Source organism: Streptomyces albipurpureus, assembly GCF_023701525.1.
GTDB lineage: Bacteria > Actinomycetota > Actinomycetes > Streptomycetales > Streptomycetaceae > Streptomyces > Streptomyces albipurpureus.
Genome location: NZ_JAMQAW010000003.1, coordinates 113,095 through 170,765, shown reverse-complemented (window position 1 = coordinate 170,765; position 57,671 = coordinate 113,095). Strand labels below are relative to the sequence as shown.

At 70.3% G+C, this 57,671-nt stretch carries 41 protein-coding genes and 6 pseudogenes; 17 read left to right on the top strand and 30 right to left on the bottom strand.

All coding sequences use genetic code 11. The features are described 5' to 3' along the window. Positions 1-5 precede the first annotated feature (5 nt). Positions 6-833 (bottom strand): DUF1206 domain-containing protein, encoded by an 828-nt coding sequence (locus NBG84_RS04135; RefSeq protein WP_250917866.1) that lies wholly within the window; start codon positions 831-833, stop codon positions 6-8. 215 nt (positions 834-1,048) lie between these two features. Then, complete coding sequence (locus tag NBG84_RS04130) at positions 1,049-1,249, bottom strand: hypothetical protein (protein WP_250917865.1); 201 nt, start codon at positions 1,247-1,249, stop codon at positions 1,049-1,051. Between the two features lie 358 nt (positions 1,250-1,607). Between NBG84_RS04130 and NBG84_RS04125 the strand changes: the two genes are divergently transcribed. The 5 genes and pseudogenes from NBG84_RS04125 to NBG84_RS04105 all read left to right on the top strand — a co-directional run bounded on the left by NBG84_RS04125 (position 1,608) and on the right by NBG84_RS04105 (position 4,827). Then, positions 1,608-2,681, top strand: coding sequence for an outer membrane protein assembly factor BamB family protein (locus NBG84_RS04125; protein ID WP_250917864.1), 1,074 nt, complete (start codon positions 1,608-1,610; stop codon positions 2,679-2,681). Between the two features lie 65 nt (positions 2,682-2,746). Then, complete coding sequence (locus NBG84_RS04120; RefSeq protein ID WP_250917863.1) at positions 2,747-3,394, top strand: GntR family transcriptional regulator; 648 nt, start codon at positions 2,747-2,749, stop codon at positions 3,392-3,394. Beyond that, positions 3,391-3,891 (top strand): OsmC family protein, encoded by a 501-nt coding sequence (locus tag NBG84_RS04115; RefSeq protein ID WP_250917862.1) that lies wholly within the window; start codon positions 3,391-3,393, stop codon positions 3,889-3,891. Before NBG84_RS04120 ends, NBG84_RS04115 begins: the two co-directional genes overlap by 4 nt. Positions 3,892-3,969: 78 nt before the next feature. Next, positions 3,970-4,385 (top strand): annotated as a pseudogene (locus tag NBG84_RS04110) (transposase family protein); the annotation flags it as partial. A 56-nt stretch (positions 4,386-4,441) separates the two neighbouring features. Next, a pseudogene (locus tag NBG84_RS04105) lies at positions 4,442-4,827 on the top strand (hypothetical protein). Between the two features lie 547 nt (positions 4,828-5,374). Here NBG84_RS04105 and NBG84_RS04100 read toward each other — a convergent pair. Further along, positions 5,375-6,460, bottom strand: a pseudogene (locus tag NBG84_RS04100) (GNAT family N-acetyltransferase). A 1,147-nt stretch (positions 6,461-7,607) separates the two neighbouring features. Here NBG84_RS04100 and NBG84_RS04095 point away from each other — a divergent pair. Further along, the gene (locus NBG84_RS04095) at positions 7,608-8,138 is read left to right on the top strand and encodes a hypothetical protein (RefSeq protein ID WP_250917861.1); all 531 of its coding nucleotides are present in this window, start codon (positions 7,608-7,610) and stop codon (positions 8,136-8,138) included. Between the two features lie 7 nt (positions 8,139-8,145). Beyond that, positions 8,146-8,304 (top strand): annotated as a pseudogene (locus NBG84_RS41465) (PAS domain-containing protein); the annotation flags it as partial. Positions 8,305-8,676: 372 nt separating this feature from the next. On the opposite strand, the gene NBG84_RS04090 reads toward NBG84_RS41465, so the two are convergent. The 3 genes from NBG84_RS04090 to NBG84_RS04080 all read right to left on the bottom strand — a co-directional run bounded on the left by NBG84_RS04090 (position 8,677) and on the right by NBG84_RS04080 (position 13,278). After that, entirely contained in the window at positions 8,677-10,284 is a 1,608-nt protein-coding gene (locus NBG84_RS04090) for a PLAT/LH2 domain-containing protein (protein ID WP_250917860.1), read from the bottom strand. Positions 10,285-10,474: 190 nt separating this feature from the next. Beyond that, entirely contained in the window at positions 10,475-10,612 is a 138-nt protein-coding gene (locus NBG84_RS04085; protein ID WP_250917859.1) for a hypothetical protein, read from the bottom strand. 1,259 nt (positions 10,613-11,871) lie between these two features. Further along, the gene (locus tag NBG84_RS04080) at positions 11,872-13,278 is read right to left on the bottom strand and encodes an MFS transporter (protein WP_308312001.1); all 1,407 of its coding nucleotides are present in this window, start codon (positions 13,276-13,278) and stop codon (positions 11,872-11,874) included. A gap of 87 nt (positions 13,279-13,365) precedes the next feature. Here NBG84_RS04080 and NBG84_RS04075 point away from each other — a divergent pair, with 87 nt between their 5' ends. Then, positions 13,366-13,947: a TetR/AcrR family transcriptional regulator gene (locus tag NBG84_RS04075; protein ID WP_250917858.1), complete on the top strand. Its 582-nt coding sequence runs from the start codon at positions 13,366-13,368 to the stop codon at positions 13,945-13,947. Between the two features lie 613 nt (positions 13,948-14,560). Further along, positions 14,561-15,265 carry a DUF4328 domain-containing protein gene (locus NBG84_RS04070; RefSeq protein ID WP_250917857.1) on the top strand — a complete coding sequence of 235 codons (705 nt, stop codon included), beginning with the start codon at positions 14,561-14,563 and terminating at the stop codon, positions 15,263-15,265. Between the two features lie 665 nt (positions 15,266-15,930). Here the strand turns inward: NBG84_RS04070 and NBG84_RS04065 are convergent. Continuing rightward, positions 15,931-16,941, bottom strand: coding sequence for a TY-Chap domain-containing protein (locus tag NBG84_RS04065; RefSeq protein ID WP_250917856.1), 1,011 nt, complete (start codon positions 16,939-16,941; stop codon positions 15,931-15,933). 127 nt (positions 16,942-17,068) lie between these two features. Between NBG84_RS04065 and NBG84_RS04060 the strand changes: the two genes are divergently transcribed. Then, on the top strand, positions 17,069-17,287 hold the full coding sequence (locus tag NBG84_RS04060; RefSeq protein WP_250917855.1) for a hypothetical protein: 219 nt from the start codon (positions 17,069-17,071) through the stop codon (positions 17,285-17,287). Positions 17,288-17,451: 164 nt separating this feature from the next. Here the strand turns inward: NBG84_RS04060 and NBG84_RS04055 are convergent, their stop codons facing one another. The 3 genes from NBG84_RS04055 to NBG84_RS04050 all read right to left on the bottom strand — a co-directional run bounded on the left by NBG84_RS04055 (position 17,452) and on the right by NBG84_RS04050 (position 19,795). Further along, positions 17,452-17,703, bottom strand: a complete 252-nt coding sequence (locus NBG84_RS04055) for a hypothetical protein (RefSeq protein ID WP_250917854.1) — start codon at positions 17,701-17,703, stop codon at positions 17,452-17,454. A gap of 552 nt (positions 17,704-18,255) precedes the next feature. Then, complete coding sequence (locus NBG84_RS40475; protein ID WP_285366338.1) at positions 18,256-18,381, bottom strand: hypothetical protein; 126 nt, start codon at positions 18,379-18,381, stop codon at positions 18,256-18,258. Positions 18,382-18,655: 274 nt separating this feature from the next. Then, positions 18,656-19,795: a PucR family transcriptional regulator gene (locus NBG84_RS04050; protein WP_250917853.1), complete on the bottom strand. Its 1,140-nt coding sequence runs from the start codon at positions 19,793-19,795 to the stop codon at positions 18,656-18,658. An 86-nt stretch (positions 19,796-19,881) separates the two neighbouring features. Between NBG84_RS04050 and NBG84_RS04045 the strand changes: the two genes are divergently transcribed. The 3 genes and pseudogenes from NBG84_RS04045 to NBG84_RS04035 all read left to right on the top strand — a co-directional run. Continuing rightward, entirely contained in the window at positions 19,882-20,937 is a 1,056-nt protein-coding gene (locus NBG84_RS04045) for a ferredoxin reductase (RefSeq protein WP_250917852.1), read from the top strand. A 7-nt stretch (positions 20,938-20,944) separates the two neighbouring features. Beyond that, positions 20,945-22,063, top strand: a complete 1,119-nt coding sequence (locus NBG84_RS04040) for a fatty acid desaturase family protein (protein WP_250917851.1) — start codon at positions 20,945-20,947, stop codon at positions 22,061-22,063. A gap of 483 nt (positions 22,064-22,546) precedes the next feature. After that, positions 22,547-22,802 (top strand): annotated as a pseudogene (locus NBG84_RS04035) (IS630 family transposase); the annotation flags it as partial. 190 nt (positions 22,803-22,992) lie between these two features. On the opposite strand, the gene NBG84_RS04030 reads toward NBG84_RS04035, so the two are convergent. Then, positions 22,993-24,108 carry an AI-2E family transporter gene (locus NBG84_RS04030; RefSeq protein ID WP_250917850.1) on the bottom strand — a complete coding sequence of 372 codons (1,116 nt, stop codon included), beginning with the start codon at positions 24,106-24,108 and terminating at the stop codon, positions 22,993-22,995. A gap of 542 nt (positions 24,109-24,650) precedes the next feature. Between NBG84_RS04030 and NBG84_RS04025 the strand changes: the two genes are divergently transcribed. Further along, complete coding sequence (locus NBG84_RS04025; RefSeq protein WP_250917849.1) at positions 24,651-25,745, top strand: endonuclease/exonuclease/phosphatase family protein; 1,095 nt, start codon at positions 24,651-24,653, stop codon at positions 25,743-25,745. Positions 25,746-26,352: 607 nt separating this feature from the next. On the opposite strand, the gene NBG84_RS04020 is transcribed toward NBG84_RS04025, so the two are convergent. From NBG84_RS04020 to NBG84_RS03930, 19 genes are all read right to left on the bottom strand, one after another. Beyond that, the gene (locus NBG84_RS04020; protein WP_250917848.1) at positions 26,353-27,807 is read right to left on the bottom strand and encodes a DUF6519 domain-containing protein; all 1,455 of its coding nucleotides are present in this window, start codon (positions 27,805-27,807) and stop codon (positions 26,353-26,355) included. Positions 27,808-27,839: 32 nt separating this feature from the next. After that, positions 27,840-30,044: a hypothetical protein gene (locus NBG84_RS04015; protein ID WP_250917847.1), complete on the bottom strand. Its 2,205-nt coding sequence runs from the start codon at positions 30,042-30,044 to the stop codon at positions 27,840-27,842. After that, positions 30,041-33,895: a putative baseplate assembly protein gene (locus NBG84_RS04010; RefSeq protein WP_250917846.1), complete on the bottom strand. Its 3,855-nt coding sequence runs from the start codon at positions 33,893-33,895 to the stop codon at positions 30,041-30,043. The genes NBG84_RS04015 and NBG84_RS04010 overlap by 4 nt, the downstream gene beginning before the upstream one ends. Continuing rightward, positions 33,892-36,939, bottom strand: coding sequence for a putative baseplate assembly protein (locus tag NBG84_RS04005; RefSeq protein WP_250917845.1), 3,048 nt, complete (start codon positions 36,937-36,939; stop codon positions 33,892-33,894). The genes NBG84_RS04010 and NBG84_RS04005 overlap by 4 nt, the downstream gene beginning before the upstream one ends. Further along, positions 36,936-37,307, bottom strand: coding sequence for a GPW/gp25 family protein (locus NBG84_RS04000; protein WP_250917844.1), 372 nt, complete (start codon positions 37,305-37,307; stop codon positions 36,936-36,938). Before NBG84_RS04000 ends, NBG84_RS04005 begins: the two co-directional genes overlap by 4 nt. Before the next feature lie 4 nt (positions 37,308-37,311). Further along, a complete protein-coding gene (locus tag NBG84_RS03995) occupies positions 37,312-37,641 on the bottom strand; it encodes a hypothetical protein (protein WP_250917843.1) in 330 nt (109 codons plus the stop codon). Positions 37,642-37,643: 2 nt separating this feature from the next. Next, a complete protein-coding gene (locus tag NBG84_RS03990) occupies positions 37,644-38,156 on the bottom strand; it encodes a phage baseplate assembly protein V (RefSeq protein ID WP_250917842.1) in 513 nt (170 codons plus the stop codon). Between the two features lie 9 nt (positions 38,157-38,165). Continuing rightward, positions 38,166-39,293 (bottom strand): hypothetical protein, encoded by a 1,128-nt coding sequence (locus NBG84_RS03985; RefSeq protein ID WP_250917841.1) that lies wholly within the window; start codon positions 39,291-39,293, stop codon positions 38,166-38,168. A gap of 82 nt (positions 39,294-39,375) precedes the next feature. Next, positions 39,376-39,708 (bottom strand): tail protein X, encoded by a 333-nt coding sequence (locus NBG84_RS03980; RefSeq protein ID WP_250917840.1) that lies wholly within the window; start codon positions 39,706-39,708, stop codon positions 39,376-39,378. A 41-nt stretch (positions 39,709-39,749) separates the two neighbouring features. Next, positions 39,750-40,391 carry a hypothetical protein gene (locus tag NBG84_RS03975; protein WP_250917839.1) on the bottom strand — a complete coding sequence of 214 codons (642 nt, stop codon included), beginning with the start codon at positions 40,389-40,391 and terminating at the stop codon, positions 39,750-39,752. Then, positions 40,388-40,987 carry a hypothetical protein gene (locus tag NBG84_RS03970; RefSeq protein WP_250917838.1) on the bottom strand — a complete coding sequence of 200 codons (600 nt, stop codon included), beginning with the start codon at positions 40,985-40,987 and terminating at the stop codon, positions 40,388-40,390. The genes NBG84_RS03975 and NBG84_RS03970 overlap by 4 nt, the downstream gene beginning before the upstream one ends. Beyond that, entirely contained in the window at positions 40,984-47,181 is a 6,198-nt protein-coding gene (locus NBG84_RS03965) for an eCIS core domain-containing protein (RefSeq protein ID WP_250917837.1), read from the bottom strand. Before NBG84_RS03965 ends, NBG84_RS03970 begins: the two co-directional genes overlap by 4 nt. Continuing rightward, positions 47,178-47,426 (bottom strand): hypothetical protein, encoded by a 249-nt coding sequence (locus NBG84_RS03960; RefSeq protein ID WP_425608565.1) that lies wholly within the window; start codon positions 47,424-47,426, stop codon positions 47,178-47,180. The genes NBG84_RS03965 and NBG84_RS03960 overlap by 4 nt, the downstream gene beginning before the upstream one ends. Next, positions 47,417-49,396 (bottom strand): ATP-binding protein, encoded by a 1,980-nt coding sequence (locus NBG84_RS03955; RefSeq protein WP_250917835.1) that lies wholly within the window; start codon positions 49,394-49,396, stop codon positions 47,417-47,419. The genes NBG84_RS03960 and NBG84_RS03955 overlap by 10 nt, the downstream gene beginning before the upstream one ends. Beyond that, the gene (locus NBG84_RS03950) at positions 49,396-50,583 is read right to left on the bottom strand and encodes a Pvc16 family protein (protein WP_250917834.1); all 1,188 of its coding nucleotides are present in this window, start codon (positions 50,581-50,583) and stop codon (positions 49,396-49,398) included. Before NBG84_RS03950 ends, NBG84_RS03955 begins: the two co-directional genes overlap by 1 nt. Then, positions 50,580-51,305: a hypothetical protein gene (locus tag NBG84_RS03945; protein WP_250917833.1), complete on the bottom strand. Its 726-nt coding sequence runs from the start codon at positions 51,303-51,305 to the stop codon at positions 50,580-50,582. Before NBG84_RS03945 ends, NBG84_RS03950 begins: the two co-directional genes overlap by 4 nt. Continuing rightward, positions 51,298-52,026 (bottom strand): hypothetical protein, encoded by a 729-nt coding sequence (locus NBG84_RS03940; RefSeq protein ID WP_250917832.1) that lies wholly within the window; start codon positions 52,024-52,026, stop codon positions 51,298-51,300. Before NBG84_RS03940 ends, NBG84_RS03945 begins: the two co-directional genes overlap by 8 nt. Positions 52,027-52,034: 8 nt before the next feature. Then, entirely contained in the window at positions 52,035-52,556 is a 522-nt protein-coding gene (locus NBG84_RS03935; protein ID WP_250917831.1) for a phage tail protein, read from the bottom strand. A 9-nt stretch (positions 52,557-52,565) separates the two neighbouring features. Continuing rightward, positions 52,566-54,368, bottom strand: a complete 1,803-nt coding sequence (locus tag NBG84_RS03930) for a phage tail sheath subtilisin-like domain-containing protein (RefSeq protein WP_250917830.1) — start codon at positions 54,366-54,368, stop codon at positions 52,566-52,568. 1,053 nt (positions 54,369-55,421) lie between these two features. Here NBG84_RS03930 and NBG84_RS03925 point away from each other — a divergent pair. From NBG84_RS03925 to NBG84_RS03915, 3 genes and pseudogenes are all read left to right on the top strand, one after another. After that, positions 55,422-55,597, top strand: a pseudogene (locus NBG84_RS03925) (IS5/IS1182 family transposase); the annotation flags it as partial. Positions 55,598-56,846: 1,249 nt separating this feature from the next. Then, positions 56,847-57,338 (top strand): DUF2975 domain-containing protein, encoded by a 492-nt coding sequence (locus tag NBG84_RS03920; RefSeq protein WP_250917829.1) that lies wholly within the window; start codon positions 56,847-56,849, stop codon positions 57,336-57,338. Further along, the gene (locus NBG84_RS03915) at positions 57,338-57,559 is read left to right on the top strand and encodes a helix-turn-helix domain-containing protein (protein ID WP_250917828.1); all 222 of its coding nucleotides are present in this window, start codon (positions 57,338-57,340) and stop codon (positions 57,557-57,559) included. Before NBG84_RS03920 ends, NBG84_RS03915 begins: the two co-directional genes overlap by 1 nt. Positions 57,560-57,671 lie beyond the last annotated feature (112 nt).

Here is a 57,671-nt window from a genome sequence, read left to right as displayed (position 1 = left end):
TCCGGTCATAGGCGGCGCCAGCGAGCGGAGGCGAAGGAGAAGACACCGAAGAGAATCAGACCGATCGCCACGGCAACCAGAAGCCATGGTCCAGCCGGCGTCTGGGTAAAGCTACGGAGCGTCGCGTCCATGCCCTTGGCCTCTTGCGGGTCGAAGCGGATGGCTGCCACCAGGATGAAGATCCCGGCCGCGGCAAACACCATGCCACGTGCCACGCCTCCGCCCACGCCCAGGGCGGTGACGACCTGCTTCGTACGGCGACTCATAGCGCCGGTGTCAAGATCCCGTAGGAACCGGCGCATGGCTGCCTTGACGGCCAATACCGTGCCGATGCCGATCAGAATGCAACCCCCAGCACCCACCAGCTCCTGACCGTAGGGCAGTTTGAGTGCCGACGCCGTCCAGTCCTGCGACTGTGCGTTGCCGTTGCTCTGGCCGTCCCCAGCGGCGTACTTGGCCGTGCCCCAGCAGACGGCGGCGTAGAAGATCGCCCGGCCGCCGTCCACCACCCGTGAACCCGCCTTGTGCTGACGGCCTCTGGTGAGCACGGCGCGGGAGCCGCGCCACAGCGCCATGGCGGCGAAGCCAACAACCAACGCCCACAGCATGGTTTTCCCGAAGGGCTGAACGGCTATCTCGTGCAGTGCGCCCTGCCGGTCCGCCTGGCCGCCGCTCCCGACGGCGATCCGGATGGACAGCATGCCGATCAGTACGTACACGACGCCACGGGCGATGAACCCCGCTCGCCCCGCGGCCGTCAGGGTCTCTTTCTCCGCGGACCGAGCCGTGGACCTGGCGGTCCGGCCGCGCCTGAGTATCTGCGACAAGGTCACGATGTCCTCCCCTAGAGCGGGCGCGCGATATGAGCCCACCGCTCCCGAGTGCCCCGGGGCATGGCTTTCATGCGCACACCCGACGGGTGACGTCGACAACGGGCCTGGTCGAAGCCGACGAGGACGGGCCGTTGGGACGCCGAGTTGGGGATCACCGCATGGGGAGTAAGGGGAGCCGAGGGTGTCCGAGGTTTATGTGCAGAAGGACCGGCGGGTCATTTGGTGGCCGCGGGGACAGTTACCCGGGTCAGCGTGTTGGAGTTTTCGGAGAACCATGCCTTCCATACCTGTGCGGTCTGGTCGATATCGCCGTGCACGGTGCCCCGGACGCGTCCTTCGGTACAGGTGTGGGTCGTTCGTTCTCCGTCCACCGTGCGGGGTTCGGGGACGGTACGAGTGTCCACGGCGGTGTGCACCCATTCCGCCCCATCGGGGAGACTCAGCTTCAGCGGCGTGGCGTCGTGTGTGTCCCTGCCGTCCCAGGGGGTTCCGAGCCCGTGTCGTCGGTGAGGGGTGGGCGCGTCGTCGGCGAGATGGGCCAGCGCGTGGCGGCAACCGTCACCTGCACGACCTGCCGCTGACCGTGGCCGGCGCGGACCGTACCGAGAAAGCGGAACGGATGGCGGCAATCATCAGCCACCAACGCGCCCGCTCAGACGACTCGTCGCAGGCCCGCACATGAGCGGTGCGCCTGGCTCAACCACTTGTGACAGGTTTCGTCTCCTCGGTTCGTTTTCGCCCCCCCCTGGACACCCAGGATCCTAGAATGCGCTCATGCAGACCGATGTGATCGCGGCTCCCGCTGACGACATGGGGCGGGTGGTAGTCGACCAACCTCTCGACACCTCGCTCACGGTGAAATGGCAACGGTCGTTAGCCGACTTCGACGTCCTCACCGCACGGCTGCATACGGTGTCGGGAGTGGCCATCCTGACATTCCCCAAACACGGCATGCTGTCCTTCGGAACCAACCCGCCCGACATGGGAGCGGACGTCCGTAGGTGGCCGGTGCCAACGGTTCACATCGCCGGCACCGCGTACGGCGGGCAGTTGATGGTGATCGACGACTGGGGCACCGTGTATCGGGTCAGCCCCGATCGGGCGCCCGTGCCAGGGTGGCGCAGCGGTCGCCATCCGGAGGGTGTGGGAGTGGTGGGGCTGCCGGGCGGTCTGTTGCTGGTGTCCGACACCATTGAGCCGGCGACTGAGGTGGTTGAGGAGGCCACTGGGCAGACCTTGTGGTGTGCCGCGGTCGATCTGTGCCCGGACATGCTGGTGGGTGACTCTGTGGTCGGCGTCGAGGGCCCGACGTCCAGTGAGCTGATATCGCTGGATGTGCGCACTGGTGAGGTGCGGTGGCAGCGGCGGGGATCGATACTGCCCCCGTCGAGCGCAATCGCGGTGGTCGCCGGTGTGCTGTGGTTCGACGACCCGATCCACAATCGGCTGGTCGGGTTCCATGTGGATACCGGCCGTCCAGCCGGCACCGTCGTGCTACCTCGCGAGTCACGGCTGACGGGCACCCTTGACCAGGCTGGGCATCTCCATATCGGCGACGAACACGGTTGGCTCATCGTGGACTTGGCCCGGGCACGAGTGCGGGCGGACGTGCGGTTCGAGGCGTCGGATATGGGAGCTGTGTACGCGAGCCGGACCCGGCGCAGCGCTGATGGCCGGCTGGTACTCGCCGACGACCGGGGACAGGTTTTCGTGGTGCGTCCCGACCGTCCCCGCAGGCCAGTATGTGTGGCGACGCTTCCGGCGATCAAGGGAATCGGGATCGCGGCGGGCCAGCTGATCGTCCTGTCCTACGACGGCACACTGAGCGGCCTTGGTGCACCCTCATAGCCCCAGGCCTGTAGAAAGAGCTGACCGGGGACGTCGATTCAGTCAATGCATGCAATAATCGCTCTATGGATGCATACGACGGCTTGCTGGGCTTGATCCGCACGGGCGAGCTGCGCGGCGACGTCAAGGTCTCCGAGGCGTCGCTTGCCGAGCGGTTGGGCGTGAGTCGCACCCCCGTAAGAGAGGCGCTGCGGGTTTTGGATGCACAACGCCTGGTCGTCAGCCAGGGCCGCGGCGTGCGGGCCAGGGTGCCGGGTACTCGGGAGCTCGCGGAGGCGTTCGAGACGCGTTGTGCGCTGGAGAGCTTTGCCGCGCAGGAAGCGGCAGCAGCCCAGTGCGCTGGGCTGCTGTTGCCCGCACGGTTGCGTGAGGTGGAACGCCTTGCCGCCTCCTGCGACCAGGCGACTCGGGTGGCGGGCGCGCTGGCAGGAGCAGAGGAGAACCGCAGGTTCCACCTGGCCCTCGCGGCACTGGCTGGCAACAGTCAGATCAACGCGTTGCTGACAGCGGTGTGGGACCAGATCACCATCGCCACCCGGGCCGGGTTGACCACCACGCCCCGAGTGAACGACGTCCACCGCGAGCACGAAGCCATTCTGCAAGCGATCACCAGCGGGCGACCGGATCAGGCGCGCCGCGCTGTGTCAGCCCACGTCGATCACACACGAAGCATCTCCCTGAACGACATCGACGAAACGGTGACCCACGCATGAGCGGCAAGACGCACGAGTACGACGTCAGCGTCGTCTGGACCGGCAACCACGGAACGGGAACGACCGGGTACACGGCCTACGGCCGCGAACACGAGGTCCACGCCCAGGCGGCTCCCACCATCCTGGGCACCGCGGATCCAGCCTTCCGCGGGGACCCCACACGGTGGAACCCGGAGCAACTCCAGGTGGCGGCACTGTCGCAGTGCCACATGCTGTGGTACCTCAACCTCGCCGCCGCGGCCGGGGTCGTCGTCACGGCCTATGAAGATCGCGCCCACGGCGTCATGTGCCAGGACGACGCGGGGGGCGGCCAGTTCGAGTCTGTGACGCTGCGACCGCGCGTCACCATCACCGCCGACAGCGACCACGAGGCCGCTCTGCGGGTACACGCCGACGTGCCCGCGAAGTGCTTCATCGCCCGCTCGGTCAACTTCCCCGTGCACCACGAACCGGTCATCACCGTCGACGGTGCTGCCATGCCCTCGACCCCCGTATAGCCCATATCCACCACCCGGCAACGATCATCAGTGGGGCCGGCCCGGAGGTCGGCTGGTCCCACTTGCTTGAAGAGCCACGTGTCCCACGCGAACGCAGCAGTCACACCACGCCATCGGCTCAAGGTCGCTCAGCTCGTCGTCGACGAGGGGTGGCCGATCGGCGAGGTTGCCGCGCGTTTCCAGGTCTCCTGGCCCATCGTGAATCGGTGGGCCGACTGATACCCGCTGGCGAGCCCATCGACCGCTCCACGCCCCCGAAGACCTCGCCGAACGAGACGAGCAGGACGAGCAGGACGAGCAAGTCTGTGACGAAGCGGTGCGTGAGCCTGCGCATGCGGTTGAGGGAAGGACCGGTTCATCTCGCCACACCATCGACTGCCCCCCTGTCCCCGGTGCGAGAAAGACGTGCTTGCAGCCGGAATCTACGGTGGGGGTTGCGGCGTACGTCCAGCTCCCCACTCGCGTACGCAGCCACGCACCCAGCGTCGCTCGTCGCTACGTCGCGGATCCTTCGTTGTGATCGTCGGGCCGGTCGGGGCACCCTCGCGTGATGAGTCGTGGCGCATCGCCCGGATCGGTTGAGCGAGGCTGGGACGGGCCCTGGTACCGAGTCCACGCAGGTGCTGTCGAGGCGTCCTTCCTGCCTGGTCAGGACGGCGAACTGGACTCGGACTCGGTGTGCAACGTCGACGTCTTGGTGGATCTGAAGGACGGATCGCGGTGCAGTGCGACCGTCTTCACGGTCGTCGAGGTCGAAAGCTTGATGGGGAAGTGGGCAGGGACCGGCGAGGCTATGGGAGGTCGCTGCTTCCGGATCTCGGACGGCTTGATCGTCCAGGATCCCGGCATCGGCATCGGCATCATGACGGGTGTGATCGCCGGCTGATCGAGGCCGGCGATTTCCCCGAGGTCTTCCAGCGACTGGACGGTGACTGACCAGGCCACGGCCCGGTTTCACGAGGCGCCCGGTCATGCCACGTCGGTCTCGCGCAGGAGGCCGTCGCCGGAGACACGGACGACGCCTTGACAGCCCCTCTTCTTCGGTGCTCGCCGACCTCAACGTAGGTGGGGGGCCTGAGCGGAGTGACCAGCTGCCGTGGGCCCCAGTTTCCAGCTCGCTGACCAGGGGAAACACTGATACTCAACCGGCCATTTCGCTCAACGGCCAGATGAGGCACTCCTCCTCGATCACTGTGGCTGAGCACTTCAGTCGGCGGGTTGAGCACATGCCGGGCCGATCACAGGAGACTGCCGCAGTGGCTACGGCCGCCCGACTCCTGACGCGATACGGGCTCCATACGATCGGCGCGGTCGCCGCCACCCCCGTCGGTACGCTCCAGCGCGTCCTGGGACGCGCCCAAGACCGACTCCTGCACGAACGCGCCCACGGTGTGGACCACCGGCCCGTGACCCCGCAGGCCCCGGCCCGATCCTGGCGCGGACCACTCCTTCGAACTGGACGAGCTCGCCCCAGACCGGCACGTCAGCGATGCCGTATATGGCCCACGGTCTTCAGAGTCCGGGCGGCAAAGGACGCGAGCCGGGGACGGTCCGTGACGAAGCGATGCGCGGCGCGCACCGGCTCCCGGCTCAGCCGGTGCAGAGCGGCACCGGCCCCAGGGCGCGTCAGGGCACCCTCGTAGACCGTCAGCTCCCGGGTCTTGAGGGAGTCCTTCTAGCGCGCTTCTCCCCGGCCGAGGTCAATGAGTCCGATGCCCGCGGCGGCAGCGGCCTCGACCATGCGTAGCTGGAACACCAGGCCTGGCGAGAACTTGGCGAAGCGCACATCGTAGGCGGGAAACCACCAGGACAGGACAGTGCGCGAACGGAGGCCGAAGTGCGCGGCGACAGGGAGGTCGGCGGCGTAGAGCACCGACAGTACGCCCGAGCAGTCGGGGGCTTCGGTGTCGGCGAGGGTGCGTATGAGGTGTGTGATCCACTCCTGCGCGAACCGGTCCCGGCGTCCGGTACGGCGGTACTGGGCGGACTTCCAAGCCATCAGGGTCTCCAGCACGGCCGGGTCCCGTTCGTCGAAGACGAATCTCAGCGGACCGACCTGGCGGTCCATACGGCGCGCTTGCACCAGCGTCGACTTCAGGAACCTCCGGGAACGCTCGCGCAGCAGCCCTTCGTAGTGGGCGTAGCCGTCGGCGACATCGATGACCGGCGCAGCGAACCCGTCCGCTCCGGGGGCGATGAAGGCGTTCTGGCCCGTTTCAAGGTTGTCGAACTCCCAGACGGACAGGGAGCAGGCGCGTAGCAGGCGCTGTGGGTCCAGCTCCAGACCGGGTCGCAGGATCGCCCCCTGGCAGTCGGAGACGCCCATCCCGACCGCGCGGCCACGGCCCCATAGCCCTCGTTCGAAGGGGAAGAACCCGGCTTCCTCGCCGCCTTGGTACTGGACGGCGACCCTGGTGCCCGGCCGGACGAGCCCGACGGCGCGGGTGAACTCCGGCGCCATAAAGGGATTGTCCGGTGAGCCGGCGGTGGCGCGCAGCTCGCGCCAGGCACTGAGGGCTTCCGCCGTCAGCTCTGCCGGGTGAAGTACTTCGATGCGATCGCCACTCATGTCGGCTCCCGTACCCATAGCTGTTCCTTGTCTCGGCCACACTGAAGTGGCGGTGCGCGGGGATGCGAAGACAGACCGGACCGCGCTCACGACTCCCAACGGGTCGAGCGGCCGGTGCGAGGGGGCAGGCGATCCTGCCCAGGCATCCGTCTAGGTCCGTAGCACCTGAAGGACATGGAGATCGGGAGCGATGGTGTTGGCGGTTAACACGATCGTCGTTGAGTGGGCGTTCCGCACAGCCGTCGCCGGCGACTGTTGCGAAAGCTGCGCCTGAGCCTGCGCCGTGACGACCGCCCGGTAATGGGTCTGCGGCCCGCGATAGGCTTCACCGCTCGGGCGTCCCCCCAGGGGCGTCTGCACCGAAGCCGACCGCACATCCATAGCGATCGAGCCGGCTGTCGCCTCGTGCACGGGTTGCGGGATCTGATGGTCCACCACCGTGCTGAGACAGAAGAAGAGAGCGGCGGCCAGCGCTGCGAAGGCCGAGCGCAGGCAGCGAGGCCGCGGTGACTTCCGCCCGGCGTCCCCGCTGTGTTGGGGCGGTCTCATGGACATGCTCGGGCGTCGACCGGCGCGCCAGACGACCCGGGTACGGGCCGTTCCTGCGCCACCCCAACGTCCGCCCATTCGGACCTCACTTGCTGTCTGCCCCTCTTTACCGGCTCTCCGAGGACCCGGCGTCGCCAGGATCGCGGTCCAGGAGCTACGGCAGCTGGCCGCTACGTTCGCCCTCACCCCGTAGATGTCCCTCTCACCGCCGCCCCAGGACGCCGTGACACTCAGCCCTGTCCCCCACCGCGAACCTCTCTACCACCTCACCGTGCAAGCCATCCGCAGGCCATCGCCACACCACACACTCATCAGCCGGAGGGGAAGCGGTGTCCACCCACCCCGTCAGTGGCTGTGACCGCCATGGCCCCGCGTGTAGAAGGGGCCACTCTCCCATAAATGGGTAAAGGAGTTGTAGAGGATCCATCGCGCCCACCGCGATCAGCTGCACGGGAAGCGGCCGCAGAGAGCCGGCGGCCCCCTCACCCGCGCCACCTGCCCCGCCCAGAGCCCGGCCCCACCCAAGTCGAGTTCACCTCTCGGGTTTCCGGGGCTCGCCTGGACAGAGAAACGTACAGACCCATGAGCGCGGCTCGCTTTGCTCGCTTCCGTCGATGAGGACATCACGGAGAGTGAGGCGCTACAGCTGGCCGTCCAGCATGCGGTTGCGGAGCTTGGCGGCTGGGGCGGAGCTGTGCATTTGGGCGGTCCCATGACCGCACTGCGGCTGGTCTCGTCGGCCGGGCTGACACATGCTCTCACCAGGAGCTGGGACATCGTCGACCCCGATGGTCCGATGGCGCCCGCCCGCGCGATACGCCTGCGCCGCGGTGGGTGGATGCCGACCGAACCCGCCGGACCGTGGCCCATCACCGGGATGGCCACGACACCGCTCTTCAGCCGGGGGCGTGCGGTCGGTGCCCTCACCATTCTGATGGGTGACCGCCGCGAACCGGCACCTGAGCAGTGGGATCTTCTGCGGACCATGGCCGTCTGGGCCGAGCAGCGGAGGAACGAGGGCGCCACCGCCGGTCCGGCCCCCGCGGGCGGAGCCAAGGGACAGCCGGCTACGGGACGCGCTGAGCGAGGTCCCGGTCGGTGCGTGGGAATGGAACGTCCGAACCGGTGAGCTGGCGATGGACGAGGCGACATCGGTCCTGTTCGGAATCGAGCCCACGGACGGTGCGCTGCTGGTCGGGAACTGGCTACGGACCATCCATCCGGACGACCTGCCGTGCACCCTGGCAACGCTGGAGAAGGCGATCCGGAACCAGGGTGTCTATGAGGTCGGGTATCGGGCCCGACGGCTCCTACGGCTGGGCGCAGTCGCGAGCCAAATCCTGCTGGACGGCGGCGGCGAACCGCTACGGCTGGTCGGCACGGCAGGGGACAGCACCGAGTCACACTCCGCCCGCGACTCCCTCAGCCGCGCCCTTCGGCATACGAGCGACGGGTTCCTGGCGGTGGACGACGCGGGCGTTGAAGCGGGTGAGGCAGCGAGGGATGTCCTGCTTTGGGCATGCCCTTCGGCGGTGCGGCCGGTGCGGGGCTGTCGGGTGACGAGGGGCGGTTTCACTCCCGCGGGCCGGGGTGGTGAGGGGAACCGGTGGCCTTCCGGGGTGGCCGCGGGAGCGTGGTGGCCATTGCTGCCGGGACGGAGGTGGTGGTCAGTTTTCGCAGTTGTCGGGCGGGGTGCCGGAGCCCACGGAGCAGGTGTCGGTGCCGAGGCCGCCGTCCATCGCCCCGGCGTTTGTTCCGGTGAGCTTCAGGATGTCGTTGCCGGGTGCACCGCTGATGAGGGCTCTGCTGTAGACGGCGTTCACCGTGATGGTGTCGTTGCCCGCGCCGAGCGCGAGGAGGCTGTCGTCGTCGCCGGTGATGATTCCGTCGGTGATGCGGGGGTTCTGGGCGGCGAGGCCCGAGCCGATGGTGACGCTGTCGGCGCCCGCCCCGCCCTGGACCAACGATTGGACGCTGGTGGGTACTTGTTCGATGCCGTCGCTGCTGAGTCCGCCAAAGACCTCGATCGTGTCGCGGCCGGGACCGCCCTCGACGAACGGGCTGTCCTGTCCGTTCCGCGACAGGGCCTGGCCGCCGTTGGCTTCTCCCGGTTCGTTGATGTTTCCGCCCTGGACGCGGATCCGGTCGTCACCGGCATCGCCGTCCACGGTTGACCTGCCTCCCACGGCATAGGTGCGCGCGGTGTGGCTGTCGCTGGTGCCGCCGGTGAGGGTGATGATGTCGTCACCGTCGAGGAGCCCCCCGACCAGTAGTTCCCCACCGCTGACCGTGCCGTTGACGACGGCTGGTCCCGCGTGCTGTCCGGTGACGGTGATCCTGTCGGCGCCCAGCCCCCCGTACAAGCCGAGCCCGCTCACCACGGCGCCTCGGGTGACGGTGACGATGTCGTCGCCGGCCCCGGCCTCGACCCTCGACACGTCGGCGTCGGTGATGGTGATGGTGTCGTCGCCGGGACCGCCCCGGGCAAGGACCGCGGCCCGTTCCTCGTCGCCGGTGAAACTGATGGTGTCGTCGCCGGGACCGCCCCGGGCAAGGACCGCGGCCCGTTCCTCGTCGCCGGTGAAACTGATGGTGTCGTCGCCGCCGAGACCGTCGACCATGATGTTCCCCGTGCCGGGGACGCACTCGATGCTGTCGGCGCCGGGGGTGCCGGAGATGGTACCCAGGAGCGGGGCCTTGGCCGTGCCGTTGACGGTGCAGGAGGTCTGCGCGTCCGGGCCCGGACGGTGCCAGGGGGCCAGGGTGCGGATGGAGGAGACCTCATCGCGGTAGTAAGTGGGGCAGTCCCCTGAGATGCAGTCGCGTGTGGGGATGTTCCGCCCGATGGCCGACTCCACGGGGAGGGGGTAGTTGATGAAGCGTCCGTCCGGGGCCTCGATCCGCGGGACCTGGAAGATCCAGTAGTCGGTGGAGTCGAGATACAGTTCCAGCCGGTTCGGCCGCCCCACCCCCTGGGGGAAGGTCACCTCGTAGGTCGCGGTCTGCCCGCGTTCGAAGTCGTTGCCCGGCGAGTCCAACAGGACCCACTCGCCCTGCGTGCCGCCCTCGGTGAACAGACGGGCGTGGACATCGCCGTCGGTGGCGGCAAGGGCCTGACTGGTGGTGTAGAGGGTGAGCCGGTAGACGTCGGCCGCCGCCGACGCGGGCCGGGCGAGGACACCCGGCACGGCCAGCAGCGCGAGCAGCAGCACCACGGTCACAGCCCGGGCCCGGGACACAAAACCCGTACCCGGGCCCGGAAGACGTCGGATCATGCACGCGACCGTACGCACCCGCCCGCCCCCACCCCTCGGACACCGTCCCGCCGCGCCGTGCGGTTCCCCCGCACAGTCCCCGGAGGAGCGGTTTTACTTCCCGCGGGCCGGGGTGGTGACGGGAACCTGTGGCCTGTCGGGGCTGGCCGCCCGAGCGTGGTGTCGGCTGACGTCGGGGCGGAGGTGGTGGTCAGTTTTCGCAGTTGACGGGCAGGGTGCCGGAGCCTACCGAGCAGGTGCCGAGGCCGCCGTTGAGCGTGCTGGTGTTGTTCCCGGCGACGGTGAGGGTGTCGCCTTGGGCGTTTCCTTCGATGCCGGCCTGCGCCACCTCGCGGCGGGACTCTCGGGTGGCGGCAGTGGCGGCCCGGTCCAGATCACCCTGCCCGGCGGCCTCATCTTCCAGGTTCCCGACAACGTCCGGGGCGGCGGGGGCAGCGGCGGGAACGGAGGAACGGCCGGACGCGGCGGCGACGGCAGTACACCTACCGCGATGCCAACAACGACCGGCGCATCATGCGCGCCCAGGATGGGGGCAAAGGCGGCGGCAACAGCCGTGCCGGCGCCCCCGGCCTGGTCGTCATCGCCCTTGCTCTTGTCCCCGTTGTGGTTGCGTCACCCGGAACGGTCCCCGGGTCAGGCTCATACGGATGGGGGTGCGGCCGGGACTGTCCTACCGGTTTGGCCGTCGCCCTACGCGGACAACGGCCGGACCTGCCGGGACCGGAGGTAGAGCACGCCCCGTGGCCGCTTCGACGAACTGCGTGGCGACGGGGCAGCCATGGGGTGCTCATGTCAGCCGCCAGACGGCGGCGGGGTGGGTAAAGGCCGAGCCAGCTCGGCGTTGGAGAGCGCCGATCGCGCTAACCACTGACTCAGCAAGTTGTTCGGCGTCTTGTGCGTTCGGGGCATATGCCCTCCATGGCCGGCGGCGCTCCCAGCCTAGAGCTGTGGGTGGGGGCCGGACAGGGTCCGTGGGGGTTCAGCGGAATTCGGCGGAATTCGGCGGGGCGAGCGGCGGTGAAGCGGGTGCGAGCGGCGGTGTACGCCGCGTTGCGGGGACGACCGGTGGCAGCGCCTTCAACGGCCGGAGACCTTCCCGTTCGCCGCCGGACGCCAGGGCATTCGCGCAGCGACGTGCTCCGTCGTGAGACGCGAGAGCCCCCAGCACTGCTCCCGCCCCGCCGGCGACACCTCCCACCCAGGCACTGAACTCCTTCAGCCACACCGTCGACTCCCACAGCGACCACGACGAATTCGAGGGCTCCCGCGCCTACCCCCGATTCGAGGCCATGACTGCGGCAGAAGCCCGGACATGGATCACAACACGCACCGGGCCGAAAGGCGGCCTCAACGACAAACGCTGCCAGCGCTGCGCCCCCACTGTCTGAAGCCGTACCCGGCGCGCGTGTACGGGCAGCCGCGTGTGGGCGATACGTCGTGGTCGTACCGGAGCCTTTCTGACCTGGTAGCTGATCGTGGGCGGTTCTACCGGCCAGCCTCCGGCCATGAGCGGCCCGCGGCAGGCCGCTGCTTCAGAGCGGCAAGCCAGTGGGCCGCCCGACCGGGTTCATCGGTCACCGCACGGCCTCAGGATGTGGTCGCTGAGGCGGTCCGAGTCGGGGGGATAAGTATGGCGACCACGACAGCCGCGACGGCCGCGACGACGGCCGCGACGGTGAAGGCACGTTCGAACCCGGCGTCTGTGCCGCCCGCCAGGCTCACCGCGGCGAGGCTGGAGACGACGGCCGCCCCGATCGACGCGCCGAACTCGTGGAAGGTGCTGACGATCCCCGAGGCGAGCCCGGCCTGGTGCGGTTCGACCTGCCCGAGCGCCGTCGCCGACGCCACCACGAAGAGCGAACCGATCCCGGCCGCCGCCAGACTGACGCCGATGACGACGGATGGTGTTCCGGCCCAGAACACCGGGACGACGAGACCGGCGGCGGCGACCAGCATCCCGATCACCCCCACCCGGCGGGCACCGGCGACGCCGATGACACGGCCCGCGGTGTGGGCGCCGCCCATCGTGGCGAGGGCCACCGGCAGGAAGAGAAGCCCCGTCACCAGCGCGCCATGTCCGCTGTATTCCTGTAGGTAGAAGGAGCCGAGGAAGAAGACCGCCACCATGAGCGCCGTGCCGGTGAGGATCACGAACGTACCCGCTGTCACCGGGCGGCGGAACAGCAGGCCGAGGTCCATCAGCGGTGATTTCGCTACTCGTTGCCATGCCCCGAAGACCAGGTACAGCACCACGGCGGCCGCGGCGAGGACGAGCGTGCTGAGGGCGGCCCAGCCGTGGTCACCGGCGTTGATCAGCGCGTAGATGCCCACGCCGGTCGCGCCGGTCACCAGGAGCGCACCGGGCGCATCGAGTCGTGGGCGCACGCCCTCGGGCCGCGGTAGCGGCGGCAGCATCCGGGGCAGCAGCACCATGATGGCGAGGCCGACGGGCACGTTCACGAAGAACGCCCAGGGCCAGCCGGGCCCTGCGGTCAGCACGCCGCCGAGCAGGACACCGGCGGCGGCGCCGCTACCGCCGAGTGCGGACCAGATGCCCAGCGCCTTGTTCCGCTCCTCCCCCTCGAACAGCCGCACCACGACCGACAGCGCCGCCGGGGACAGCATGGCCGCGCCGACACCCTGCGCCACGCGCCCGGCGATCAGCACTTCGGCGCCGTCGGCCAGGCCGACGACCAGTGAGGCCGCCGTGAAGGTGGCCAGCCCTGCGAGGACGAGGCCCCGGGCTCCGAAGAGGTCGGCGCCGCGACCGCCGAGGAGCATCAGGCCGCCGAACGTCAGTGTGTACGCGCTGACCACCCAGGTCAGCGCGGAGCGGGAGAGGTCGAGGTCGGCGCCTATGTGCGGGAGCGCGATCGCCACCACGGTGACGTCGAGGATCAGCATGAACTGTGCGACACCGAGCAGTGCCAGCGCCTTCCACCGGCGTGCGTGAGGGGGCGTATCCGGCTCCGTCGTGATCCGTTGATCGGTCACAGCTTCTCCCAAGTCAGACAACAGTGTTCGAGTTAGCTTGGGTGGTAGCATAACTCAAACAATGGTGTTTGAGTTCAAGGAGGATGCATGGCCCCGCCGCCCCACGCGCCCGCCCGCCGGGCCGACGCGCAGCGCAACATCGACGCGATCCTGGACGCCGCGGTCGAGAGCTTCGCGCGTCGCCCCGACACGACGCTGGCGGAGATCGCGAAGGCGGCCGGTGTCGGGCGCGTGACGCTCTACGGGCATTTCGCCTCACGTGCCGATCTTGTGGACGCTGCGATGGCCCGGGTGCTCGAACAGGGTGACGCGGTACTCGGGTCGCTCGAACTCGACGGAGACCCCGCCGAGGTGCTGGAGCGGCTGATCACGGCCAGTTGGCGACTGATCCACCAGTCGCGCTCTCTCCTGGTCGCCGCACAGAAGGAGTTGTCGAGCGCCCGGATCCGGGATTTGCACGCCGGACCCGCCGCGCGCGCCGAACGGCTGCTGGCCCGCGGTCAATCCGAGGGGGTGTTCCGGTCGGACCTGCCGACCTCCTGGCTGGTGGCGACGCTCCACAGTGTGTTGCACGGCGCGGCAGACGAGATCAACGCCGGGCGGCTGAAGCCCGAAGACGCGGCACGCACGGTCTCACTGACAATCCTGGCGGCGTTCGCGGCCCGGTGACCGGCCGAGCCCCCTCCGTCGGGCGGTCGGAAGGCGACCCGCCCGAGATCCACCCGCATCCCGGAGAAGCTCGCGACCGGCCTATCGGCCCCACGGGCATGAGAGCCGCCCCCTTCCTGTGTCTGGACCCGCCAGAGGGACCGCCTCTCCGGCGATGCCGACGGGCCGCTGCGGGAAGATCGCGCGCCGCCGTCGATGCCCTGGCCCTGGGCGCTGTCCCCGAGACCGGCTGGCCGCGCGGCTCGGACCTGCGTATCGACGGCGGCCCGCACCCCTCACACCGGGCACTGCCTGTTCCCGCGGGTCAGCCGTAGCGGGCAAGCCCATCAGGGACGACGACAGCTCTTTCCCGCGCGACAGTCGGGCCGCACCATGTGGTCGAAGTCGGCATGGTGTGCCCGGGCCAGACCGTCTGGCCCGGACTCGCCGCCGTCATGAACCGGTGGGCGGGGGTGGTCAGGTGAGGAGCCAGTCGAGGAGGACGGTCCCGAGAGAAGGAATACTGCGAGCTGCGGTTTCACGATGGACGGGCCGTCGCCGCTGGCGTATGTTCCTGCGAACCCGCCGTTACGGCGGGTATATCCGATTCTGTACCCGTGGGGGGTCCATCGTCATGCCCGCGCCCGACAAGCTCCGTCCTCGTCCCCAGCTGCCAGCCCAGGTGGTGCGTCTGCCTCGCGGGTTGCTGATCGCTGTGACGGGGCTGCTGGCGGTCGCCGCTCTCGGCGGCGTCTTCGGCATCTACGCAGGCGTCCGAACGTACCTGCTGGCAGCGGGAGGCCCGGGCTTCAGTCTCCCGTCGGAGCAGGAATGGGACCGGGTGGACGCGCTGCATCTATGGGCAGAGCGGCTTCAATACGGCGCCTTCCCCTTCTGCGCGATCCTCTTCATCATGTGGTTCCATCGGATGCGCCGCAACGCCGGAGCGTTCGCGCCAGAGCAGTTTCGCAGGGGCCCGGGTTGGGCGATCGGGGCCTGGTTCATCCCGCTGGCGCAGGTATGGCTGCCGTTTCGCATAGCCATCGACATCTGGAGCGCCAGCGCACCGTCACAGGCCGACGGTAAACCCGTCAAAGCCACCTTCTGGCCGGTGTTCGCGTGGTGGGGTCTGTTCCTCCTGTCGAACCTCGTGAACACGTTCGCTCGACAGCGTTCTCTCGACGCCGAGACTCTGCAACAGCTCCAGGACGCCGCGCTTCAGATGATCGTGGCCGATGTCCTGGACATCGGCGCGGCGGCGGCAGCGGTGTACTTCGTGGTGCGGTTGACCTCTCGGCAGAGGTCGAAGATGGCTGAGGGATCGCACCGCGCTGCGTGAGCGGCGGGCGGCAGGACGGACAGGGCCGGGTAGGCGGGCGGAGGGGGTGCTGGTCGTGGACCAGCGGGGGACGCTGACGATGCGCAGGGCGGGCGGCTGCCGTTGGTAGGTGCGGGCGGTGTCCCGGGGTGGGCGCCGGAGGACGGACCGGTGCGACCAGGGCGCGGGCGCGGGTAGTGCGCGAGAGTTCGCCGGACCAGCGCAGTGCTGGTTCTGGGGCGACGAGGGCGCTCGCGGTGGCGGTGACGGTGACGAACGCGGTGGGGTGCGGGTGGAGAAGACCGCGAACCAGCCCACACGTGGCGGGCCTCCCCGCAGGTCCCATCGGGTGGCGTTGCTGGTCAGCTCGGAATCGGGGTCGAGGGCACCTCGCCGGTACCACGCTCCGGCGAGACCGTCGGGCGCGGTCGTCTCCCGTAGCCACCCGTCGTCACTCACCGCCCAGTCGGCGTCCGCCGGCGGTGCCGGCACCGGGTGCGGATCGCCGTAGTGGCCGAGTCCACCGCACAGAGATGAGTCGCCGTCAGCGCACCACGTGGAGTGCGTGGCGATTCTGGAGCCGGTGAAGCAGGGGGTTCCGGCCCGGGGTCTGTGGGTGCGCCCTAGGGGCGGTGTGGGCGTTCGTCTGACACACGCCGCAAGTCGAGTGCGGCCTGCGGTGTGTGTCAGGGCTGACCGCGCCGTACACCTGTCTCGGGCAGGTCCAGATGAAAGGCACGTCCGCGTCCGGTGACGGTTCCGCTGTGAACGAGGTCGGCCGGATCGGTGCCGAGGTTCTTCAATTCTTCGACGAGCATGCCGGCGGCCGTTCGGGAACTGCCCCAGTCCTTGGCGGCTTGGGGAAAACGGCGCTGCCAGAGCGGGTGGGTGAGGTTCCAACCGCTGTCGGTCAGGCGGGCGGCGGCGGCGAGTTCCGGGTGATGCAGGTAGCCGGTGGCCTCGATGACGAGCTCCGGGCCGTCGTTCCAGCACTGGACGAACCGGTGGGGGTCATGGGCGGATGCCAGGTGCAGGATGAACCGTGCGGGGAAGAAGGGAGTGTCATGGGTGAGAGCACGCAACGCCTGGAACAGGCGCTCCTGTATCCGGCCCCAGCCGGTGGTGGGCGTGTGCGGTCCGGCAGGGGCAGGGGGCAGGTGGGCCGGGCCAGCAGCGCGCCAGGAGCCGCGGGAGCCGCCTTGTGTGGCCGCGTCGGAGTCGGCGCCGGTGTGCACGAGTTCGAGGTTCACTCGGCCAGAGTGGTGCGAGTGCACGACGAGGCTGCCGCCGGGGCGCCGCCACAGCATCCACGGCCCAACGCGGCCTCCCCACAGTGCCGGTGGGCCGAGTTCCTCCTCCATGATCCACCAGGCAGCACGGACCAGGGCGCTGGCGGTCCACACGTTCTCGGGGGGCAGGTCGACGACGGGAACACGCAGCGTATGGATCCGCCCGGGTTCCGAAAGACCAGCGATCACCGTACCGTTACCACCCCAGGGCCCCCTGCGGGGAAGGAAGCGGCGCCAGACCTGGCCGGCGACCTCACGGGGTTCGCCCAGTTCCCACCCCAGCACTGCGCCGGCGCGCTCGAACTCCTGCAGGCTCCACCCGCCCGGCCGCAGCAGAATGATCTCCCGCACCAGCTCGCGGAACACATCGTCGTCGAGCCAGTCGCCTCGCGGAATCGTGTCCTTCATCCAGCAAACGGTAGCGATCTTCCCCGGCGAAGGCACACCACGAGAAGCACGTACCCCCAACCACTGGATGAGGCCGGAAGGGGAGCGGGCCCGAGGCCGCTCCCCCGCGACCACCGAGGAGGCAACCGTGCATCACAACCGCTTCACCGGCGCCGACAGAGTCCGAAGGAACTTCACCTGGGCAGCCATGGTCTCGGTACCGACGGTGATCTTTCTGCTCTTTCTCGTCTTCGTTCAGAACCTCACCGGCGCATGGATCGGACTGGTCATGGTGGCACTCCTGTGGCTGCTCGTCCTCTGGCGCTTCACCGGCGTGGGGACACGCGGGCTTCCTCCCCAGCGCTGAGGGCCCGAAAAGCACCCACGGGAAGTGCCGTATCGCGGAACCCGGCCCGCAAGGCGACGGCCGGGGCAGCCTCCCAGAACCGAGGGGTGGTCTGCCCGCGTCGCGAGGCCCGCCTCGCGACGCGGGCCAACAGCTGCGGCCCCACCGCTCACCCGCAGCCGACGTCAGCGTTCGAAGGCCGCGTCCTGTGGTGAGTCCAGCCGTCCCGCAAGCCGCGCGGACATCACCCACGCCCGCCAGCTGGGCTGGTCAAGCTCTTGGCCGACGGGCCCTCGGTGGAGATCCTGGGCGATGCCGGCTACCAGGGACTGGGCGCCCAGACCGGTGGCCGGGGGGTGACGCCACCGCATCGGAAGTCCAAGAAGGACGGTCCAGACGGGTACGAGGAATGGTTCGAGCGACAGCTCAAGGCCCATGCCTCACGTTCGCCACGCCGGCCTTGCGGGCGGCGACGTCCGGGACCTGGGCGTTGTCGCCCGCGGTCCAGGCGTAGTCAAGACGGGCGTATCCGGGTCGAGCACGGCATCGCCCACCTGAAGAACTGGCGGGCTCCGGCCCGCCACCTCGGCCGCCGCGAGCACATGGGCGACACTGTCCAGACCGTTGCCAGCTTGCTGTCCCAGCAACAGACCGCAGACCCGGCCTCGACGCGGCAGACGTGAACACGGAGCCACGTCAAACCCTTCGACGCCTCACCAGCAACCATGCACGAGCTCGTGGTACCACTTGGGCAACACACCCTGAACTCTCCTCGACGAACCAAACGGCCAGGCAATCGATTTCGCCGGTGATCTCGTGGAACCCAGTAGGGGACTGAACTCTCCGGCCGCGCCCGGAGTCGAACCCTCGACACCTTCCGCAGGACTCCCATAGATGGCCATGTACGAGGTTCGCCGTGCGTCTCGATTCTCAACCAGAGTCACACGCCACCTCGCCGCAGCCCTACGAGAGTCACTCCGCTGCTCTGTTCAGCCGTCAGGGCGCCCGGGGGTGCGGCGCTTGAGCGGTGACGTGCAGACGAGTTTCTCGTCTGGACCCAGCAGTTCGGGAGCGTGGACCAGCCGGATGAGGGCAGCGTCGATGTACCAACTCATCCCGGGCGTGGACCGGGCTATGCCCAGGAGTCGACGAGCGGGCCGGTGCGCATCGTCCACCGGATCCGGTCGAGCCGTATCCGCCACCCCGCTTCTCAGAGACGGCGCCCCCGACGGGCTTCCCGAGGCCTCGTCCGGTCTCCACATCAACCCCCGGTCTCAGCTGGCTCACAACGCTGTTCCCCGGGCCGCGTGAGCCAGCTGACGGCACCGAGAACGAGGCACGATTCCTGGACCGCTCACGGACGCGGTCGTGGACGGTCGAAGTACAACGTCAGCTGACCCGAAGACCGACCGCCAGCGTCAGTTCAAGGACCCGGTGTGGCGATGCGAGATCCGGAAACAGCTCCCGCAGCTGCGACATCCGGTACCGGACCGTCTGGGGATGGACGAACAGCGCCGCCGCCGCCTCGTCCCGTCTGCCCTGGTGCAGCAGCCACGCCCGCAACGTCTCCTCCAACCGCCGTGCCGTCGCGACAGGCAAGGTCCGCAACGGTGCGAGGGCTCGGGCACGCAGGTCTGCGAAAGCGTCCACGTCGGCGCTCAGCACCAGCTCGGGCAGGTGGTCCTCGGTGTCGCGAATATCAGAGGAGAGGGAGCGCGCGCGTACGGCTCGTGTGTACGAGGCGGACGCTCGAGTCCATGGCCGGGCCGGGCCGACCACGGCCGTGCGGTCGGTCAGCTGCCTCAGGAGATGTGATCGGTCGGCATCGGGGACGAGCAGCACACCGGTGGCGTCCGGCAGATCGTCGAGGACGAGGGTGCTCGGGTCGAGCGCGCGGTAGGCGGGCCGGGCCTGGGCGGCGGGCAGCAGGACCGCGGTCAGCGAATCCGGAGGCTGCCACCCTGCCCGTTGAGCAGAGGCCAGCAGCACGTCCGGGCTCGCACCGGCGAGGAGGTCGCGGGCCAGGTGTTCCAGATGGCGCTCGTGGGCCCGGCCCCGTGCGGCCAGTTCGTCGGCGTGGCCCGCGGCGCTCGCGGCTGAGAGCTCGTCGATGTAGGCGAAGGTCAGCTCGGCGAACTTGGCGACCTCGGCGGCGGGCAGACCTGCGGGTACGGCACCCGCTGCCAGGCATCGCCAGGCCACCCGGGCGCCGACACGGTAGGCGCTGAGCAGGGCGTCCATCGAACGCCCGGCGCGCACCTCGCCGCGGCCCAGCTCGTAGGCTGCGTCACCGGCGTCGCCGCTCGTGGCGTTCCCGCTCGCGAGGTCCAGGTAGTGCCCCAGGGCGGTGCGGACGGCTCGGCGGATGGTGGCGCCCATGCGGCCCGAAAGAGCGTTGGCGTAGGGAGGGACCGCGTCGATGATCGCTTGGACGACCTCGTCGGCGGTGCTCTTCAGCGCGGCCCGAAGTGCGGTGACCGTCGTCTCGTCCAGGGCCAGTTCGGTGGCCCTCTGGATTGCATGCCCCATTTTTTGTTCCCTGCGAACAATTCAGCCGATCAGATTCACGTCCTATGGGTAGGACCTTACGCCCTGAAGCGCATCAAGCTGGAGTCATGACGAGTGCAGCCCTCCGCAGTAGGGCGTGGAAACTGCTGGAGATGGTCACGACGCCGCTGCTGCCGTCGGACTACCTCGATCTGGTCAGTCCGCTGCGTGCGGGCGCTGACCTGCGTGGGCGCATCGAGGCCGTGCATCCCGAGACGGGTGACGCCGCGACCATCGTGATCAGGCCGGGACGGGGCTGGCGCGGCCACCTGGCCGGTCAGTATGTGCGGGTCGGGGTCGACGTCGACGGGGTGCGCCTGTGGCGTGCCTACTCCATCACCTCGCCGACAAACCGCCGGGACGGCCGCGTCACGATCACCGTGAAGGCGATCCCGGACGGCAAGGTCAGCAACCACCTGGTTCGCAGGGCAGAACCGGGCACACTGATCCGGCTCGACCAGGCGACCGGTGACTTCGTGCTGCCGGAGGCCAAGCCCGCCAAGGTGCTCTACCTGACAGCCGGCAGCGGCATCACGCCTGTGATGGGCATGCTGCGCGACATCGAGTTCGACGACGTCGTCATGGTCCACTGCGCGCCACAGCCGCAAGACGTGATCTTCCGCAACGATCTGCACGACCTGGTCGCGGAGAAGAAGCTGCGTCTCACCGAGGTGCACACCGACACGGACGGCATGCTCGACATCGCCCGTCTCGACGAACTCGTGCCCGACTGGGCCGAGCGCGAGACCTGGGCCTGCGGGCCCGCGGGCCTGCTCGACGCCGCGGAAGAGCACTGGACCGAGCACGGCGTACAAGAGCGCCTGCACACCGAACGCTTCCGCCCCAGCATCGTCGTCGCCGGCGACGGCGGCGAGGTCACGTTCAGCACCACCGGCAGGACCGTCGACGCGGACGGCGCCACGCCGTTGCTGAACGTCGGCGAGGAGGCTGGCGTACTCATGCCCTCCGGGTGCCGCATGGGCATCTGCTTCGGCTGCGTCACACCGCTCAAGGCAGGCGCCGTCCGCGACCTGCGCACCGGCGAGCTCACCGAGGCCGAGCCGGGCGTCCTCATCCAGACCTGTGTGTCCGCCGCGGCGGGCCCCTGCGACATCGAACGGTAGGAGCACCTTGACCGCCATCGACCCCACCGCCCACCTGACCGCGGAGCAGATCGAGGAGCTCGGCCGCGAGCTGGACGCGATCCGCGACGAGGTGATCGCCAGCCGCGGCGAGAAAGACGCCGCCTACATCCGCAAGGTCATCTCGGTGCAACGCAGGCTTGAGCTGGTCAGCCGGGGCGTGCTGCTGTTCTCGATCTTCCCGCCCGCGTGGCTGATCGGCACCGCCGGTCTGTCCGTGGCGAAGATCATGGACAACATGGAGATCGGCCACAACATCCTGCACGGCCAGTGGGACTGGATGCGGGACCCGAAGATCCACTCCACCACGTGGGAGTGGGATCACGTCTCGCCGGCCGAGCAGTGGAAGCACTCGCACAACGAGCTGCACCACACGTACACCAACGTGATCGGCAAGGACAACGACCTCGGCTACGGCATCATGCGCGTCGACGAGGACCAGAAGTGGCACCCGTTCCACCTCGGCCAGCCGCTGTGGAACTTCATCAACGCCTGCTTCTTCGAGTACGGCATCGCAGCGTACGACCTGGAGCTCGGCAAGAACCTGCACAAGCGCCGCCGCAAGAACCCGGAGTTCCGCGCGCGGGCCAAGGCCGTGGGCCGCAAGATCCGCAAGCAGGTGCTCAAGGACTACGTGATCCACCCGCTGCTGTCGGGCCCGTCGTTCCTCACCACGCTCGCCGCCACGTTCACCGCGAATCTGGTCCGCAACCTCTGGTCCCACTCGGTGATCATGTGCGGGCACTTCCCCGAGGGCGTGCAGGTCTTCGAGCGCCGGTCGATCAAGGGCGAGACGCGCGGCCAGTGGTACCTGCGCCAGATGATGGGCTCGGCGAACATCAGCGGCAGCAGGGCCATGCACTTCATGACCGGCAACCTGTCGCACCAGATCGAGCACCACCTGTTCCCGGACCTGCCGAGCAACCGGTACGCCGAGGTCGCGGTGAAGGTGCGCGCGCTGTTCGAAAAGTACGAGCTGGAGTACGTCACCGGGCCGCTGCCCAAGCAGGTGTTCTCCGCGTGGCACAAGGTCTTCCGGCTCTCGCTGCCGAACAAGAAGCCCAAAACCAAGACGCCGGACCGCGAGCAGGAGCTCGTCGCGGCCTGATCCCGGTACTGGTTCAGATCTTTCGGCCGTACCGGCACCACCGCCGGGTTCGGTGAGATCCGTTGCGGACGGTGGGCAGCCGCGACATCAGACCGTACGACACGGGATCCGGGCAGCCCGGTGTCCGGGTGCGCGCCTGGTCGACCGCCGTCTCTGACGTCTCAACGACGCCTTCAACACAGAGCTGGACGTTCACACCCAGCCGGCCCACTGCCCCGCGGGATCTCCTGTTCCGGCTCGCCGTACGGCCTGCGCAGCGCCCTGCCCATTACACCGGCCAGCTGGGAGTGCATCCACCAGATGTCCGCCGAGTCGTAGGTGTAGCCGGCAACTTGATGGGTGGACCGCGTGGATGTCCGCACGCGCTCCATCATCGCCTCAACTCGTCGGCGCACCTCGGGCACAGAGACCCCATCACGGTTCACGTTTCCCAGCGGGAGTCGCTGCGCAGGGTGCCACAGCCGCTCACGGGCCAATACGGCTGAACTGCGCTTCACCCCCACCTACGCGTCCTGGTCAACCCCATCGAGGCCACTTCGTGCCCCTGCGGCAGTTCACCCGGGCCAACTCGAACCATCCAAGGCACACCGTCCAGACCCGGGCCCTGCACACCTACCTGAACTGGCGCGACAACAACGCCCGCCACCCCGACATCCTGGCCGCCGAACAGAGCGAACGCGCCCGCATCCGCGTCGAGAAGGGCATCCGCTGGGGCGGCAGGCCAGCCCTCGCCACCTGATCAAGCAAGCCGGTCCGAACCCGGCTCCGCGGGGATGATTCCTGCCCGTCATCTCAGAGCGCGCCACCACTCCCGCGCCGGTTCTTCCGTGCCTGCGGTGCCTCGCGAAGACTGCCGGCCGAGGGGAGCCACCATGGGGCACCCGGTATTGCCGCTCGGCCGCCCGGCCCTGTCGCGGTTCCCGCTCCCCTCAGGAGAGCGGAGTGGCAGCGGTCTGCGGCTCGTGGGAGTCGATCTCCCGCGGCGGATCGCTGAGCTGCTCACGCAGGTAGTTCCAGGCCACAGCGAGTAGCGCGGCGATGGGTACGGCGATCAGGCTGCCGACGATCCCGGCCAGACTGCCGCCGAGCGTCACCGCCAGCAGGACCATGCCCGCATGCAGGCCGAGCCCACGGCTCTGGATCATGGGCTGGAAGACGTTCCCCTCCAGTTGCTGCACCACAACGATGATCGCGAGCACGATCAGCGCGTCCGCCGGGCCGTTCGACACCAGCGTGATGAGCACCGCGACCAGGCCGGCGAACAGGGCACCGATGATCGGTACGAATGCCGAGACAAAGGTCAGGACCACCAGGGGGAGGACCAGAGGTACCCCCAGCAGCCACAGGCCGATGCCGATGAGGGCGGCGTCGAGCAGTCCGACGAGTGCCTGGGACCGGACGAAGGTGCCCAGTGTGTCCCAGCCCCGCGCGGCCAGCGTCGGAACGTCCGTGGCGAGCCGGCCGGGAAGCTGACGGGTGAGCCAGGGCAGGAAGCGAGGTCCGTCCTTGAGGAAGAAGAACATGAGGAAGACCGCCAGAACAGCGGTGACCACCCCATTCACCACCGTGCCCAATCCGGTGAAGACGGTGGTGAGGATGCTGTCGACGCTGCCCTCGATGCGGCTTACCGCGGCATCGACGCCGTCGGTGATCTGATCATCGCCGATGTTCAGCGGCGGTCCGGCGGCCCATTCGCGCACTTGGTGGATTCCCTCGACCACTCCGATGGTCAGCTCCCCGGACTGCGAGGCCACCGGAACCGCGATCATCGCCACAACTCCCACGGCGGAGAGGAGGAACAGCACGGTCACGGTGGAGGCGGCCAGGGCGGGGGCCCAGCCGTGACGGCGCAGGAAACGGGTCGGGGGCCAGGTCAGCGTGGTGAGGAGGAGGCCGATGATGAGCGGCCATATGACCGACCACATCCGGCCAAGTATCCATACGGTCACCGCGGCCATCACCAGGACCACGAGCGACTCGCCGCAGACCCGCGCCGATGTACGGAGTGCGGCGCGGGATCTGGCGGAACTCAGCGTGTGAGACATGGGATCACCTTATGGTCATTTCGACAGGGCCTGATGCCGCGTCCCAGCAGAACGTCCACGGGACAAGCGAATTGACACATCGTCACCTCAGCCGCCCGAGGGCCGGAATCGGACCCGGGAGAGAAGGGCCCGACGCGGACGGCGCGGGACCTCCGGCCATCCCCATCAGCCCCGCCTCCACAGACGAGCGCGGCGACACAAACCACCCCTGAGAAAGCGAAGACTCGATTCCCCCAGGGATCCGAGTCATGGCACGACCCTCGATCCACCCGCCCGAGCCGCGCAAGCGTGCGGTCCGCAGGGCCGCGCAGATCCGCCACGAACGCCACGAACGCCACGAACGCCACGAACGTCCGACTGTCCGACTGTCCGACCGGACAGTGCCGAACTGCGGGGAACGACGGAGCGACCATGTTGATCATTGAACATCTGACGTTGCGCCCAGGTTCATGCCCCATACACGAGAGGCGTCGACGCTTTGTCCCGGCCCGTGTCGAATCGTGATCGGGCCGTGGATGCATGGCAATTACTGGAGGACATTGATGGTCAGGCGTCGTGAGCTGCTCGGGATGGTCGGTGCGAGTGTCGGAGCGGGTGTGCTGGCGATGGGGACGGCCGAGGCCGCTCCGCAGGACGGGCGGAACCACCGCAGGCCCTCGCACCGAACGCTCAAGGTCATGCAGTTCAACATCTGGCTCGGCGGCAGCCGGGTGCCCGGCGGCCGGGCGGGTATCGCCGACACGATCGCCGCGGTCAAGCCGGACGTGGTGATGCTCAGTGAGTCGAACCCGGAGCGGGTGGCCCATCTCCTGGCCGATCTCGCCGAGCGCGGGCTGACCTACTTCGACAACGAGAACCCGGTCGATCCCGCGGTGATCTCGCGCTACCCGATCATCGAGCACGCGTCATTCCCGTACTGGTCGAAGGCGGTCGTCTCCGTCGACGGCACCGAGGTCGCGGCCTACTCCGGGCACCTGGAGTACCGCTACTACGTCAACTACCTGCCGCGCGGCTACGGCGGCGGCACGCCGTCGCCCTGGGAGACCTCCGAGTACGGCTGGAACGAGATCCCGACCGGTCCGATCACCGATGCCGGCCTGATCACGCGGCTCAACGCGGCCTCGGGACGCACGAAGGTGACGAGGACGGTGCTCGCGGACGCCGCGAAGGAGCGGGCCAAGGGGCGGCTGACGCTGCTGGCCGGTGACTTCAACGAGCCCTCCCACCGGGACTGGAACCACCGGACCCGGAACCTGTTCGACCACAACGGCACCGTCGTCAAGTGGTCCACCACGCAGGCAATCGAGGACGCCGGTTTCCGCGACAGCTATCGCGTGATCCACCCGGACCCCGTGCGCAGGCCGGGCTTCACCTGGCCGAGCGACAACCCGGGCGCCGACGTCGGTCAGCTCACCTGGGCGCCGAAGGCCGACGAGCGGGACCGGATCGACTTCGTCTTCTACCACCCCGACCGGCGGATCCGGCTGCTCGACAGCGTCATCGTCGGGCCGTCCAGCACCATCGTGCGCAACAAACGGGTCAAGGAGACGGGCAGGGACAGGTTCTGGGAGCCCACCTGGACCTGGCCGACCGACCACAAGGCCGTACTCAGCACCTTCCGGGTGACCACACGCTGAGCAGGTTCGCCTCGGGCGGCCGCGACCCGGGTCGCGGCCGCAACGGCCTCGCCCCCGTCCCAACACCGAGCCGCGCTCGGCTTCCCAACCGGTTCACCGGGCCTGAGTGATCGCAGCGCAATCGCCGCGACGGAACGCGAACACGTGCGGTGGAGGAAGCCCGGCAGAGCGAGATCCACCGCCCGCGAAAGGAAACGCCCACTGTCTGATCACTATCTACAAGGACACCGATGAACCCGCCGCCCGATCACGCGGAACATCCGACAGGGCCGGATTCCCGACCGCACCGTGACATCGACTGATGACCTGGAAGGCCAAGGCCCGCCCACTGGCATACGACTCGCCCTGATCGCCTTTCGGCCGTCGACGGCACACCGGCGCACAGCTTCCCCCGCCCCGATCCCGTCCCTCCCGACCGATGACCATGAAGTGGCAACGCCGGATGTACCGGACGGGCCGCGCGCTGGCCGCGACGGCTTCCCCCTCGGCGAACGGCCCGACCGACAGCGCCTGGAGGGCGCTGTCGACGTCCTCGGGGAAGCCCTCGTGCCGCTCATCCGACGTCTCCTCGGTCGTCGGACCCGCCGATCCCCGAACGCTCACCCGGTCATGTCGTGAGCTGTTGGAAGACCCTCCTCAGGTCCAGGGCCTCGCCGCCGTTGATCCACGCCAGCGGCGCGTAGTGGTAGGCGACGCCTGCCGGACGTCCCAGCAGCGGCCGCCCCGCAGCGTCCGCGGGCCACTCGACGGCACCGGTGATGGTGCGGGCGGCGAAGGTCCAGTAGTCGCCGGGCACATACTCTCCGCCGGGCGCGAAGTAGACCTGCACCCCGTCCTCAAGGTCGATCCACTGGCCCTCGGCCAACTTCACCGCACCGCCCTCCATCCTGGGCGCACCGCGCCGACGGCGCTCCAGCTGGTCCCAGCGCCGCAGGTAGGGACGGCGCCCCGGCTGGCGCCCGACCGTCGGGTCCGGTTCCGCCGACAGGCGGACACGCTGCCCGGGCAAGTCGACCTCGACGACCTGCGGCAGGTCGAAGATCTCACCGCGCCCGACGGACGCGTCGTCACAGACCTCGACGAAGGCGCCGACGTCCAGGTCGAGCTTGCCGTCGCGGCCCATCGCCTCCAGAGTGACCCACTCGCCGATCACGGCGGTCAGCGGCAGTACCACCGACCCGTTCTCACGCGACCACTTGTACGACGCTTCGCCGACCTCGCCGCCGCGGTGGATCTCCACCCGGTACAGCTGGTTCTCCGGTCCCCGGTACCGCGCGTCCGGCGCGACCAGGCACGGGTCGTCCTCGGCCCGCGCCGGCCGCTCGGCGCGCGCGGCGAGCCGGCAGGTACGGTCCTGCTGCGCGGCTACCCACGCGGCGAACGCCGCCGCGGGATCATGCCGCTGGTCCCCCTCCAGCTCCCACGGCAGCACCTCCCAGTCGACCCGCAACCGGGCCGTGGTGTCGGGCAGCGCGGAACCGAGCGCGGTTTCCCGCAGCAGCGGGTCCTGCACTGCCGTCACCAGCCGGTCATGCACCCGCAGGTAAGCCAGGAACGGACCGGACGGCAGTTCGTCGGTGTCCCGCTCCAGATCCCGGTACGCGTACGGCTGGTCCCAGTAGGTCCACAGACCGGCGTCCGAGCTTTCGCCGGCCTTCGCCGACACCGCCTTCCTCGCCGCGCCGGGCTTCCTCGCGGCGCTGTCCGGGGAAGCGTGCCCGTCGTGGTCGGCGTCCGACGGCCGGCCATCGTGTTCGCCCACCGCCGGCAGCACCTCCGGACGGGTGGCGTCGACCGCGATCCCGTCCACGTAGTACCGCCCGGCCGCGATCGTGAGCGATGCCTTCTCGCCCTCGCACTCCGCGCTGTACGCGATCTTGAAGCCGTCACCGGGCCCGCCGTGCCAGCCGATCAGGTCGGCGGCCAGTGACCGATCGGCCGACAGCCCGAGATCGGCCTGCTCGTTGGACTCGGCGTCCAGCAGCACCCGTCCCTGCTGGCTGACCACCGCGACGTAGTGGTCCTCCGGCCGGTATGTGCGGCGCGAGAAATCGCCGTGCATCTTTCCCTCCCGAGTAATCGATTGGCGCCGTGTCAGTTGACCAGGGCGATACCGGCGTCCATGCCGGCCGGTGAGAACTCCGCGAGCCGCGCCCACAGGTTGTCCTCCCGCTGAGGCTGGAACAGGTCGTGCAGTACCCCGAGTTCGGAGCCGTCGTCCGCGCCCCGGCTGATCTCCACCGCGCACGACGACGCGAGCTGGAGGTAGGCCGGCGCCCCGTACCGTCGGCTGGTGAACCGTGGTCGCACCCGCATGGCCTCCAGCGAGCGCAACCGCGGCAGGTCCGCCGAGTCCACGTCACCGGACTCGGCGAGCCGTCGCAGGCCCTCCGCGACCAGGTCGGGCTGACAGTGGTACCGGCGCGGCGTCCGCGACCCCGGCGGCACGTAGCAGAACCGCAGGCATCCGAGCCCCCGCCGCGCGACGTGCACCAGGCCGTCGAAGACCGAGTTCTCGCCCAGCCGGATCGCGTGCGTGTGCACCTCGCCGATCACCGTCGACCTCCGCACCGTCAGCACCGCGTGCGCGTGCCGGCACTCCGGCGCCGACACCGCCTCACGATCCGCACCGGTCGCATCCAGCACCGAGTCCGTGACGCACACCTCGATGGGATCGGTCCCGGCCTCGTCGTTCATCACCAGGATCGATCCCACGACGCTGTTCGAGATCTCCACGCACGCCGTGGTGTCCTCCAGCACCAGGCTGGGCTCCTCCGGGTGCGTGGGACGGCAGCGCGGCTCCAACGACCACCCCGGCACCAGCGTCGAGTGCCGTACGACGACCCCACCCATCGGCCCGGTCACACTGACCCCGCGGCCGGTGATCAGCAATCCGTCGAGCACGAACCGCGGGGGCGGCCGGTCGTCGCCCTCCTGTGCGCCGAGCGCCCGGATCTGCAGCGAGTCCGGCCGGTTGCTGTACCAGTCCAGCAGCCGCAGCACCGGGCGCTTCCGGTCCGCGGCGCGCACCTCAAGCCGGTCCCCCGGCGACAGCACGAACTCCAGTTGCTCCTGGTACGCCCCGGAGTCCGCGATCTCGATCACCGCCTCCGGCTGGGCGCCACCGGAGTTGTCGCGCTGCCACGCGACGTAGGCCAGCTGGATCCGCTCGAACTCCTCGCCCGGCCCCACCCTGTACACCTTCGCCGCACCCGGCGTCGTCACGTCCCGCGGGTACTCCCCGCCACCGAGTTCGGACGGCTGCAGAAAGTGGTAGCTCACCCACACGCCGCGCCTCGGCGCCGACCGCGCCCCGAACACGATCCGCCCGAGCTCCGGGTCCACGACCACCTTGGCGCGCGGCGCCCGGTAGAACCAGCCGGACAGATCGGCCACCACGATGTCGCCCAGCGGCACCGGATCCGGCTGCCCGTCACGCCAGATCGCGAAGCTCTTGCCCCGGCCGTAGAAGTCCGGTAGCCGGTCTGCGAGTTCGCGCCGGGTGATCGGAGCAGGAACGTGCTCCCGTCGCGCGATGTGCCCCGGCGAGGGCTCGGGTACCGGCTTCGTCGCCAGTGGTACGTCGTTGCCGAGGATCGAGAACGTGAACTGGTTGCGCGCCCGGTCGATGCAGTACGCCGGTGCGTGGTTCAGCGGCTGCGGTCTCAGCCGCCACACATACACCCCGGCGTTCGCCGGACGGTACCGTCCCGGGCGCCGCGAGGAGCCGATGCGCGCGGCCTCGGCGATGTGGCCCTGCGTCTCGAACGGCCCTCCGATCCCCTCCAGTTCCGCGTCGTGGCGTACGTCGACCAGCCCCGGCGCCGCCTGTGCCCGCCGCACCGCGGCGTCGTCGGAGGACGGATACAGTCCGATCGGCTGGTAGCGCAGCAGCAGCCGGTGGAACTCGACCGCCCGCGACGGCCAGTCCGCCACCGACGACGCCAGTTCCTCCAACGTCGGCAGTGTCCCCTTGCGCTGCCTCGACCCCACCGTCGCGGCGACGTCCCGCCGCGGCGCCAGCCGGGCCACCAACCGGTCCGTGGCCGCCGTCGCGAGCGCCTCCTCGTGGCCGGCCGGCAGCCGGTAGCCCACCAGGTCGCCCAGATAGGGAACCGCCCAGCTCTCGGCGGTCTCGACGAACCAGTTGTCGTACAGGCGCTCCAGGTCGGTCTGCACCAGGTCGACCTGTTCGCCGATCACCGCGAGCAGCGCCCGCAGCGCAGACCCGTTCTCGGCATCGGACTTGCGGATGTGGAGCGTGATCAGCTCGCTCAGCCGGTCCGGCTTGCGACTCATCGGCGTACCTCCTTGAGGATCAACGTGGTCGGGACAGCGGGTGACAGCAGCACCAGCTGGGCCGGCCGGACGCCGTCGAACACCACCACTCGGGTGCCCGCCGGCAGCGGCTCGGCCGGTGGCAGCCCGGGGTTCAACCGGAGCAGCTCGGCCACCGTGATGCCGTTGCGCGCGGCGACGGACGTCAAGGTCTCGCTGTACGTCGCGGGGCCGTCGCCTTCGGGCGGCCGCACGTCGTGGTACTCGACCGTGCGGGACGCCTGCCGGGCCGGCACCACCGGGTTCGGCGCGGTCAGCGTGGACGCCAGTTTCTGCAGCCCGGCCGGCGTCATGCTGCCCGGGACACCGGCGAACACGTCGACGTCGACGTACTCGACGCCCGGCACCGCCTGCGCCGCGGCGATTGCCTCGGACAGGTACGCCGGCTGGCCCAGTTCCCGTCGATCGAACCCGAACCGTTCGAGCAGCGCGCGCCGTACCCTCGGCTCCACCACGTCGTAGGAGTGGTCCGGCGCGATCCTCAGGCCGGCGGACATCACCAGCAGTACCAGCTCGCGCACGTCCACCCGGACCGGCAGCTGCGGGTCGCCGTACCGTGCGAGCGCGGATCGCAGCGACCGGACGATCTCGCCGTCCTCGTCGAGGGTGATGTCACCGGCACCCGCGATGGTGACGTGGATCAACTGGCGGCCGCACAGGACGCGCCGTGCCGCCGCTCGGCCGATCCCGGCCCGCGATCTGGTGAAGTCCTCGTAGTCGGTGATGCCGACCAGGCGGTCCAGTGCCGCCACCGCGAGCGGAATCTGCCGCCGGGTCTGCCGCAGCCCGTCCGGGTCGGCCCCGCCGCCGGCCGGCAGCGGGTTGGTGACGCCGGTGACGCCGAGCGGGCGGGTCAGCGGCGTGGTCACGGTGTCGGCTGCGACGTTGCCCGCGGCACCGGTCCCGACCCGGTAGCGCGCCCGGACGTTCTCGTAGCCGGTCGGCAGCCGGGCGCCGTGCACGCCGTCGCCGAAGGCGACCGTGGTGCGGCCGCTCTCGCCGGTACCGGTGACATAGACCTTCGCGGTCGGCGCCTGCCCGGCGAGGCTGTACACCTCCTGCCACAGGACCCCGTCGACCCGCACCTGGAGTGTGCTGCGCGCACCGCGCGGGTTGTCGGCCGGGAGCCAGGTCAGCGGTGCGGCGAACAGCGTGAAGGTCTGGCCGACCCGGCCCGCGTCCCCGCTGCCGATCGGCTCGTCCCGGGTCGCGCCGGCGTCGGCCCGCACGACGTTGCCGTGGATCGTCACCGTCGTGCGGCGGTAGGTGTACGCGAGGTGTCCCGCGAGTGTGAGCGTGGTGTGCACCGGCTCCCCGGGCCTGGCCGGGTCGACCGCGTGCGAGACCCCGGCGACCATCGCGAGTTCGGCGGCCCTCACACCGGGTGTGTCCGGGATGTCGGTGCGCTCTCCGGCCACGATCACCCAGCGGCCCGGCTCCAGCCCGTCGTACAGCTCGGCCAGTTCGATGATGCCGCCGGCCACGTCGTCGGGGATCGGCTCGGTGGCGACGGTGAGCGGCTCGCCTCCGGCGTACACCGTGGTCTTGCGGATCTGGGACAGCTGGGTGTCCTCGGGGCCGAGCCACGCGTCCGCCAGGGTCAGCTCGGTGACCTTGCCGGTGATCCCGAAGTCGGCCTGCGAGATGACCCGGGCGGTCTCGACCCGGGTGATCAGCTTCTGCAGCGACGGTACGGCGCCCGGCCGCTCGATCACGACCCAGCTCTCCGGCCCGATCCCCGGGTACACGGCGTCCAGCACGAGTACTTTCGTCGACACGGTGCTGGTGGTGGTCAGCGCGACCGTGACCTTGTCCGGGTCGTCGGCCCGCTCGGCCCGGCCGAGTACGACGTTGACGCCGCCGTGGGTGGTGGTCTCCTCGTCGCCGGGTTCGAGGTCCTTGCCGACCGGTCCCGGATCGGTTCCGAACGCCGGCGCGACCTCGACCGTGATCTTGCCGTCCGGTGTGCCGCTGTCCGGCTTCGGTCCGGTGAACGTGACCTTGCGCGCGATGTCGTTGCCCCAGCACAGGATCGTCACGGCCGCCGGTGCGCCGGCCGGTGTCGTGGTGGTGACCCAGACCCCCAGCGGTCCCACCTGGAGGAAGCCGTCGAACGGCAGTGTCGTCGACTCGCCGACCGGGCTGCCGGACTCGATCCACTGCGAGACGAGCGTCCGCGGCTCGCCGGTGTCGTACTCGACGGTGAAGGTCAGTGACTTCGATCCGGTCAGCGGCCACTCGACGTGCCCGACGATCCGGCCGTTGTCCGCGTACTGCGGCTGCAGCGGCGCGGTGGCGCCGAACGGGGTCGCCACCGTGCGCAGCGCCTGGAGCCCGGCGAGCGGCGGCGGTTTCGTGAGGTTGACGTTGCGCCATGCCTCGTACAGGGAGGCGAGCCGCGGGTCGAGCGCGGTCAGCAGCCGGACACCGGCGTCGGAGCCGGTTCCGAACACGTCCGCCGGGTCCAGCCGCAGCGCGCGGGCGGACGACGGCTGCGGTGTGAGCGGCTTGCGCAGCGACCCGAGGAGCGCGGCCAGTCCGAGCAGTGCCGGGTCGTCCCCGGCCGGCCGCGCGCTGCGGCTGGACCCGCTGTCGGCGGCGCCGTTGCCGGTGGCGGTGGCGGTGGCGGTGAAGCGTGCGAGGGCCAGTTCGTCGAACAGCCGCTCGTCCTCGTCGGTGGGCCGGTCCTGCTCCGGCTCCAACCGGCCGGCCAGCGCGCGGATACCGGTCAGGTCCTCCCGCAGGGCGGCGAGGAAGGCGTACACGGCCGGGTACGGCGCCGCCGCCGCCGAGGACTCCTCCAGCAGGCGCAGCGCGTCGTCGAGCGCCCGCGCGAACCCGGTCGGCGTGGTGATCGCGCCCGGGTCCGTGCCGCCCTCGTCGCGTCCGGCCCCGATGACCGGTTCCCTCGCGACGGTCTCCGGCGGCAGCCGGTCGCGCAGCGGTACGAGCACGGCGTCGACGTACCGCCGGACGATCCGGCTGTCGCGGTACCTGTCGCCTTCGAGCAGTTCGGCGACCTTGTCCCGGAACCTTTCCCGCAGCGAGGCGAACGTCGGCAGTTTCGCGCCCGGCATGAGCACCGAGGTGATCCCCTCGACCTCGTCCACGGTGCACGACTGCACCACGTCGAGCGCCTGCCGCCCCGGTTCGGTGCCGAACACGAACAGCAGCCGGTCGCCGGTCTGCAGCCGCGCTCCCGCGCCGGCCAAGTGCACCTCGCGCCGGTCGATCGTGCGGTCGGCCCGCAGCCGCACCGGATAGGGCCGCCGCAGCCGCACCTTGAGGTCGTTCCACACCGCCCGTGCGGCGAGGTCCTCGACGGTCTCGAACGACTGCGGCTCCTGGCCCGTCCCGGGCACGCTCTGCGCCCGCGCCCCGGCCGGGATCGTCACCGACCGGTCCCGGTCGACCCGGTGGGCGAGATACACCCCCGCGCCGACCCCCGGCCGGGGTGTGTGCCCCACCAGTCGGCCGAACAGCAGCAGCGAGTCCGCCCGGGTCGCGGTGCGCAGATAGCCCTCGTTCGCCACCCGCTCGGTGTGGAATCCGAGGAGGTCGCCCAGGACCGCCCACGCGTCCAGCCACGAGAGCGCCGGGTCGTCCGGGGTGCGCACCAGCAGGTCGCGCAGCTCCGGGTAGGCCGGGCTGGACAGCCTCGCGAGCATCGACGACCAGAACGCGTGGTGGTCACCGGTCCGGTACGCGATCTGCGGCAGCCCCGGCGGGTTCACCCGGCTGAACGGCGTCTTCAGTTCGGTTCCGGTGCAGCAGTCCCCGCCGCCCGCACCGCACCGGCAGTCCCCGGTCATCGTCCTCCCCCGATCTCGATGTGCAGCCGGCCGTTCTCCGGCCGGTCACGGTCGTCGTCCAACTGCGCGACCTCCAGCGGGCCGATCCGCAGCAGCCCGTCGTCCAGTTCGCCGGCCTCCGGCGCGAACAGCCTCCGCAAGCGGGTCACCAGCGCACTCGTGACGCCCGGTACGGCGGCAGCCGCCGCGACCACCCGACTGATCCGCACCGGGTCGCCGAACGTCACCTCGTCCGGCGCGAACAACGCGAGTACCGCCCGCCGCACCGCGTCGTGCACATGACCGCGCTGGTGGCCGGCGGCGGCGCAGACCCGCAGTTCCAGGTCCACCGGCACGACCGTCGCGGGCCGTGCGACCACGTCGTGCCCGATCCGCCGTACGCCGTCCAGCGTGTGCTCGACCCGGGCCAGCAGTCCTGCGTCCGGCGTCCCGGTGCCCAGGGCGTCGACGGCGACGTGCACCTCCTGGCCGGTGCCGGTCCAGCGGAAGGCGGCCGCCGCCCGCTGCACACCCGGTACGGCCGAGGCCAGTTCGGCGTAGTCGTCAGCGGTCACCGCCCGGAGTCTGACCTGACGCGGCCTCAGCGGCGCCAGCCGCCGTACGTCGTCGAGGGCCTCCGGTTCGGTCCCGCCGCGCGCCGGCAGCGGGTTGCGCACCAGCGTGACGGCGTCGTCGTTGCCGTCGCACAGCACCAGGTGCCCGATCGCCTCGGCACCGACGTTGCCCGCTGCACCGTTGCCCACCCGGTAGCGGACCGTGATCCGTCCGCCGGCCGGCGGTGCCTCGCCGTTCACACCGTCGCCGAACCGCAGGGCCAGCCGACCGCCGTGCTCGGTCTCGCCGACGAACGCCTTCGTGTCGGGCGTGGCGGTCAGCAGGTCGCGGCGCGGCGTCCACTCGCCCGTCGGCGTGCCGTCGGGCGTGCGGGCCGTCACGGTCACCGCGGGCAGCGCGGCGCGGGGGTCCTGGGTGAGTGCTGCCGAGGCCGGCCCGGCCAGCCGCGGATCATCGGCCCGCAGGCCGTCGGCGTACGGCGGGCCCCAGGTCTGCGCGAGCTCGGCCACCAGCCAGCCGCCGAGCACCTCGCCGTCGCGTGCCCGGCGGGACAACCGCGCCAGCCGCCGGATCTTCGCCCCCAGCAGCGGTTCGTAGCGCAGCAGCAGGTCGCGCAGCGCCCGCGCCTCGTCGCCCGCGAAGCCGAGCCGGTCCAGCACGGCCTGTCCGGCCAGGAGCCGCAGTTCGGCGATCTCCGCTCTGGTCAGCGGCCGGGCCGCGCGCCACAGCACGGTGACCCGCGCCCTGGCCCGTGCCGCGATACCGTCGAGGAGGTCGGCCTGCCCGGACGACACCATCGCCGGGTCCGGGTACGGGGTCCGGTGCGTCACCGGACCGTCGGTCAGCTCGGGGTGGAACGGCTCTGTCGTTCCCGGGTGGCTCAGCTGCGCCAGCAGCGTGACCAGGCTCGCCGCCTGGTCGGCCGCGGGCGCGCCGGCGTCCAGCCCGGCCCGGTCCAGCGCCGCCCGGCCGACCAGGCCGCGCAGCGTCGCAACCTCGTCCTCGGTGAGCTGCTCGCCGCTCCGCGCCGTCGTCATCAGCCCCACGATCGCCGTCCCGGCGGGGCCCTGCGAGGGGCGGTCGGGGCAGCAACCGGGCTCGCACACCAGCGGGAGCACCGGCACGGGCGGGACGTCGTACTCCTCCGGACCACCACCGCAGAACGTCAGGTCCCGCCCGTGGTCGACCAGGACGACGTTGCCCCGAGCGATGGTCACATCGGCCAGTCGCCCGCACTCCGGGCCGCCCTTCGTCGTCAGGCAGGCGCTGAAGGCCAGCGCGTCCTCGGCCGCCCAGGTCACCTCCACGACCGCCAGGTCGTAGAGCGCGTCGCACGCCGGTGTCACCGACGTGAGGCGCACCACCTGCCGGTGCGCCGGGTCGGCGTCGGCGGCGGCGCCGGTGCGCGGGCCGAGCGCCTCCTCGATCACCAGCAGGTCGCCGGGCACCAGGTACAGGCCCTCGTCGACGAGCGTCGCCGATGTCGCGCCCCGGGGCAGGCAGCACTCCTCGTCGCCCCATGTGTGGAACCGGATCCGGTTGTGTGTCGGCCGCAGCTCGGTCTCCCCGCTCGCGACCGGCTCGAAGACCTCGGTCCGGACGGCCGGAGGCAGCGCGGCCAGCGCCCCGTCGGTCACGACCGCCTTCAGGTCCGGCCGCTCCACCGGGTCCACCTGGCTGACGTCGATCGCCGCGAACCGGAACGTGCCCGGCCGCAGCGTCACCTCGTCGTCCACGCTCAGCGTCACCGCGGCACGCGCGTTGCACCCGTCGTGCATCGGGTAGTCGATCAGCCGGACGTGCCTCCGCACCGAGGTCCGCCGCCGCGCGGTGTGCAGATACGCCTCGGTCGCCACCGCGTCGAGCTGGTACTCCAGCTGGTCACCGACGTACGCGAGCAGCTCGACCACGGCCGTCCCGAGGTCCGGCACATGCCGCTCCACCCAGGAGGGCGCGACCAGCGTCATCCGGTCCAGCAGCTGTCGGCGCAGCGTCGAGTAGTCCCGCGCCGTGTAGTCGATCACCGGCGCCGGCCGGGTGTCGTGCTGCTCCCCGCCGCATCCGCACGCGCAGTCGGACCGCGCCGGGCACTGCGGGTGGAACACGAAGTCGGCACGGGAGTAGCGCGGGTCGAACCCGGCCAGCGGCTCGGTGCCCGGCCGCCCGTAGGCGTCCGGCTCCACCACGGACAGCGTGTACGGCGAGGTGTCGCCGGTGCGGTCGACCACGATGAACGCCCGGTCGTCCCGGTCGGCGTCCTCCTCGCGCTCGATGGTCACCTCGGTGACGTGCACACCGGTGATCCGGCGGCCGCCGTCGATCCGGATGTTGCCCGGGGTGAGCCGTTTCGGTGCCTTGCCGAGGAACGCAACCGTCAGTGTCAGCCCGTCGTCGTGCGCCTCCACGGCATCGACGCCGTTCAGCTCCGCGGTCCTGACGTCCCCGCGCCGGTGCCCGGTCCGACACCGCGCCGTCTGTCCGGTGTTCATGCCGCCCTCCCCTCGAAGGTCTCGGTACGGCGGTCGCCGGTCGCTTTGAGGAGGTACGCCACCTGGACCCGCAGCACGTTGTCGTTGCTCTCGACGACCACCGCGTCGATCTGGATCAGGTCCCCCAGCCAGCGCTCCAGCTGTGCGTGGACGGCCAGTTGCAGGGTGGCCGCCAGCTCCGGACTGTTCGGCTCGAACACCAGGTCCACCAGGCCGCAGCCGAAGTCCGGCCGCATCACGCGTTCGCCCGGGCTGGTGAACAGCACCGATTCGATCATGTCCCGGATGTGGCCGTCGTACCCGACGTCCGCGGTCCGTCCCCGCCGGTCCACCCGGAACGGGAAGTCGATGTCGCTCCGCTCGGTCACTTGCTCAGACCCCCTTGGTTCGTTGCTGTACGACAGTCACCAGCGGCGGCCCCTGCGGGACCTGCTCCGCGCTGAGGCAGAGCCCGGTCGAGGCCTGCGTCACCATCGGTGCCCCCGCCAGCGTCACCCGCGCCGCGGGGGTCACCCAGCGGATCGTCACGCACGGCTGCGGCTTGGGTCCGACGGTGAACGGGCAGCCCGCGACCAGCCAGGTGCCGGCCACGGTGGCGGCGGGCTGGCCGGACAGGTTCGCCCGTGGGGACGCCGGGAGGTAGGACGCCCGCCCCCCGTGGGGGCAGCTCACGGTCGCGTTCACATGCAGGATGTTGGTCATGGTCAAGTCACCGTGAGCCCGCCGGTGTTGACGTCCACCACATTGCCGACCAGCGAGATCGTCGCGCCCTTGCCGTTGCTGATCAGGATGCCGGTGTCGTTGACCGTGATGATCGCCCCGCCTGGTGAGCGCAGCGTGATACCCGGGCCGCCAGGCAGGTCGGACATGAGGATGCTGTACTGGCCGCGGGTCTGCAGCAGGATGTTCGGCTGCCCCGGCGGTCCGGCCAGAGCGGTCGGCGGCACCTCGGCCACCGAGCCGAACCAACAGCCCGTCCAGATCGGGTAGCTGGGGTCGCCCTGCTCGAACTCCATCCACACCCCGGCACCGACCACCGGGACGGCGTACACCCCGGTCTGCGGACCCGCCAGCGGAAGGCACGGCATCGCGAACGTGCACGGGGTGTCGCCGAGCACATCCGGCACCGTCGCCTGGATCCGACCCTGCTGCAACGGGTCGACGTTGTTCACCACGGTGCCGCGGTACTTGCCGAGGTACTTCGTTGCTTCTGGCATCTTTCGTCCTCACGGGAGCACGGCCGGGGTCAGGGACACCAGGCCCTCGCGGGCCAGCGTGAAGTTCTGGGTGTACGAGCCGCGCTGCAGGTTGTGCGTCACGGACTTCACGTAGTAGAGGCCGTCGTACGTCAGCCCCGCCCCGCGCACGCCGACCAGCTCGCGCGGCCGCAGCACGTGCCCGTACCGGCTGACGTCCAACTGGCCGGAGCCGCTCACCGCGTCGGACGACTCGACGGATCTGGCGAGCGCCTCGGCGACCGCCTGCGCCGAGTCCTTCTTCGCCGTGTCCGCGATCACCTTCTTCTTCAGCGCCGGCGCGGGCCGGGCCGCGAGCGGGGGCCGCAGCACACTCACCTCGGGCACCGGCAGCAGCAGCGCGACCTTGGTGGCGGGGATCTGGATCCGTGCGACCGGTTGCTCCCGGGCCGAGCCGTCGAACCCGAACGTCATCTGGTCCACGTTCGACAGGTGGTCGGAGTTCACGGTCAGCGCGTGCTGCGGAACGCCGAGCCGCACCTCCGGTCCCCAGTAGCCCTTGCTGATCCCCGGCACCGGACCGGGGTCGAGGTAGAAGACGTATCCGTTCGCCTTGGCCAGCTCGTTGAGGTATCCGAGGTCGGTGCCCTTCTGGAAGTCCACCCGCTGCGTCGGCAGCGGTGTCTGCGGCACCAGCTCGGGGACGACCAGCGGCACGATCCCGTACTGCGCGTACTGCGCGATGACCATCGCGACCCGGACCGCCGGGCCCATCGCCGGGTAGGGCACACCCTCGCGCTCCTCAAGGTCCATCAGCGCTGTCAGGTCCTCGCCGGTCAGCGTGAGTGTCGACTGTCCCGGTACCCCGCTCACACCGACCTCGTGCCGCAGGATGACCCCGTCCATCAGCACCGTCGGCGTCCCCCGCACAATCGCCGTCAGCACCACCCGGGTCGGCGGGTCGAAGAACCCGGACGGCAGCAGTGTCCGCCCGATCACCCCGCTCTTCGACAGGTCGAACGCCAGCTGGAACCCGCTGCGCTGCCCCGCGCTGACCGTGATCTGCGCCGACAGCAACGCCTCGGTCACCGCCTCCGGGGCGGGCACCGCGATCTGCCGCCCCAACATCAGCAACAACCGAACGGGCGCCTCAGCCATCGGTCCCTCCTCCCTCTCCGTTCACCGGGCCCTGCGACCCGGCGTGCCGCCACGCGTCGGGTTCCTACCGACCGCTTTCCCGTCAGCCGGTCTGGTCCGGCAGCGTGATCCGCAGCACCCGGCCCGGGGTCCGGGTCAGGTCGGCCGGGTCCATGACGGGGTTCGCGTCCGCGATCCGCCACCACTGCTCGGCGTCGCCCAGGTACCGGTTCGCCAGGTTGTCGGCGCGGTCCCCCTCGGCCGCCACGTGTTCGTCGATCTGCGCCAGCCGCTCCGGCGGCGGCAGGATCCGCCGCGGTGTGTACGGGACCTCCTGCCCGTCCGCCGTCGTGTGCACCTCCTGCCCGATGCCGTGGTACCTGCTGGTCCGCGGATACGGATCCGGCGCCGGGATGCCGTCGAGCAGCCCTGCCATGTGTTCTCCCCCTCGTCGGATGGCGCTCGGACGCCGACCGGTCAGATACCGGTCAGTCCGAGCTGTGCGAGTCGGCCCGCGGCGAGCTGCCCGGCCAGGCGTTCCTTCTGTGCGAGGTGCGCGAGATACAGCTCCGCGCCGCGGTGCCCGGCGGGCAGGTCGCTGACCGTCAGCAGCCGCAACCCGACCCCGAGCGTGGCCCGGATGGGCTGCAGTTGCTGGTCGAACGCCTCCTCGACGACCGACAGCTCGGTCAGCCGGACCGGTACGACGCGCCGCGGACCCCACACGAACAGCGTCAGCGGCTGCTCGACGGGCGTGATCTCGAGCATGCCCCGGCCGGCCAGCCGGCTGTTCGCGCGCACCTGCGCGGTCGGCGGCTGGAGCAGCATCTCCAGCGCCGCGAGTTGCGGGTGGATGCCGAGCGGGGACGGCACGGCCGGCTGGTCGGTGGCGTCCAGCTCGGCGGTGAACTTCCACGACTCGACCGCCGGGCCCTTCAGCCGCAGCGCCTCGGTCCGGTCGCCCTGCTGTTCCCCGCCGCCCGCCTGCGGCGCGATGCTGCGCTCCAGCGAGTCCGGGTTGAACTGCAGCACGATCACCCGCTGCGGTGTGCCCCGCTCGGGGTCCACGATCACGATGCCGGACTGCACCGGCTTGGGGAGGTCCGCGTACCGGGTCATGAGCCGACCTCGAACTCGTCGAATGCCCGCAGCGTCGCCTGGGCGAGATCCCTGATCTCCTGCCCGGCGTCGCTCCGGGCGAGTCCCTCCAGCGCCGGCCGGTACTCCGCCACGGGGGAGTACGCGCAGGCACGAACACCGATCGCGCGCATCGCCGGATCGCCGGACCGCATCGCCCCAGTGATCAGGTCGTAGAACTCGCGGTCGAATTCCATCGGAGCGCCCAGACCGGCACGCAGGATCGCGCGCCCGCGCGCGGGACCCTCGTCGTGCCGGGCCGCCTCGCGCAGCAACTCGTCCCTCGACCAGAGGTCGAGGGATCCGGTCAGATCCGACTCATGGCGCTCGACCCCAGCCCTGTCCCTGCCTGCGAGGTAGACGTATCCCTCGTTCAGGATGTGGTCCTCCCGGAACTGGAAGGTCACCGGATCATCCGTCGCCCAGACCACCTCGAGCTCCATTCCCCGATCGGGATCCGCGACGTCACGAGCGATCAGATCCCAGTCGCGCTCGGCGGCGAACCGTCCGGCAACGGTCTCCCCGTCATGCCCGTGGAGCACATACCGTGGCGTGGCTCTCGGACCAAAGACTGTCATCGCGAGCCCATTTCCCTTCGAACGGAGCTTCTCTCGGCCGGAGCCAGAGCGTAGATATCAAACAAACGTTCCTCGACAGCCTTCTCAAGACGTTTCTGGACGTCTTTCGCTGATGTGTCGTCGTCAGTAAGGATGTTGAGCGTCTCGACCCAGAGCTTGACGACATTGATCTCGGCCTGCGCGAGCTCACGGGCCCCCTTGGGCGCGTCGTCCAGGCTCTTTCCGGGGTCGGCGAGTGCCTTGTCGAGGTTGCGGGCGTTTTGCTGGGCACCCTGCGGTGCCATGGGAAGGTCACGGACCACGCGTTCGAGATCGGGCATGCCCTTGTGTTGGGGAGCGCTGGCCACGGTGTCCAGCGCGAGGGCGGATGTGGCCAACGCCGCCGGGTTCCTGCGGCCTTCGGCGTGCACGATCCAGGTGGACAACGCGTCGGAGAATCCGGCCGAGGGCCCGGCAGGTGTCCTGCCTCCCAGTCTGGTCAATGCGCCCATCGCGATTCGCCGCTGCTCACGCGGGTCGGTTCCGGCGATCTTGTCCGAGAGCTCCGAGTAGCTCAGCGCACGCAGCCTGCCGGACTTCGGATCCTTCATCAGAACCAGTTGATTCTGCGGATCCGCACCGACCTGAATCCGCTTCTCCGATACGGTCATCCACCGCCCGCCCTGCTTCCGCTTCACGTCGTGGCTGTAGTCATGGCCTTCGTCCAGATAGCGAATGATGCTCTGCGTGGCAGGATTCGCCTTGGGATCGCGGTCGATCACAGCCTGCACATCATGTCCGCGAGCGCCCGGCCGCACCTCGATGAGCTCGCGCTGCTTCTCGATCGCTACTTTGCCCTGCTCATCCAGGGTCAGGCGCCGCTTGGTCTTGCTGTGCGACTTGGTCCGTTCCACGTGCGGCGATCCCGAGCGGCGGCCGACCTCGATGATCGCTCTGGCGACCCGGTGCAAGTGGCTGACCAGTGCCTTCGGCTCGAACTCGATACCCGCGATCACCGCGGTCACCGGGTTGAGCCATGCCTTGACATCGAAGGCACGGCCTGAGGACGCAACCAGCCCTGAGAGCCGGTACCACGCTCGCAGCCCGAGTAGAACCCCGCTCATGATCTTCCGGCCGATGCCTCGATCGAGCAGTCGCTTCACCCTCGGGCGGATCCGCGCGACGATCCGCGCCAGTCTGGCGTCCTTGGACTCCTGGGGTTTGCTCTTCCTGTTCCGGCGGTCCCGCTTGCGCCAGTCCCTGAACTTCTGCCTGCCCTTGGCCACCAGGTTCTTCAGCTTGCCCGCGCTCGCCTTCAGCGCGCGGCCGAGTCTGCTGTTCGCGAGCCTGCCGCCCAGCCGCTTGATCGTCCGGTTGACCGTCTTCAGCGCGGGCGCGACCACCCGGCCGACCGCCCCGGCCGCGCGCCGCACCCCGTCGGCCGCCCCGCGCAGACCGCTCCTGGCGGCGGCGCCCGCCCGGCGCGCGCCCGAACGGACCGCCCGCGCGCCCGCGGTGACGCCGCGTTTGACCGCGCCGGCGGTGGCGACGGCACCGCGCCTGACGGCCGTGACCCCGCGTCGCAGCTGCTGGCGGGCGGCGTTGACGGCCCGGCCGGCGGCCTTCTTGACCCCGCGGGCGCCTCGGCCGAGGCCCTTCATGATCTTCTCGGCGATGCCCTTGAGCTTCGTACCGACGCCCTTCAGCGCGCCCGCGATGCGTGCCATCAGGAAGTTGGCGATGAACTCCAACAGCGCCACCGCACCGGCCGCGACCGCCTTCGCGAACAGGCAGGCGGCCGAGACGCCACCCGTCTTCACCGCTTTGAGGAAGGTCAGGAACGCGCTGAACGCGGCGATGATCCTGCTGACGCTCTGATAGGCCGCCATCACGCCCTGCGCGATGGCGATGATGCCCCCGACAGCCGGGACGATGAGGCCGATGAGCTTCTCGATGACGATCGAGATGATCATCGCGGGCAGCGACTTCACGATCGCCTGCCACGCCATCCGGCCGATCTGCGCGACCGACATACAGCCCTTCACCAACACGTTCCACAGCAGCTTGCCGACGCCGACCACGGACTCGACCTTGGCGTTGAACCACTCCTTGACCCCGGTCTTGATCGCGCCCCAGAGAAAGTTGCGGACGCCTTCCTTGGCCGCGCTGCCGAACTTGCGGATCCAGCCGATCGGGTCCGGCGCGATGTCCTTGACCAGTGCCGCGAGCTCGCCCAGGAGCTTGATCGCGGACTCGACGAACGCGATCGCCGCCGTCACCACACCGCGGACCACCTCGACCGCCGCGAGCAGCAGCTTCTCGTACACCCGCAGGACCGCGACCAGAGCGCCGGCCAGCGCGTCGATAAGTGCGTTGACCGCCTTCTTCAGCCGGTCGGCGAGCTGCTGCACCTTGGCGACCGCCGCGTCACGCATGGAGACGATCGCCTTGCGCATCTTCTCCGCGATGCCGGGGAAGACCGTGCCGATCACACTCACCACGGCCAGCAGGGCGTTGGCGAGATGCTTGATGAAGCCGGTGATCGCCCGCGCGGCCAGGTCGATCAGGCCGTTGACCGCCTTCTTGAAGCCTTCCTTGATCGTGTTGATCGCCTTGACGGCCAGGTCGAACAGGCCCTTGATCGCCGAGACGAGCGCGTCGAACGCGGCCTTGACCTTGGACTTGACCCAGCCCCACCAGCCGGAGGACTCCTCCTTCTTGGCCTGGCGCTCCTTGCGGGCCTTCTCCTCGGCGGCCTTGCGCTCCCCTTCGATCCGGTCGTTGTCCTCGTTCTTGCGCTTCTCGATGTCGGCGTCGGCGTCGGCCTTCTTCGCGCTGGTGTCCTCGCGGGCCTTCGCGTGCGCATCGGTGGCGGTCCTGGTGTTGTCCTCGACCGCCCTGTTCTGCTCGTCACGCCACTCGCCGCGCTTTCCGGCGGCGTCCTCGCGGGCTTCCTGGCGTACGGCGGTCTGCTGGTCGCCGTTCTCCGCGATCGCCTGCTGGACCTGGGCCCGGTTGTCCGCCTTCTCCTGGTCGGACCGGGTCTGCTTGTGCTGCCGGGCCTGGCCCATCCTGCCCTGGCCGTCGGCGAATCCTGTCCGGATCTGCGGGCCGCGTTCCTGTACGGCGACCGCCGACACCGTTTCCGGATCCATCCCGCCGGGCCCCGGACCGCCTGCCGCGGCGGACGCGCCGCCGACGGGCGTGCGGCCGGGCACCGAGGCGGTGACCGTCTCAGCGGGCACGTTCGGATAGACCTGGTCCTCGCCGAGCCCGACCGCCGCGTCCTGTCGGCCGAGCGCGTGCGTCCCGTGGATGCGGTCCTCGGTCTGCCGGTGCTGCTCGTCGGCGAGCGCCGGGTCGGTCTCGCCCGCGAGCTCGACCTTGGGCGCGGCGCCGACGGTCGTGTACAGCCGGTCGTCGCTGGTGGGTACACCGTTGACCGCGCCCTGCAGTTGCTGGATCTCCGTGTCGCTCGCCTTCTCCTCGGTGCCCCCCGCGACGAGCGGGTCCCTGACCCGGGTCGCGGGGTTCGGAGTGCTCGCGGTCGGTGGCGGGTTGGCCTTGCGCTGCTCGGCCAGCGTCTGCGGGGTCACCTCCGTCATCGGCTCGACCGCGGTGGACACGGGCGCACCGGTCCGCGGGGCACCGGCCTGTGTCCGAGGGGCGCCGCTCGGGCGTTCGAGGGTCGGCGGAGCACCCTGGAGGTCCTGGTGCTCCTTGCCGACGGTGGTGCCCACGGCCTGGTCGACGCCGCCGAGTGCCTGCGGCATCCAGGCCGGTGGCTGGGACGAGATCGTCGTGAGCGCGGTCGCCGGTTCCTGGCCGGAGACGTCCGGCGGCCGTGCTTCCGCCTTCTTCTCCGCCGGGGCCGGTGCGGCGCCTCCGCCTCCGCAACCGCCTCCGCCGTCACCACCCTGGGCGTCGGACTCCGTCGTGGCCGTCGGCGCTCCGGCGCATCCGCCGCCGCCGGTCTCCAGCGAGCCCTCGGGACCGGCGCCGGGAGCGGCACCCTCGGGTCCCGGATTCCTCGGCGCCGCCGACTGCGCCGCCGCCGGGCCGCCGCCGGGTGCGGCTGCCGCGTCCGCGAGTTGGGGATCGCCCGGCATCGGTTCGGTCGGCCGTGGTTCCACCGGGCCGCTCGCCTCGGCCGATGTGCCAGCAGGGGCCAGGTCGGCGCTGTCCGCCTCCCGGCCGATCGTGTCGGGTCCGGTCACCGCGCCGGCCGGGTTCCCCTCGGCCGCGGGTCCGGCCGGAGCGGTCGAGAGGGCCGACGCCGATGGAGCCGGGTCCGCCGTGGTGGCCGATGCCGCTCCGGCCGACCCGACGGGAGCGGCATCGGCCACGGTGGCGTCGACCACAGGCGCTGTCGTCGGCGTATCGGACGCGATCTGTTCGCCCTCGGCCTCGACCGCCCTGTCCTGCGGGGTCTGCGTGTCGGCGCGCTCCAGCTCCGGCTCGGCGGCCTGTTCGGCCTTCTCGGCGCGGTCGGGATCCTGCGGCTCGGCCTCGACCGGCGGCGGTGCGGGCATGCTCGGCAGCGCCCGCGGCTTCGGCGGCGTGGCCCCCTGGGCGGCCTTCAGTTCCTCGTCCGCGGTCGGCACCGCGGACAGGTCCGGATCGGTCTTGGGCACCGGGTCCAGCGTCGGCTTGTCCGCACCGGCCCCCTCGGCGGCCCGCTGCGGCGGTTCGGGCTCGGCGGCCGCATCCGGCGCCGGTACCTCGGACTCCGTACCGGCCTCGGTGTCGAGGGGCTTCTCCTGCTCCGGCGGCTCGTCCTGCCTGCCCGGCTCCTTCGCCAGCCCGTGCCCGGCCAACGGGCCCTGCGGGTCGTTCGCGACCGCCTCCGCGCGGTCCTCGCGCACCGGGTCCGCGCCCGCGCTGCCGACGGGGGCGGCCGTCCCGACCTGGGCCCCGACGACCGGCGCCAGACCGATCGGCTCCGGCCCGGCCCCGCTCGCTCCGGCCCCGGGGGCGGCCACCGCCGACGGCTCGGCCCCACCACTCGCCGGTGCCTCCACCTGAGCGGGCCGGTCCTCGGCAGCGGGCTGCTCCCCGCCTTCCGTCTCCGCCGTCTGCCCCTTCTCGGCGGCCCCGCGGTGCTCCTCGTCCTCGCGCCTCTGCTCGTCCTCCTCGGCGGAGTCCCTGCGGCGCTGGAGGTCGAGCGCCGCGCCCTTCTCGCGCTCGGCGTCCTGCTGGTCCCGCTGGTCGCTGTCCGCCGCGTCCTCGTCGGTCCGCTCCCGGTCCCGGCCCTGCGCGCCCTGCCGCTGCTCCTCGCCGCCGTCGCGTTCCCGGTCCGCGCGGCCCCGCGCGTCGCCCGCCTCACGCTCGGCCCGGTCGCGCCGTTCGGTCTGCCGCCGCTCGGCCGGCTCCACCACGGGTTCCGGTACGGCGGTGGTGCCGACCGGCGCGCCCGCGGGCGTCTCCGCCGCGGCCACCAGCCGCTCGACCCGGAGGTACTCGGGCGACGGCAGCCGCTGCCGCAGCCGGTCCAGTACGGCGGTGTGCAGCTCCGGCGCCAGCCGTACCAGCTGCTGCCGCACGCGCCCCGCGGCGTCCGCCGGATCGCCGCGCAGCGTACGCACCACGCCGGCGACGATCCGGTCCACCAGCGCCGCCGGGTCCAGTTGCTCGGCCCGCAGCTGGGACACGTCGACACTGATGAACCGCAGCCACGACACCGGCTGCGCGCCCCGCTGTCGCACCTCCCGCTCGCCGCCTCCGGCCCCTGCGGCCCGGTCGCCCGAGGCACGGTCCACCCGCTCCTCGGCTTCGCGCTCGACCCCGTCCAGGGGCCGGCTGAGTGTGCCGTCCTGCCGGCCGAGCCGCAGTCGGCCGGGCGCGTCCGGCACCTGCACCGTGTGCAGGAGCTCATGTGCGAGCAGCCGTAAACCCTGGGCGGTCTCCGGGCGGTACGCGCCCGCGGCGAAGAAGATGTCCTTGCCCACGGCAACGGCATCCGCGCCGACCATCTCGGCCAACGCGGCCGCGTCTCGGTCGCTGTGGATCCGGACCGCGCTGAAGTCGTGGCCCAGCCACTCCTCCATGACTCGCCCGACCCCGGGCTCCAACGGCTTTCCGGCCCGCGCGAGCACCTCGTCCGGTGCCGGCGGCGAGCGTCGTGCCCACGTGTCCCGCAGCGGCGCGGACCGTTTCGTGCGCTTGCGGCGCGGCGGTTCCGGCTGCTGCTGCCGTACCCGCGTGACGGTGCTCATCGCACCAGCTCCCGGTGCACGGCACGCGCCAGCTCCCGACCGAGACGGCGTGCGGAGGTGGTCGCGGGCAGCGGTCGCAGGCCGCTCACCACGTCGTACGACAGGGCCTCTGCAGCCGGCGGCTGCTCGGTCAGCAGCCGCGTGAGCTCGCGTGTGAACGCACGCGCGATCCGGTCGGCGTCGGCGTGCCGCACACCCTCGACGCCGCGGATCACCAGCTCGTCCACGTGCAGGCTCACACCCATCCCGCCACCTCCGTCGGCGTCACCGAACGCTCGAACTTGACGTACTCGGTGTGCGCGGCGGCGAGCAGATGCCGCATCCGCAGCTCGGTGCCCTCGTCGGCGGCCAGGAAGGCAGCCGACAGCGCGATGTTCCGAATGCTGCCGCCCGCCACCGTCAGTTGTGCCAGCCGCTCGACCGCGACCCCGTCGACCGGGACCCGGGACGGGATGACCCGCCGCCAGATCTCGGCCCGCTCGGCCAGGTCCGGGAACGGGAAATCCACCACGAACCGCAGTCGCCGCAGGAACGCCTGGTCCAGGGCCTTCTTCTGGTTCGTGGTCAGGATCGCCAGGCCCCGGTACGACTCCATCCGCATCAGCAGATAGCTGACCTCCAGGTTCGCGTACCGGTCGTGCGAGTCCTTCACCTCGCTGCGCTTGCCGAACAGCGCGTCCGCCTCGTCGAAGAGCAGCACCGCGCCCCCGCGCTCGGCCGCGTCGAAGACCCGGCGCAGGTTCTTCTCGGTCTCTCCGATGTACTTGCTGACCACCTGGGAGAGGTCGATGACGAACAGGTCCAGCCCGAGCTCGCCCGCCACCACCTCGGCGGCCAGCGTCTTGCCGGTGCCGCTGCTGCCCGCGAACAGGGCGGTGACGCCGAGCCCGCGCCGCAGTACGTCCTCGAAACCCCAGTCCTGGTAGACAGTGGCGCGCTGCCGGACATGCGCGACGATCTCGCGCAGGATCCCGCGCTGCCGTTCCGGCACCACCAGGTCGTCCCAGCCGCCCTGCGGCTCCACCCGGCGGCCGAGCTCGTCGAGCGCGATCCGCGCGTGTGCCAGGCCCGCACGCCAGGCCCCCGCACACACATCGCCGCCGGCCTCGCGGGCGACCGCGCCGGCGGCCCGGATCACGTGTGCGGGCAGGCTGAACTGCGCCACGAGACCCGCCACGTCGACATCACCGCCGTGGCCTTCCAGCGCGGCGCGCCACAGCTCGCGCTGCTCGGCCTGCTCCAGCGGCTCGACGAACAGCTGCGCGCGGTGCGCCGTGGGGGCGGGGAGCGGATCCTGGCTGGACAGCACCACCGGGACGCCGAGCATCGCCACAAACGCCTCCGCGGCCGCCGCCTTCGCCGTCTCGGACACCTCGACCAGCAGCGCGGCGGGCAGCAGCACCGCCTCGCGTTCCCACAGCCGGGCCAGCGCCACGCGGTCCGCAGGCTCGGCTGGCAGGTCGGCCGCCGACAGCGTGAACGTCGCGAGACCGGCCGCGCGCGCCGCGGTGACCATCACTTCGCGCCGGGTCAGCAGGTCGCCACCGGTCAGCGCCGCCATGCCGTCGGCGTCGACCGCCCCCGCCAACTCCCCCGCCAGGAGCACTTGCGACTCCGGCATCCGGCCGGGTGGGGCGGTGCGCGAGACCAGGCCCTGCAGCCGCGGCTCGATCTGGGACACCCCCAGCAGGAAGTGCAGCACCCGCTCGTCGATCCGCAGCCGCGCGGTGGTCAGCACCCCGTCATCGGCGACCTCGACGAGCCGGTACCGGCGCAACGGCGCGTCCGGCGTCAGCGCGCTCCAGTGCGGCTCGGCCAGCGCGGCCAAGGCCAGTGAGAAGGTCGGGAACTCCCGCCCGCCCACCGCCGCGCAGCGCGCCGCCGCCGCCGGTCCCAGCTCCATCGCCGCGCACAGCACCAGCAGGTCCCGCTCGAACGGTGTCAGCCCGAAGCAGGCGACCACCGTCGCCAGCGAGCCTTCGCCGTGCGCCGCCCCGTTGCGGCCGCCCTCCCGGGCCGTGCCGTCGCCGATGTGGGCCGCGGCGCGGGGCCGGGACCCCGCCGCTGTGTGCCGGGACCGGCGCCACGACCGTCCGGCGGCACCGCCGTCGGCCGTGTTGTCCGTGGCGGCCCGCGCGTGCGCGTCGAGGCGCGCGAGGACGTCGGCCACGGCCGTGGACATGACCGCCGCGTCGGCCTCGCGCCCGTCGTCCATCAGAACTCCACCGCCGGCGTGCGCAGGTCATCGCCGACCACCGTGTCGACTCCGTCGATCCGCACCCGCAGCAGATAGATTCCGGCGGCTACGCCCGTCGTCGCGACCTCGACCTCCTTCGGATCCCGCGGACCGGGCAGCGGGTACGGCGCGTCGAACCGATAGCCGCCGGACCCGTCCAGCTCGTCCAGCAGCACCGACACGCGCTGCCGGTCGCCGACCGCGGTGTCCAGGGTGGCTACGACCTTGCCGTTGGTGACCGCGGAAGCGGTCACGGTGCCCTGCCGGGCCATCGCGATCTTGTTCGAGTCGAGGATCCGGACCGCATCGCCGAGCGCGATCTCGTGCAGTACCCGTACCTGGTGCGCTCCCAGGGCAAGGCCGACCGGCGGGGCGAACACCACCCGGCCGTCATCGACCCCGGACGGATCCACCAGCTCGCCGCCGACGTCGACCGTGACCTTCTCGCCGCTCAGGTCGTGCCCGGTCAGCACCACTTCATGACCCACCGGCACCGGGCCGGGCCGCGGTTCGGTATCCGAGCCGGCCGGGCGGCTGCGCAGTTCCTCCACCACCGGGCGCCGACCCGGGACCACCCGGACCCGGTGTTCCCGGACCGGCCGGCCGGCCGCCGGCGTCCGCCGGCTCTCCAGCAGAACCAGCGACGCCTCGAACGCGATCGACGGTGCGTAGGGCGTCTGGATCAGCATCGACCACAGCTTCGACAGGTCCTCGAGATCCATCTTCGACGGCGTCAGCCGGACCGCCTGCGGCGACGCAGCCAGGTCCGCACCGGTCAGGAACACCTGCCCGGCAGCCGTCTCCAGGTCCTGTGCGGACAGCGCCGGCTGCTCGTGCAGAGCGCGCGCCACCGAGCCCAGCAGTGCCTGCGGCACCAGCTGGGTTTCGTTGCCGTAGCAGCTGATCAGGTAGTGCAGGTCGTATGCCGCCGTGGGCGTCCGCAGCAGCCGTCCGTCACCGTCCCGGGTGGGTGTGTCGACGTTGCGCCGGGACGCGTTGGGGGTGATCCGGTAGCAGAACACCGTGATGGCCGGCTCGGTCACCGGCTCGCTCGGCGGCTTGCGTGCCTCCACCTGTACGGCGTAGGGCACGTCGGACTGCACCGAGCGGGCCAGCAGGCCGCGCAGTGCCTCTGTGGCCTGGGCGATCGCCAGGTAGTTGCTCACGTCGCCTCCTGCCGGTTGAGAAACGCGTCCAGTCCGACGGCCGGCTCAGGCCGTCCGGTCCGGCCGCGCCGCTCCCGCCTCGGTTCGTGCGCCGCTGTTGTCACTTCGAGTCGGCCGATGCTGACCTGGACCGACGGCTCGACCGGTGCGGTCTGCGCCTCGTGCCGCCGGACCGCACCAGCGGTCGGCGCCACGGAGGGATGTGCCGCGGCCGCCGTCCGCCCGGCGGCTGCGGGCCGGACGGCGGACGGCGGCCGGGTCGGCGTGTCCGCCGCCGTTCCTTGAGACGCCGACCGCCCGATGGCCGCCGCTACCGCGTCCGGCGGCGGCACCAGGCGCTCCACGACGTTGTGCAGGACCACAGGTGCGGCCGCCCGCACCACGACCGGCGCCCCCGGGGACGTATTGCGCACCGTCTCGATCGACCGCACGGTCCGCTCGATCAGGCTCAGCACCGACGGTCGCCCCAGTACCTCCCGCGGACCGGACCGCGCGGTCGCCTGTGGTGCCGCCGACGCCTCCGGCCCCGGCCGCGACGGGGCGGTGGCGTCGATCTCGACCTCGACCTCGGCCTGGACTTCGGTCGGCGCCGCCGTCGGCAGCCGCTCGAACGGCATCGCCAGCCGCGGCCGCGCCAGCGGCGCCACGGCGTCCGGTCGGCTGACGGCCCCCGTGCGGGCGAGCAGCCGGTCGAACAGGTCCGGTGTCCGTGTCTCAGCCATGTCCGGCCAGCTCCAGGTAGTAGCGGCGGCGCAGCGGTGACAGCGCCAGCACGTCGGGTTCGGTCCACCCGTAGCTCAGGGCCAGCGCGTGCACGTCGGCGAGCGTCGTACGGGCCCACGAGTCGAGCTCGTCCCACAGGTAGGCCGCCATGTCGAGCTGTGTCCGTATCTGCACGGCGCAGTCCGGGCACGCCATGGCGAACGAGATGTCGGCCGCCGGATCCGCCGCCGCCACCGCCTCGGCGAGCAGATGCACGACGCGCTCCGGCAGCCGGTCCCCGCGCACCGCTCGGTCACCGCGCCGTGCCTCAAGCACAAGCCGGGCCGCGAGTTTCCGTCGTCGGTCCTCCGCCGCCTGGTCCCGCACCGCGAGCAGGTCAGCCGATGTCACCAGCCGGAACCGAACGGTCCAGTCGCCGTCGGTCAGTGGTTCCGGCTCGGCCTCGGGCGCGGCGGCTGCCAGGCCGGTCGCGTCGACGTCGAATTCCAGGTCCGCTCCGCACGCCGGGCAGCCGATCCGAACCGACAGGACCTCGCCGAACAGCGCGACGCGTAGGCCGAGCAACTCGGTGTCCCGGGTCCCGACCGGGACACCGAGCAGTTCGTCGGCCGCCCGCCCGGGCCGGGCCAGCGCGTGCAGCAGTACCGCCCGCTGGACCGAGAGGACGGGCAACGTGAGCCCGATCTCCCAGGTGGCGAGCATTTCCGTCGGGGAAGCCATCGCGCGCCTTACGGAATCTGGTATGACGGCTCGTCCGGCTCGGCGACCTCCAGGTCCCGCTCCCAGCCCTCGCACTCCAGCTTCAGGTGCTGGATCGCGACCGCGTTCGCGTTCGCGTCCATCTCGCCGAGCACCTGGTACTCCGACGGGAACGCCCGGTACACCTTGTACGCGAGCGCCACCTGCCCGGCCTCGTTGAGGACCTGGATCACAATGTCCTTGCGGAAGTCCTTGAGCGCGGACTCGCTGCCGAGACCCTGGCCGACCATCCAGACCTTGTTCGCCCAACGGTCGAACTCCGGATCGTGGGTGACGCCGCGCTCGATCGTGATCGCTTCGAACTCGGTCCGGCCGGCGGATTTCCGCGGTGAGCTGGGATCGCCGCCGTTACGGTGCTTGATGACCTCGGTGGTCCGTTTCAACGGGCTGATCTTGCTGCATCCGGCGACGGTCTTGCCGTCCCAGAGCACCAGGAACTTGAAGTTCTTGTAGGGGTCGAACCGCTGCGCGTTCACGGTGAACTCAGCCATGGTGATTCCTCAAACCTCGATCCGGCCCGCCATCTGCTCGATCTTCACCACGACGAACTCGGCCGGCTTCAGCGGCGCGAAGCCGACGATCACATTGACGATGCCGCGGTTGATGTCGTCCTGGGTCGTGGTGTCCTTGTCACACTTCACGAAGTAGGCATCGCGCGACGCCTTGCCCTGGAACGCGCCCTGGGTGAACAGGTTGTGCAGGAAGGCGCCCACATTCAGCCGGATCTGGCCCCAGAGCGGCTCGTCATTCGGCTCGAACACCACCCACTTCAGGCCCCGGTACAGGCTCTCCTCAAGCATGAACGCCAGCCGTCGGACCGGAACGTACTTCCACTGCGACGCGAGCGCGTCCGCGCCGAGGAGTGTGCGCGCGCCCCAGATCACCGGGCCGACGATCGGGAAGGTCCGCAGGCAGTTCACCCCGAGCGGGTTGAGCAAGCCGTTCTCGGCATCGGACATCCTGACGCTCATCGAGCGCACGCCGGTGAGCCGCACATCGGTGCCGGCCGGCGCCTTCCACACGCCGCGTTCCGCGTCGGTCCTGGCCATCAGTCCGGCGACCGCTCCCGACGGCGGGAACGTGCGCAGCCGTCCGGTCAGCGGGTCGGTCATCGTGATGTGCGGGAAGTACAGCGCCGCGTGGTCGCTGCGGACCGCGTCGTACGTCGGCAGCCCGGTGCGGGCCTGCTCGATGCTGGTCCACTCCGGCGGACTGTCGACGATCAGGAGCATCCGCTTGTCCTCGCAGAGCTCCTCCGCGGTGGTGATCACGCTGATCGCGTCACCCGCGTAGTCCTGCCCGGCCAGGTCGGGAAGGCAGAGCAGGTTGACGTCCTGCACCTCCCGCAGCGCGTGCACGCCGGTCTTGTCGCCCTCGCTGCCGCGGAACTCCGCGTCCGTCGGAGGGACCCCGTCGTCTCCGCCCGTCAACGCGTAGGCGGTCGCATGCGCGGTGGTCAGGCCGAGCAGGTTCGCCACCTCGCCGGTGAGCGTCATCGTGGCACCCGCCGTCCCGGCCAACACCTGGAGCCGCTTGCCGGCGACGTCGACGTCCGCTCTGGTGAAGGCCCTGCTGGGCGACGCCGCTCGTAGCCTGCGCTCCAGCAGGAGGCCGAGCCCGGTCAGCGACGCGGGCCTGGTGTCGGCAGCGGTGTAGAGCGTGATCTCGACTGGTTCGACGCCGTCGACGGTGGCGGTGAGCTTCTTGTCCGCCAGGTCCGGCAGTGTGTCGAGCGGTCCCGAGACCGTGCCGGAGAAGTCCGGCACCGTGTCACCGGTCGCTTTGGTGTTGATGTACGACGACTCGTTGACGACCGCCTCGACGAAGCGCGGCCCGTCGGAGTCCATCGACAGATTGCGGTACCGCTCCAGCACCGTTCCTGAGGCGTCCAGCACGCGCACGGCGAAGGTGTCGTCCGTCGCGCCCGGGTCGATCGCGACCCTCAGCCCGTTGCCCCAGGCACTGGCGTCCCGCGAGGTCACCGTCAGCGCCTTCGGCTCGCCGCCCGCCGCGATGTCCTGCGACGCCGGCTCGGCGCCCTTCGCGACCCGGACGATGACCGCGACCGAGCCGCCGACGAGGAAGAACTGCTGCACCGCGTAGCTCAGCAGGCTCTTCACGTCCAAGCCGCCGTACTGCCGTTCGAAGTCGGCGAAGCTGGTGATCGTCACCGCTTCGTCGATGGGCCCGCGCCGGGTCGCCCCCACGAATGCCGTCACCGACGTGGTCACCGCGGTGATCGTTCGCACCGCGCTCGGTAGCTCCTCGATATAAACTCCGGGATACGAGACAGACGTCGCCATATCCTCTCCATTCCCTTAGAGACTGCCCCTTGTGTTTTTTGGATGTGGAGGCAGCAGCTACACCCCCAGGCAATTCACCGATAAACCGCACGCGAATACGGAAAACAGCATTGCGGACGGCGCGTGCTCAATGGCACGAAGAAGTCATGAAAGCGACGCTCATGAAGAGAGATTTACCTGCCCCGCACCCCTCCCCCGAGAGATTTGGCCAGCCTAAATCGACCGACACCATAGGACCACGCACACAGCGGCAGAGTCAACCAGTCATCGCGATTTCAGTGATCGGTCATCGTGAATCTCACAACCATCAGGCAACCCGACTTTATGATGAATCACGATCTTGACCTGGATTCGTCAGCGGGTCCGGTCTGTGATATTCGATCAACCGCGTGAATTCCGATCACGGGTTCCGGGTAGGTTCCGGGGGACTCTCCTCGGAGTGCGGGCGGTGATCGCCGGGGCGTCGTCCGGTAAGGGTCTCCGAGCTTCTCCCGGTCGTGGCCGGACAGGCCGGTCGCGCGGGTCAGCAGTCCGCAGGCCGAGCCACACCCTGCCGGCCCGCGTCAAAGGCGAATCGGGCTTCTCGATCTTGGGCGCGATCTGCTTTCGCGTCAGGCGACCATGCGCCGCCCGCTCGCTGTCGACAGGTGGGGGAAGTATCGCGCCCAGTGCCGGAGTTCGGAGCAGGTGGAGGTGCGGCGGGCGCCCGTGGCGATCCGGGCGAGGAAGGCCGGGGCGGGCGCGCCGCAGGCTCGGTCGTTCCCGGGAACAGGTCGGCGAGGCTGACAGGGATCCTCGTCGCGAACCGAAGCGGTGACCATCGTTTCCGGAGTACCGCTGCGATGGAAGGCGGGTCGGCGGCAACCGGGTGACCGGGGCGCCATGTCCGTCGGCCCGCGCCGCTGCGGCGAGTGCGCCCGCCACATGGTGTGTACGGCCCGCCTTGGTCCGGTACGTCAGCCCGCCGACCGCCACCCGTAACCCCGAAGCCTGTGGGCGAACCGCTCCACCGGACTCTTGGTCCCGGTCCGGCGGAAGTTCCCGACGTCCTGCCATCGTCGGCACGGAGCAGACATACGGGTGATCACCGATCCGGCGGGCCGACTGCTGTGGTTCCTAACCTCGTTGCCGGGCCGGGCTCACGACCTGATCACCGCCCGTACCTACCGGATCATCCGCATCTGCGGGCGCCAGGGCGTCCCCGCCTGGCCGCTCTCGCCTACCAAGGGCGGCGGTCCGACTGTTCGAAGCCGACCGGGCCGATGGAGCCGAGCCCCGAGTGCCCGCGTCGAGTGGTGCGGCGGGTGGCCCACCGGATGGTGCTCCCCCGACCGGCCGCCTGCCGATCACCCCCCAGGCCAGCTTTGTCCAGACCTCAACCGCTCCCGAGGTCGCAAGATCATGCTGAGGCAAGGCCATCGTGTACCTCCGGTCTTCCACCAGGTGAGTCACGCGAACGACCGCCCGACCAGGACCTACGTCACGGGCCCCGCGGCATCGATCTGGCGGCAGTACCGGGCCGATCACCACCAGGAAGCGCCCGAACTAGTCAAAACTGTTGCAGACCGGAACGTCAGGGAGTCGCGGCCGTGGTGGCCGCCCGAGTATGAGGATTTGCGGATTGCGCTGCCCTCTTTCCGTTGCAGGTGGTGCTTTATCGGAGACGCCGACGGTCCATTCGTCCACCAACTGCCGTCGTAGTCATTGCCATCCCAGACCCAAGGACTCGCATAGCGGCAGGCTGCCCCACCCACCGCTGTCGTGGTGCACGCCTGCGAATCCGGTGACGAGAGCCCCATGTTTGCCGCCCGCAGACGGCGACCGCCACACCGATTTGGGCAATCACTCGTTTCAGCTCTCTCTCCTTTTCTGATCGCCAGGGCCCTGAAGGCCCTGATCGAGGCCAAAGACGGAAATCCTACGAGCGCACCCGAACTGCCGAATCGGGTGCTTTTCAGTCGGGTCAAACGAAGGACACCCAATCGTCGCGACCTGCCACTCTCCCGACTTAGATGAAATCGATTATGCAGCGGCCTCGAACCTTGCCCAAGGCTTTCCCTCATCGACCTGAGCAGGCCAAATGCAGAGTGAGGACGACTTGGACGAGACCGGCGATCAACTGACGCCCTCGCAATGCGTCCCCTTTTGACCGAGGACCCACCCCAGACGGGCCGCGAATTCCTCACCGAATCCCGCCTCCACCCGTTGGAGTCAGAAACCGACGAGACAGCCCAGCCCACCGAACTCACCGCACAGTCTCACAACGGGATCACCGAATGGCCAAGGCTTCGGCGTAGTCGTATGGCGTCCGATTCATGGCTCAGCGAGGTCGACTCGGCAAGGTCGAAACACTTCGCATCGCGTCCATGCCGCGGGAGCGGGCAGCGGCATCCCCCATGGCGCGAAACCGCCGCCCGCCCTTGCTCTACCTATCGAGATTCGATAGATTTCCATCGTAGCTCGATTGAAGGGTGGGTCATGGGAAAGCTGACAGTGCGCGCGCTGCGCGCCGTGCTCGTGGTGGTGCTCACCGGCACCGTGTTCGTACAGGCATTCATGGCGTGGGCGTTGGTCAGCGGCAGCGACCCGGAGGACGGGTCGCTCCCGCTGACCCCGCTGCGCGTGATCACGATCCTCGGCATCGGGACGGCCCAGGTTGCCCTGGTCTGCGTATGGCGACTGGTAACGATGGTGCGACACGGAACCGTGTTCTCCCACGCCGCCTTCCGGTACGTGGACATCATTGTCGGCGCGATCGTTGCGGCCGCTCTCGTGTGGTTCGCGGTCACGGCCCTGAACGCGCCCGACCAGCGGGACGACCCGGGCGTCACCCTCATCATGGGTGGGTTTGGTGTGGCCATCCTGGGAGTCGCGCTCATCGTGCTCGTGCTACGGATGCTGCTCGCCCAGGCCGTCGCCCGCGACGTCGAAGCGGCACAGATGCAGGCCGAGTTGGACGAGGTGATCTGATGCCGATCGCCGTCGACATCGACGTGATGCTGGCCAGGCGGAAGATGTCCGTGGGCGAACTCGCGGACCGCGTAGGGATCACGCCCGCCAACCTGGCGGTACTCAAGAACGGCCGCGCCAAGGCGGTGCGCTTTGCGACGCTCGCCGCGCTCTGCGAGGTGCTCAAGTGCCAGCCAGGCGACCTGCTTCGCTGGGAGGCCGAGGACACCGAGGGCGAATGAACCGTGCCTGCCGACGTGTCATCGCCGATCCCGCTTGCCTTTGACCAACTCCGCGAGCATCCCGCGGATATCCCGGGCCTGCCGGAACGTCTGGCCGAGGGTGCCCGACCCT

Bases quoted from the DNA above. Each gene is read 5' to 3' on its own strand.
- NBG84_RS04010 (WP_250917846.1), bottom strand. From the start codon at position 33,895: ATGACCGGGGACTGCCGGTGCGGTGCGGGCGGCGGGGACTGCTGCACC.
- NBG84_RS03985 (WP_250917841.1), bottom strand. From the start codon at position 39,293: ATGGCTGAGGCGCCCGTTCGGTTGTTGCTGATGTTGGGGCGGCAGATC.
- NBG84_RS04065 (WP_250917856.1), bottom strand. From the start codon at position 16,941: ATGAAGGACACGATTCCGCGAGGCGACTGGCTCGACGACGATGTGTTC.
- NBG84_RS03930 (WP_250917830.1), bottom strand. From the start codon at position 54,368: ATGGCGACGTCTGTCTCGTATCCCGGAGTTTATATCGAGGAGCTACCG.
- NBG84_RS03940 (WP_250917832.1), bottom strand. From the start codon at position 52,026: ATGGCTTCCCCGACGGAAATGCTCGCCACCTGGGAGATCGGGCTCACG.
- NBG84_RS03990 (WP_250917842.1), bottom strand. From the start codon at position 38,156: ATGCCAGAAGCAACGAAGTACCTCGGCAAGTACCGCGGCACCGTGGTG.
- NBG84_RS04050 (WP_250917853.1), bottom strand. From the start codon at position 19,795: ATGGGGCATGCAATCCAGAGGGCCACCGAACTGGCCCTGGACGAGACG.
- NBG84_RS04055 (WP_250917854.1), bottom strand. From the start codon at position 17,703: ATGGGCCTTGAGCTGTCGCTCGAACCATTCCTCGTACCCGTCTGGACC.
- NBG84_RS04045 (WP_250917852.1), top strand. From the start codon at position 19,882: ATGACGAGTGCAGCCCTCCGCAGTAGGGCGTGGAAACTGCTGGAGATG.
- NBG84_RS04120 (WP_250917863.1), top strand. From the start codon at position 2,747: ATGGATGCATACGACGGCTTGCTGGGCTTGATCCGCACGGGCGAGCTG.
- NBG84_RS04030 (WP_250917850.1), bottom strand. From the start codon at position 24,108: ATGTCTCACACGCTGAGTTCCGCCAGATCCCGCGCCGCACTCCGTACA.
- NBG84_RS04125 (WP_250917864.1), top strand. From the start codon at position 1,608: ATGCAGACCGATGTGATCGCGGCTCCCGCTGACGACATGGGGCGGGTG.
- NBG84_RS03965 (WP_250917837.1), bottom strand. From the start codon at position 47,181: ATGAGCACCGTCACGCGGGTACGGCAGCAGCAGCCGGAACCGCCGCGC.
- NBG84_RS03980 (WP_250917840.1), bottom strand. From the start codon at position 39,708: ATGGCAGGGCTGCTCGACGGCATCCCGGCGCCGGATCCGTATCCGCGG.
- NBG84_RS03935 (WP_250917831.1), bottom strand. From the start codon at position 52,556: ATGGCTGAGTTCACCGTGAACGCGCAGCGGTTCGACCCCTACAAGAAC.
- NBG84_RS03975 (WP_250917839.1), bottom strand. From the start codon at position 40,391: ATGACCCGGTACGCGGACCTCCCCAAGCCGGTGCAGTCCGGCATCGTG.
- NBG84_RS03915 (WP_250917828.1), top strand. From the start codon at position 57,338: ATGCCGATCGCCGTCGACATCGACGTGATGCTGGCCAGGCGGAAGATG.
- NBG84_RS40475 (WP_285366338.1), bottom strand. From the start codon at position 18,381: ATGAGTTGGTACATCGACGCTGCCCTCATCCGGCTGGTCCACGCTCCC.
- NBG84_RS04070 (WP_250917857.1), top strand. From the start codon at position 14,561: ATGCCCGCGCCCGACAAGCTCCGTCCTCGTCCCCAGCTGCCAGCCCAG.
- NBG84_RS03970 (WP_250917838.1), bottom strand. From the start codon at position 40,987: ATGACAGTCTTTGGTCCGAGAGCCACGCCACGGTATGTGCTCCACGGG.
- NBG84_RS03995 (WP_250917843.1), bottom strand. From the start codon at position 37,641: ATGACCAACATCCTGCATGTGAACGCGACCGTGAGCTGCCCCCACGGG.
- NBG84_RS03920 (WP_250917829.1), top strand. From the start codon at position 56,847: ATGGGAAAGCTGACAGTGCGCGCGCTGCGCGCCGTGCTCGTGGTGGTG.
- NBG84_RS04115 (WP_250917862.1), top strand. From the start codon at position 3,391: ATGAGCGGCAAGACGCACGAGTACGACGTCAGCGTCGTCTGGACCGGC.
- NBG84_RS04005 (WP_250917845.1), bottom strand. From the start codon at position 36,939: ATGAACACCGGACAGACGGCGCGGTGTCGGACCGGGCACCGGCGCGGG.
- NBG84_RS04020 (WP_250917848.1), bottom strand. From the start codon at position 27,807: ATGCACGGCGATTTCTCGCGCCGCACATACCGGCCGGAGGACCACTAC.
- NBG84_RS03945 (WP_250917833.1), bottom strand. From the start codon at position 51,305: ATGGCTGAGACACGGACACCGGACCTGTTCGACCGGCTGCTCGCCCGC.
- NBG84_RS04075 (WP_250917858.1), top strand. From the start codon at position 13,366: ATGGCCCCGCCGCCCCACGCGCCCGCCCGCCGGGCCGACGCGCAGCGC.
- NBG84_RS04025 (WP_250917849.1), top strand. From the start codon at position 24,651: ATGGTCAGGCGTCGTGAGCTGCTCGGGATGGTCGGTGCGAGTGTCGGA.
- NBG84_RS04015 (WP_250917847.1), bottom strand. From the start codon at position 30,044: ATGAGTCGCAAGCCGGACCGGCTGAGCGAGCTGATCACGCTCCACATC.
- NBG84_RS03960 (WP_425608565.1), bottom strand. From the start codon at position 47,426: ATGGGTGTGAGCCTGCACGTGGACGAGCTGGTGATCCGCGGCGTCGAG.
- NBG84_RS03955 (WP_250917835.1), bottom strand. From the start codon at position 49,396: ATGGACGACGGGCGCGAGGCCGACGCGGCGGTCATGTCCACGGCCGTG.
- NBG84_RS04090 (WP_250917860.1), bottom strand. From the start codon at position 10,284: ATGATCCGACGTCTTCCGGGCCCGGGTACGGGTTTTGTGTCCCGGGCC.